This is a genomic window from Enterobacter sp. B79-1, assembly GCF_057444735.1.
The window spans coordinates 224,627-265,034 of record NZ_JBYAZJ010000006.1 but is presented as its reverse complement, the minus strand read 5'-3'; the positions used below and the strand labels follow the sequence as shown (position 1 = coordinate 265,034).

Annotated in this window: 37 protein-coding genes (1 of these 37 only partly in view); 28 read left to right on the top strand and 9 right to left on the bottom strand. The window is 54.1% G+C overall.

Annotated features, from left to right (window positions below):
- Window positions 1-347 precede the first annotated feature (347 nt).
- On the top strand, window positions 348-1,055 hold the full coding sequence (locus AC2T6E_RS17765; protein ID WP_010426614.1) for a FadR/GntR family transcriptional regulator: 708 nt from the start codon (window positions 348-350) through the stop codon (window positions 1,053-1,055).
- On the top strand, window positions 1,052-2,485 hold the full coding sequence (gene mdtD / locus AC2T6E_RS17760; RefSeq protein WP_010426613.1) for a multidrug transporter subunit MdtD: 1,434 nt from the start codon (window positions 1,052-1,054) through the stop codon (window positions 2,483-2,485). Before AC2T6E_RS17765 ends, mdtD begins: the two co-directional genes overlap by 4 nt.
- Here mdtD and rbsR read toward each other — a convergent pair.
- The 7 genes from rbsR to kup all read right to left on the bottom strand — a co-directional run bounded on the left by rbsR (window position 2,451) and on the right by kup (window position 10,388).
- Entirely contained in the window at window positions 2,451-3,443 is a 993-nt protein-coding gene (rbsR, locus tag AC2T6E_RS17755) for a ribose operon transcriptional repressor RbsR (protein WP_089598346.1), read from the bottom strand. The two genes, mdtD and rbsR, sit on opposite strands and share 35 nt — an antisense overlap.
- A gap of 3 nt (window positions 3,444-3,446) precedes the next feature.
- A complete protein-coding gene (gene rbsK / locus AC2T6E_RS17750) occupies window positions 3,447-4,376 on the bottom strand; it encodes a ribokinase (protein WP_486692687.1) in 930 nt (309 codons plus the stop codon).
- Between the two features lie 106 nt (window positions 4,377-4,482).
- Window positions 4,483-5,373 (bottom strand): ribose ABC transporter substrate-binding protein RbsB, encoded by an 891-nt coding sequence (rbsB, locus tag AC2T6E_RS17745; protein ID WP_010426610.1) that lies wholly within the window; start codon window positions 5,371-5,373, stop codon window positions 4,483-4,485.
- A gap of 27 nt (window positions 5,374-5,400) precedes the next feature.
- Window positions 5,401-6,366 carry a ribose ABC transporter permease gene (rbsC, locus tag AC2T6E_RS17740; RefSeq protein WP_063202193.1) on the bottom strand — a complete coding sequence of 322 codons (966 nt, stop codon included), beginning with the start codon at window positions 6,364-6,366 and terminating at the stop codon, window positions 5,401-5,403.
- Window positions 6,367-6,370: 4 nt separating this feature from the next.
- On the bottom strand, window positions 6,371-7,876 hold the full coding sequence (rbsA, locus tag AC2T6E_RS17735; protein ID WP_486692678.1) for a ribose ABC transporter ATP-binding protein RbsA: 1,506 nt from the start codon (window positions 7,874-7,876) through the stop codon (window positions 6,371-6,373).
- Between the two features lie 7 nt (window positions 7,877-7,883).
- The gene (rbsD, locus tag AC2T6E_RS17730) at window positions 7,884-8,303 is read right to left on the bottom strand and encodes a D-ribose pyranase (RefSeq protein ID WP_218308905.1); all 420 of its coding nucleotides are present in this window, start codon (window positions 8,301-8,303) and stop codon (window positions 7,884-7,886) included.
- 216 nt (window positions 8,304-8,519) lie between these two features.
- Complete coding sequence (kup, locus tag AC2T6E_RS17725) at window positions 8,520-10,388, bottom strand: low affinity potassium transporter Kup (RefSeq protein ID WP_042719060.1); 1,869 nt, start codon at window positions 10,386-10,388, stop codon at window positions 8,520-8,522.
- A 222-nt stretch (window positions 10,389-10,610) separates the two neighbouring features.
- On the opposite strand from kup, the gene ravA reads away from it, so the two are divergent.
- On the top strand, window positions 10,611-12,107 hold the full coding sequence (gene ravA / locus AC2T6E_RS17720; protein WP_010426606.1) for an ATPase RavA: 1,497 nt from the start codon (window positions 10,611-10,613) through the stop codon (window positions 12,105-12,107).
- Window positions 12,101-13,552, top strand: coding sequence for an ATPase RavA stimulator ViaA (viaA, locus tag AC2T6E_RS17715; protein WP_486692674.1), 1,452 nt, complete (start codon window positions 12,101-12,103; stop codon window positions 13,550-13,552). The genes ravA and viaA overlap by 7 nt, the downstream gene beginning before the upstream one ends.
- On the opposite strand, the gene asnA is transcribed toward viaA, so the two are convergent.
- On the bottom strand, window positions 13,553-14,545 hold the full coding sequence (gene asnA, locus AC2T6E_RS17710) for an aspartate--ammonia ligase (protein ID WP_089598342.1): 993 nt from the start codon (window positions 14,543-14,545) through the stop codon (window positions 13,553-13,555).
- 151 nt (window positions 14,546-14,696) lie between these two features.
- Between asnA and asnC the strand changes: the two genes are divergently transcribed.
- The 24 genes from asnC to phoU all read left to right on the top strand — a co-directional run bounded on the left by asnC (window position 14,697) and on the right by phoU (window position 39,875).
- A complete protein-coding gene (asnC, locus tag AC2T6E_RS17705; RefSeq protein WP_008500198.1) occupies window positions 14,697-15,155 on the top strand; it encodes a transcriptional regulator AsnC in 459 nt (152 codons plus the stop codon).
- Window positions 15,156-15,245: 90 nt separating this feature from the next.
- Complete coding sequence (mioC, locus tag AC2T6E_RS17700; protein ID WP_089598341.1) at window positions 15,246-15,695, top strand: FMN-binding protein MioC; 450 nt, start codon at window positions 15,246-15,248, stop codon at window positions 15,693-15,695.
- A 374-nt stretch (window positions 15,696-16,069) separates the two neighbouring features.
- The gene (mnmG, locus tag AC2T6E_RS17695; protein WP_010426601.1) at window positions 16,070-17,959 is read left to right on the top strand and encodes a tRNA uridine-5-carboxymethylaminomethyl(34) synthesis enzyme MnmG; all 1,890 of its coding nucleotides are present in this window, start codon (window positions 16,070-16,072) and stop codon (window positions 17,957-17,959) included.
- 107 nt (window positions 17,960-18,066) lie between these two features.
- Entirely contained in the window at window positions 18,067-18,690 is a 624-nt protein-coding gene (rsmG, locus tag AC2T6E_RS17690) for a 16S rRNA (guanine(527)-N(7))-methyltransferase RsmG (protein ID WP_010426599.1), read from the top strand.
- A gap of 616 nt (window positions 18,691-19,306) precedes the next feature.
- Window positions 19,307-19,687 carry a F0F1 ATP synthase subunit I gene (gene atpI, locus AC2T6E_RS17685; protein WP_008500194.1) on the top strand — a complete coding sequence of 127 codons (381 nt, stop codon included), beginning with the start codon at window positions 19,307-19,309 and terminating at the stop codon, window positions 19,685-19,687.
- Window positions 19,688-19,695: 8 nt separating this feature from the next.
- Window positions 19,696-20,511, top strand: coding sequence for a F0F1 ATP synthase subunit A (gene atpB / locus AC2T6E_RS17680; protein WP_100167517.1), 816 nt, complete (start codon window positions 19,696-19,698; stop codon window positions 20,509-20,511).
- Between the two features lie 49 nt (window positions 20,512-20,560).
- The gene (atpE, locus tag AC2T6E_RS17675) at window positions 20,561-20,800 is read left to right on the top strand and encodes a F0F1 ATP synthase subunit C (RefSeq protein ID WP_000429386.1); all 240 of its coding nucleotides are present in this window, start codon (window positions 20,561-20,563) and stop codon (window positions 20,798-20,800) included.
- Between the two features lie 48 nt (window positions 20,801-20,848).
- A complete protein-coding gene (gene atpF / locus AC2T6E_RS17670) occupies window positions 20,849-21,319 on the top strand; it encodes a F0F1 ATP synthase subunit B (protein WP_003862370.1) in 471 nt (156 codons plus the stop codon).
- A 14-nt stretch (window positions 21,320-21,333) separates the two neighbouring features.
- Window positions 21,334-21,867 (top strand): F0F1 ATP synthase subunit delta, encoded by a 534-nt coding sequence (gene atpH / locus AC2T6E_RS17665; RefSeq protein WP_010426590.1) that lies wholly within the window; start codon window positions 21,334-21,336, stop codon window positions 21,865-21,867.
- 12 nt (window positions 21,868-21,879) lie between these two features.
- Window positions 21,880-23,421, top strand: coding sequence for a F0F1 ATP synthase subunit alpha (gene atpA / locus AC2T6E_RS17660; RefSeq protein ID WP_010426588.1), 1,542 nt, complete (start codon window positions 21,880-21,882; stop codon window positions 23,419-23,421).
- 51 nt (window positions 23,422-23,472) lie between these two features.
- Window positions 23,473-24,336 carry a F0F1 ATP synthase subunit gamma gene (gene atpG / locus AC2T6E_RS17655; protein WP_010426586.1) on the top strand — a complete coding sequence of 288 codons (864 nt, stop codon included), beginning with the start codon at window positions 23,473-23,475 and terminating at the stop codon, window positions 24,334-24,336.
- A 26-nt stretch (window positions 24,337-24,362) separates the two neighbouring features.
- Window positions 24,363-25,745 (top strand): F0F1 ATP synthase subunit beta, encoded by a 1,383-nt coding sequence (atpD, locus tag AC2T6E_RS17650; protein ID WP_003862362.1) that lies wholly within the window; start codon window positions 24,363-24,365, stop codon window positions 25,743-25,745.
- A gap of 20 nt (window positions 25,746-25,765) precedes the next feature.
- A complete protein-coding gene (locus tag AC2T6E_RS17645) occupies window positions 25,766-26,185 on the top strand; it encodes a F0F1 ATP synthase subunit epsilon (protein WP_006177560.1) in 420 nt (139 codons plus the stop codon).
- A 136-nt stretch (window positions 26,186-26,321) separates the two neighbouring features.
- The gene (gene glmU, locus AC2T6E_RS17640; RefSeq protein ID WP_148400141.1) at window positions 26,322-27,692 is read left to right on the top strand and encodes a bifunctional UDP-N-acetylglucosamine diphosphorylase/glucosamine-1-phosphate N-acetyltransferase GlmU; all 1,371 of its coding nucleotides are present in this window, start codon (window positions 26,322-26,324) and stop codon (window positions 27,690-27,692) included.
- Window positions 27,693-27,917: 225 nt separating this feature from the next.
- Window positions 27,918-29,747, top strand: coding sequence for a glutamine--fructose-6-phosphate transaminase (isomerizing) (glmS, locus tag AC2T6E_RS17635; RefSeq protein ID WP_010426581.1), 1,830 nt, complete (start codon window positions 27,918-27,920; stop codon window positions 29,745-29,747).
- A 331-nt stretch (window positions 29,748-30,078) separates the two neighbouring features.
- A complete protein-coding gene (locus AC2T6E_RS17630; RefSeq protein WP_108417226.1) occupies window positions 30,079-30,651 on the top strand; it encodes a chaperone-usher fimbrial major subunit in 573 nt (190 codons plus the stop codon).
- An 84-nt stretch (window positions 30,652-30,735) separates the two neighbouring features.
- The gene (locus AC2T6E_RS17625) at window positions 30,736-31,422 is read left to right on the top strand and encodes a fimbrial chaperone (protein WP_486692665.1); all 687 of its coding nucleotides are present in this window, start codon (window positions 30,736-30,738) and stop codon (window positions 31,420-31,422) included.
- 24 nt (window positions 31,423-31,446) lie between these two features.
- Window positions 31,447-33,966 (top strand): fimbria/pilus outer membrane usher protein, encoded by a 2,520-nt coding sequence (locus tag AC2T6E_RS17620; RefSeq protein WP_108417228.1) that lies wholly within the window; start codon window positions 31,447-31,449, stop codon window positions 33,964-33,966.
- 12 nt (window positions 33,967-33,978) lie between these two features.
- Window positions 33,979-35,037 carry a fimbrial protein gene (locus tag AC2T6E_RS17615; RefSeq protein WP_486692662.1) on the top strand — a complete coding sequence of 353 codons (1,059 nt, stop codon included), beginning with the start codon at window positions 33,979-33,981 and terminating at the stop codon, window positions 35,035-35,037.
- Between the two features lie 246 nt (window positions 35,038-35,283).
- Window positions 35,284-36,324, top strand: coding sequence for a phosphate ABC transporter substrate-binding protein PstS (gene pstS, locus AC2T6E_RS17610; protein ID WP_010426579.1), 1,041 nt, complete (start codon window positions 35,284-35,286; stop codon window positions 36,322-36,324).
- 128 nt (window positions 36,325-36,452) lie between these two features.
- The gene (gene pstC / locus AC2T6E_RS17605) at window positions 36,453-37,412 is read left to right on the top strand and encodes a phosphate ABC transporter permease PstC (RefSeq protein WP_023309793.1); all 960 of its coding nucleotides are present in this window, start codon (window positions 36,453-36,455) and stop codon (window positions 37,410-37,412) included.
- Window positions 37,412-38,302: a phosphate ABC transporter permease PstA gene (gene pstA, locus AC2T6E_RS17600; RefSeq protein ID WP_010426576.1), complete on the top strand. Its 891-nt coding sequence runs from the start codon at window positions 37,412-37,414 to the stop codon at window positions 38,300-38,302. The genes pstC and pstA overlap by 1 nt, the downstream gene beginning before the upstream one ends.
- Before the next feature lie 47 nt (window positions 38,303-38,349).
- A complete protein-coding gene (pstB, locus tag AC2T6E_RS17595; protein WP_010426574.1) occupies window positions 38,350-39,123 on the top strand; it encodes a phosphate ABC transporter ATP-binding protein PstB in 774 nt (257 codons plus the stop codon).
- A 26-nt stretch (window positions 39,124-39,149) separates the two neighbouring features.
- Window positions 39,150-39,875 (top strand): phosphate signaling complex protein PhoU, encoded by a 726-nt coding sequence (phoU, locus tag AC2T6E_RS17590; protein WP_008500182.1) that lies wholly within the window; start codon window positions 39,150-39,152, stop codon window positions 39,873-39,875.
- A gap of 85 nt (window positions 39,876-39,960) precedes the next feature.
- Here the strand turns inward: phoU and yieH are convergent, their stop codons facing one another.
- Window positions 39,961-40,408, bottom strand: the 3' portion of a protein-coding gene (yieH, locus tag AC2T6E_RS17585; RefSeq protein WP_089598336.1) for a 6-phosphogluconate phosphatase. Its footprint extends 218 nt past the window's final position; 448 of the gene's 666 nt are visible here — the last part of the coding sequence; its start codon lies off the right edge, out of view; its stop codon occupies window positions 39,961-39,963.

Sequence of the window (40,408 nt, the reverse complement as noted above, 5' to 3'; positions counted from 1 at the left end):
TGCCCACACAGATTGTCTGATAAATTGTTAAAGAGCAGTGCCGCTTCGCTTTTCGCAGCGGCGCGGGGTGTGCATATTACGCTTTCCCGCTTCAGAGTCAAGCGTTTATTTTCGCTTTTCTCTGCCGACCCGGCGGCGTGTGTGCCGTTGTTCCGTGTCAGTGGAGGCGCATTATAGGGAGTTATTCTGAGGTGACAAGAGGAAATTTAAAAAAAGTTTCTGTCCGTGCTTTTTTTCACCAATACCGGTGAAATCAAGCTACAAATTGTTCTATTTGATGTATCTGCAACCACAATCACACCCGAGGTGGCATACTTATCAGCATGAATCATTAAGGAATAAAAGCGATGCCCTTAAGCGCACAACAGCTGGCAGCCCAAAAAAACCTGTCATATGTACTGGCAGAGAAGCTGGCTCAGCTGATTTTAGCGGGTAAATATGCCCCGGGTAGCATCCTGCCGGGCGAAATTGAACTGGGAGAACAGTTTGGGGTTAGCCGCACAGCCGTTCGCGAAGCTGTAAAAACGTTAACGGCAAAAGGCATGGTGCTTCCGCGTCCGCGCATTGGCACGCGAGTGATGCCTCAGGCTAACTGGAACTTCCTCGATCAGGAGCTACTCTCCTGGTGGATGACTGAAGATAATTTCCATCAGGTTGTCGATCATTTTCTTGTGATGCGCAGCAGCCTCGAACCTCAGGCGTGTCTACTCGCCGCCACGCTCGGAACTGCCGAACAAAAAGCCCAGCTTAATACCTTAATGGCAGAGATGGCCTACCTAAAAAAACACTTTAACCGCGAACGCTGGGTTGAAGTCGACATGGCCTGGCATGAACATATTTATACGATGAGCGCCAACCCGTTCCTGACCTCCTTTGCTTCATTATTCCATTCGGTGTACCACACTTACTTTACCTCTATTACCCAGGATGAAGTGGTGAAGCTGGAGCTGCACCAGGCAATTGTAGACGCCATTCAGGAGAGCGACGGGCAGCGGGCCCTGAGCGCGTGTCAGACATTGCTGGCCGCACCCACCCACCAGCAGGTGACTAAATGACAAAGAAAAAAGCGCGCAGCATGGCCGGATTGCCGTGGATTGCAGCCATGGCGTTTTTTATGCAGGCACTGGATGCCACTATCCTTAACACCGCACTTCCCGCGATAGCCCAAAGCCTCAACCGTTCCCCACTGGCGATGCAGTCCGCTATCATCAGTTACACCCTGACGGTCGCGATGCTGATCCCCGTGAGCGGGTGGCTGGCTGACCGTTTCGGCACCCGTAAGATATTCATGCTGGCCGTGACGCTTTTCACGCTCGGCTCTCTGGCCTGCGCGCTCTCAACCTCCCTCACGGAGCTGGTTATCTTCCGCGTGCTTCAGGGGATCGGCGGCGCGATGATGATGCCCGTCGCGCGTCTGGCGTTATTGCGAGCCTATCCGCGCAGCGAATTACTCCCGGTGTTGAATTTCGTCACTATGCCAGGTCTTGTCGGCCCGATACTGGGTCCGGTACTCGGTGGGGTGTTTGTCACCTGGGCAAGCTGGCACTGGATCTTCCTGATTAATATTCCGATTGGTGTGGCGGGCCTGTTTTATGCCCGCAAGTATATGCCGGACTTCACCACGCCAAGACGCAGCTTCGACATGGGCGGCTTTTTCCTGTTTGGCCTGAGCCTGGTGCTGTTCTCCAGCGGGATGGAGCTGTTTGGCGAGAAGATCGTCGCGACGTGGATGGCACTCTCCGTTATCCTCGGCGGTATTCTGTTATTCCTTCTTTATATACGTCACGCGCGCCGTCACCCGACACCGTTAATCTCCCTGGGGCTCTTTAACACCCGAACGTTTTCCGTAGGGATAGCGGGCAACATTGCATCACGTCTGGGCACGGGTTGCGTACCGTTCCTGATGCCATTGATGCTGCAGGTCGGTTTCGGCTACCCGGCCCTGATTGCTGGTTGCATGATGGCGCCCACAGCGATGGGTTCGATCCTGGCAAAATCAACCGTCACGCAGGTGCTGCGCTGGTTTGGCTATCGTAAGACGCTGGTTGGGGTGACGGTGTTTATCGGGCTGATGATTGCGCAGTTCTCATTACAGTCCGCCGCGTTGCCGGTCTGGATGCTGATCCTGCCGCTGTTTGTGCTGGGCATGGCGATGTCGACGCAGTTCACGTCGATGAACACCATCACCCTCGCCGACCTGACTGACGAGAACGCCAGCAGCGGCAACAGCGTGCTGGCCGTCACACAGCAATTATCGATAAGTCTGGGCGTTGCCGTGAGTGCGGCGGTGCTGCGGTTTTATGAAGGTTTCGACAGCGCGAATACCGTTGAGCAGTTCCACTATACCTTTATTACCATGGGCGCACTCACCGTGGTGTCGGCGCTGGTCTTTATGCTGTTAAAACCGAAAGACGGCCGAAACCTGATTAAAGAGCGCCACAAAGAGAAAGCTAAACCGAACCGCGTTCCATCAGAACAGGAGTAAGCTGCAGACGTTGCTGCTGCAGCGAGGGCTGCGCCATACGGTGGATCAACACATCGATGGCCAGCTCGCCCAGTTCATCTTTTGGCTGATGGATCGTGGTCAGCGGCGGCGTCATGTAGCTGGCCAGTTCGATATCGTCGTAGCCAATCACCGCCATATCGTCCGGCACGCGTAGCCCCGCCTGATACAACGCCTGGTAGGCACCAAACGCCATCGCGTCATTACCAATAAACACCGCCTGCGGACGCGGGTTTTGCGCCAGCAGTTTCTGCATCGCCTCGAAACCGCCGTTGAACTCAAAATCACCGGTGATCCGATAGCCATCAGGAATGGCAAGCCCCGCCCGTTCCATGGCAGAGAGATACCCTTCCAGACGCAAACGCGCCGGAGTTTTATCCAGCGGCCCCGTAATACAGGCAATGCGAGTGTGTCCTTTATCAATCAGGTGCTGAGTCGCCATATCGCCGCCCAGCAGGGAGTTATCCTGAATCAGATCGCTGGTGCCGTCGAACGGTGCCCAGTCCATCATCACCGTTGGGATAGAAGGATAACGCTGGATGATCTCTTTCGAGGGCTGGTGCGTTTCGGTGCAAAGCAGCAGTAGCCCGTCGACGCGTTTTTGCATCAGCGTTTCCAGGTTGCGGTTCATGCGCTGCTCATCGCCTTCGGTATTGCACAGCACCAGGCTGTAGCCACGCTCGAAGCAGCTGCGCTCCACGCCGCGTACCAGTTCAGAGTAAAAAGGGTTGGTACTGGCGGTGATCAGCATACCGATGGTGCGCGTCTGGTTAAGTTTGAGGCTGCGCGCCAGCGCCGACGGCGCATAGTTGAGTTCTTTTATCGCCGCGTCGACTTTTTCCCGGATCGCCTCGCTGACGAAGCGATCGTTATTGATGACGTGAGAGACCGTCGAGGTAGAAACGCCCGCCATGCGGGCGACATCTTTCATTGTGGCCAAGCGTTACCCCTGCTGACTTAAAAATTCATCGATCTCTTTACGCCACGGAACGGAAGGCTGGGCCCCCTTACGCATCACCGCAATCGCGGCGGCGGCATGTGCGAAGCGGATGGCCTCATCCATTGCTCTCCCTTCCAGCAGCGCCGTCACCAGCGCACCGTTAAAGGTATCTCCCGCCGCAATGGTATCGATGGCTTTAACCTTAAAGCCCGGCACGCGGCGGCCTTCGCCATTGGCACTTACCCACACCCCGCGGCTACCAAGGGTGATAATCACGGTGCCGATGCCTTTATCATGCAGTGCACCCGCGGCTCGCGCAGCATCGTCATCATTTTCTACGCGGATGCCCGTCAGCTTTTCGGCTTCGGTTTCGTTCGGCGTAATGATGTCCACCAGCGCCAGCAGCTCGTCTGATAATACACGGGCTGGAGCCGGGTTAAGTACGACAGTGGTATGATTTTCATGTGCAATGTTGGCGGCAGCCAACACGCTTTCAACCGGTGACTCCAGCTGCATCAGCAGGGCGTCGGCTCCGCTAATGATTGCACGTTGCGCTTCTACACGCTCCGTTGTCAGCGCAGCGTTAGCGCCAGCATGAATACCGATGACATTCTCACCTTCCGCGTTGACGAAAATCAGCGCCACGCCAGTAGATTCCCCTTCGACTACGCTTACTGGCGAAACATCAATGTTGTCGCTCGCCAGCTGTTTGCGTACGCGCTCACCGGTATCGTCATCGCCGGTACAGGCAATAAACGCGATATTCGCCCCGCTGCGTCCTGCGGCGACGGCCTGGTTTGCGCCTTTACCGCCGAAGGCCACCTGGTACTGGTTACCCGTGACGGTTTCACCCGGTGTCGGGAAGGTTTCAAGGTTAAGAATGTGATCGGCATTGATACTGCCAAGGACGACGAGGTTGCCTGCGGTTTTCATGGTTGGGTTGTCCATCTGAGAGCGCCACCGGTGTTACCCGGTGGCGTATGCCACACTTTTCTTTATTGGTGTCCCTCAGGCAGCCAGCGACTGCCTGATTCGCCTTTTACTGCTTGATGACCAGCTTCAGGTCAACCGGGTATTTGGCCTGAACTTTTTCGCCCTTCAGCACTTTGTCGGCAGTTTCAACGCCAGTCGCGCCAATCTGCTCAGGCAGCTGAGCGATGGTCGCAGCCAGTTTGCCATCATTTACTGCTTTTTCACCATCCGGCGTGCCGTCAAATCCGACAACCATCACATCAGATTTACCTGCGGTCTGCAGGGCACGCAGCGCGCCCAACGCCATTTCGTCGTTCTGCGCGAATACAGCCTGCACGTCAGGATGCGCAGTCAGCAGGTTCTGCATAACGTTCAGACCTTTAGTACGGTCGAAGTCTGCCGGCTGGCTCGCCAGCACGTTGAATTTGTGTGCCGCCACAGCCTGCTGGAAGCCTTCACCACGCTCACGGGCTGCGGACGTACCGGCAATGCCCTGCAGTTCGATAACTTTCGCGCCTTCGCCGGCTTTCTTCGCGATGTAATCACCGGCGATTTTGCCGCCCAGCACGTTATCAGACGCAATGTGGCTCACTACTTCGCCTTTCGTTGCCTGACGGTCCAGAGTGATCACCGGAATTTTCGCCTGGTTTGCCATCTTCACGGCGTTACCTACGGCATCAGAATCAGTTGGGTTGATCAGCAAAATTTTGGTGCCACGGACGGTTAAGTCCTGAACGTTCGCCAGCTCTTTTGCCGGGTTGTTCTGTGAATCCAGCACCACCAGGTTGTAGCCCAGTTTGTCCGCTTCTTTCTGCGCGCCATCCTTCAGGGAGACGAAGAACGGGTTGTTCAGGGTAGAGACAACCAGCGCGATGGTATCTTTCGCCATGGCGTTAGCACTTACGGTTGCGCTCAGCGCGACAGCAGAAACCAGGGTAGCCAGTTTTTTCATGTTCATATCTAAGATGTCCTGTAGTGTCGTCAGTTACTGTTTTTTGTTGTCTACCAGTACCGCCAGCAAAATCACCACTGCCTTAACGATCATCTGGTAATAGGAGGAAACACCTAACAAATTCAAACCATTATTCAGGAAACCAAGAATCAGTGCGCCGATCAATGTCCCAACAATGCGACCTTTACCGCCCGCAAGACTCGTACCGCCCAGAACCACTGCCGCAATGGCATCCAGCTCATACCCCGTACCCGCCGTCGGCTGCGCAGAAGAGAGGCGCGCCACTTCGATGATGCCCGCCAGTGACGCCAGAAGACCGCACAGGGAGTAAACGATAATTTTGACTTTATTCACGCTGATACCGGACAGACGCGTTGCCGCTTCGTTACCGCCCAGCGCATAGATATAACGGCCCAGACGGGTGTGATGCAGCATGTACCACGCCGCCAGGAAGACGATAGCCATGATCCAGACCGGGGTAGGAACACCCAGCGGACGACCGATACCGAACCAGCCAAACAGATCGGCATTCTCGGTAAAGCCGGTATTCACCGGGCTGCCGTTGGTGTACACCATGGTCACACCGCGCAGCAGCAGCATCATCACCAGCGTGGCGATGAACGCCTGAACGCGGCCTTTTGCCACAATCACGCCGGTTACGGCACCAATCGCCGCGCCTGCCGCCAGGGCAGCGGCCACGGCCACCAGCGCGTTGACCTCAATTCCTACAATTGAAGCGGCGATCGCACCGGTGAGCGCCAGCAGGGAACCGACGGACAGATCGATACCCGAGGTCAAAATCACCAGCGTCATGCCGACCGCCATAATGGCGTTCACCGACGTCTGCTGCAGAATATTGAACAGGTTATTAACGGTGAAGAAATTCGGGCTCATGGTCGACACAATCGCGATCAGCACCAGCAGGGCAATCAGCGATTTTTGTTCCATCAGCCATGCCTTTGTGAAATAGCGGCGACCAGAGACAGCCTGGGTAGTCATCTTCTTACTCCTGATTCACGCGATTAAGCTTGCCCACAGCGGCAGCCATCAGAACTTCCTGGGTGGCCTGCTCGCGAGTGAATTCACCGCCGAGATGCCCTTCATGCATGACGATTATGCGATCGCTCATGCCTAATACTTCTGGCATCTCGGAAGAGACCAGAATGATGCTCAGACCATCGGCCTTAAACTGGTTAATCAGCTGATAGATCTCTTTCTTCGCGCCCACGTCCACGCCGCGGGTTGGCTCGTCGAGGATCAACACTTTCGGGCGCGTCATCAGCCCGCGCGCAATCGCCACTTTTTGCTGATTCCCGCCGGATAAGAGGCCAATCGCCTGCTCCATCGACGGGGTTTTGACGTTAAAGAGGCGGATAAAATCGCTCACTGCCTGCTGCTCGTCTTTATGCTTCAGCGTACCGCCGCTGTGGCTGAAATAGCGCAGCGCGGTCAGGGACATGTTCTCTTTTACCGACATGCCCAGCACCAGGCCGTCGCGCTTACGGTCTTCGGAGATATAGACGATGCCGTTCGCCAGACCATCCTGCGGAGAGCGAGTGACCACGTCATGACCGTCGAGGGTGACATAACCGCTGGTACGCGGCAGTGCGCCGTACAACACTTTCATCAGCTCGGTACGTCCGGCCCCCATCAGGCCCGCCACGCCCAGGATCTCGCCCTGGCGCAGGGTAAAGGTCACGTCGTTCACGCCCGGACCACAGAGGTTATCCACCTTCAGGCGGATCTCACCCGGCGCTTTATCCAGATGCGGATACTGATCTTCCAGCTTACGTCCCACCATCATTTCGATAAGCGAATCTTCAGTCAGCGTCGCCACTTCGCGCTCGGCAATAAACTGTCCGTCGCGGAAGACGGTGACGTCATCGCAGATTTCGAAGATCTCTTTCATACGGTGAGAGATATAGACAATCCCGCGCCCCTGCGATTTCAGCTCGCGGATCACGCGGAACAGGGATTCAGTTTCGGTATCGGTCAGGGCATCGGTCGGTTCATCCATAATGATGACCTTCGACTCAAAGCTCAGTACCTTCGCGATTTCCACCATCTGCTGATCGCCAATCGAGAGATCGCCCACCAGACGGTCGCTCCTAAAGCGCAGGTTCAGCTTCGCCAGCAGCTTGTCCGCTTCGGCATACATGGTTTTCCAGTCGATTTTGCCGAACCGGTTAACAAACTCGCGGCCGAGAAAGATGTTTTCCGCAATGGTGAGCTGAGGGATGAGGTTCAGCTCCTGGTGAATAATGCCGATGCCCGCTTCCTGAGAGGATTTCGGGCCATTGAAGGTGGTCTCTTTCCCCAGCCAGACGAGTGAACCGGCATCGCGTTGATAGATACCTGTCAGCACTTTCATCATGGTGGATTTGCCGGCACCGTTCTCGCCCACCAGCGCCATGACGCGCCCGGCGTAGACGTTCAGCGCCGCACCGGAGAGGGCTTTTACGCCCGGGAACGACTTATCGATCCCTTTGAGTTGCAGTAATGCGTCCATGATGGCCTCAGAAGGTGACGCCAGCACAGAGAATGATATTCGCATACGGGGAACACTCCCCGCTGCGAATCACCGCCTGACTGTCTGCGGTTTGTTGTTTGAACTGTTCGTGCGTCGTGTAACGAATTTCTATGGTGTTTCCCTGGTGTTGTTGCAGTTGCTCAATGTGGCCGAGCAACGTTTCGTGGAGTTGCGGATTATATTGTTTGATTTCCGCCGCGAGAATGGCTGCCTCAACCTGCATCTCCGCCGTCACGACTTCCAGTACCTGCATAAACGAAGGAACACCCTGCGTTAACGCCATATCGATACGGGTTGTGCTGCGCGGAACCGGTAAGCCTGCATCGCAAACCACCAGCGTATCGGTATGCCCAAGACGGGAAATAACCGATGAGATTTCTGAGTTGAGAACCGTGCCTTTCTTCATTTTCTTGCTCCACTAGCGAAACGTTTCGCTAAAAGTAGTGTAGACGCAAGAGTGTTCAGAAAACCATCATGACGTAACAGATTTGTGATCGACGTCGAAACGTTTCGCTAAGTCAAATATGGAGGGGATAAATTGCCCGGCGGTGCTTCGCTTGCGCGGGCCTACAGGTTCGGTAGGCCGGGTAAGCGAAGCGCCACCCGGCATTTTCAGGAGGGATTAGATCTCGACCTGCGTTCCCAGCTCAATCACGCGGTTAGGCGGGATCTCAAACTGGTCAGGCGCGCGCAGGGCGTTACGCTGCAGGATGAGGTACAGCTTGCCGCGCAGGCGCAGATACCACGGGCGCTTGCCGATGATCAGCGACTCGTGCGACATAAAGAACGACGTCTCCATCATCCGGCAGCTCAGCCCTTCCAGACCGCAGCGGTGGAACACCTCTTCCACGTTCGGCGTTTCGCGCCAGCCGTAGCTTGCCACCACGCGCCAGAAAGTCGGCGACAGTTGCTCAATCTGCACGCGGCGCACGTTGTGGACATACGGCGCATCTTCGGTGCGCAGCGTCAGCAGGATCACCCGCTCGTGCAGCACTTTGTTGTGCTTGAGGTTATGCATCAGCGCGAACGGAATCACGTTCAATGCTCGAGACATATATACCGCGGTACCCGGCACGCGGACCGGCGGGGATTTCTCCAGAGAAGCGATCATCGCCTCCAGAGAATTCCCGTGCTCGTGCATGCGGCGCAGCAGTCGGAAACGCTCGCTTTTCCAGGTGGTCATGACAATGAACATCACCAGACCCAGCGTCAGCGGCAGCCAGCCACCGGACACTATCTTGTCGAGGTTCGCAGAGAACAGCGGCACGTCGATGCACAGGAAGCCCACCAGAATCATCGCCACGAGGAATTTATTCCAGTGCCAGTTACGGTACGCCACCGTGGTGGAGAGAATCGAGGTCAGCACCATCGTACCGGTCACGGCAATACCGTACGCCGCCGCCAGGTTACTGGAGTGCTCGAAGCTAACGATGACGATCACCACCGCAAAATAGAGCAGCCAGTTAATGAAAGGAATGTAGATCTGGCCGGACTCCATCTCCGAGGTATGGATGATGCGCATCGGTGAGAGATAACCCAGACGCACGGCCTGGCGCGTCAGAGAAAACACGCCAGAAATCACCGCCTGAGAGGCAATGACGGTCGCCAGCGTCGCCAGGATCAGCATCGGCACCAGCGCCCAGTCCGGCGCCAGCAGGAAGAACGGGTTCTTAATCGCCTCTGGGTTTGTAAGCAGCAGTGCGCCCTGGCCGAAGTAGTTCAGCACCAGCGACGGCAGCACCACAATAAACCATGCCACGCGGATAGGCAGTTTCCCGAAGTGCCCCATGTCAGCATACAGCGCTTCCACACCGGTAATGGAGAGCACGACGGCACCCAGCGCCACGAAGGAAACCACTTTATATTCGAGGAAGAAATGCACCGCCCAGTAAGGGTTCAGCGCATGCAGCACTTCCGGGTTCGCGATAATGCTGCGCAATCCAAGCGCAGCAAGGATCAGGAACCAGGCCAGCATAATCGGCGCAAACAGTTTCCCCACCAGCCCGGTACCGTGCTTTTGGATCACAAACAGCAGCGTCAGAACGATAATGGCCAGCGGAACCACCCATGTCTCGAGCTGTGGCGCGATAATTTCAAGCCCCTCTATCGCCGAGAGCACCGAAATAGCGGGCGTTATCACCACTTCCCCGTAGAAGAAACTGCCGCCAATCAGCCCGATGATCACGAGCACCGACGTCATTCTGGCAGAGGTATTGCGTCCGGCAAGGGACATCAGCGTCAGGATACCGCCTTCGCCTGCGTTATCTGCACGCATGACGAAAGAGAGATATTTAACGGAAACGACCAGAATCAGCAGCCAGAAGATGAGTGACAGGAAACCAAAAACGGCATCGCGTTCAACACCAAACCCAAACTGGCCGGACAAACATTCACGTAGCGTATACAGCGGGCTGGTGCCGATATCACCATAGACAACCCCGATCGCCGCAAGCGTAATTGCGGGTAATGATTGCTTATTATCAGTGCTCATAGACTAGTCTTTTCGTTTAAATAACAAATGTGTGCCTAGTCCCTTGGCCCACAAAAAGCGCACAGTATGCACGATTCACTGCAAAATCGTACCCCTAAATGCAACCGCGTTAATGTAGCGCAAAGTAAATTGCGCCGCACTTCAGTCTATTACCAGCCCTGACCGAAACGTCTATACTCGCTTCAATTGGCCGCCACGACGGCGAAAGGATGCAAAACTATTATGGCTCACTCACATTTATTAGCAGAAAGAATTTCCCGCCTTAGCAGCGCGCTGGAGAAAGGCCTTTACGAGCGTAGCCACGCCATTCGCCTCTGTCTACTGGCGGCATTGAGCGGTGAAAGCGTGTTTTTGCTGGGTCCACCGGGCATTGCCAAAAGCCTGATTGCCCGCAGGCTCAAATTTGCTTTTCAGAACGCCCGCGCCTTCGAATATCTCATGACCCGCTTTTCCACCCCCGAAGAAGTGTTTGGCCCGCTTTCCATTCAGGCGCTGAAAGATGAAGGGCGCTATGAGCGTTTGACGGCGGGGTATCTGCCAGAGGCTGAAATTGTCTTTCTTGATGAGATCTGGAAAGCCGGCCCGGCGATTCTGAATACCCTGCTGACGGCGATTAACGAACGTCGGTTCCGCAACGGTGCCAGCGAAGAGAAAATCCCGATGCGCCTGCTGGTGGCGGCTTCCAACGAACTGCCTGAAGCCGACAGCAGCCTGGAAGCGCTGTATGACCGCATGTTGATCCGCCTGTGGCTGGACAAAGTGCAGGATAAATCAAATTTCCGCTCCCTGCTGATAAGCCAGCAGGATGAGAACGAGAATCCGGTGTCTGCTTCGCTGCAGGTCACCGATGAGGAGTATCACCAGTGGCAACAGGACATCGGCAAAATCACCCTGCCCGACGCGGTCTTTGAGCTGATCTTCATGCTGCGCCAACAGCTTGATTTGCTGCCTGCTGCACCTTACGTCTCTGACCGTCGCTGGAAAAAAGCGATCCGTCTGTTGCAGGCCAGCGCCTTGTTCAGCGGTCGTGATGCCGTTGCGCCAATCGATCTCATCCTGCTAAAAGACTGCCTTTGGCACGATGCCGAAGGGATGAATTTGATGCAGCAGCAGCTTGAAATATTGATGACCGGACACGCCTGGGGGCAGCAGGCGATGCTCAACCAGCTGGGGGCGATTGCCCAGCGGCGCATCCAGCTTCAGCAGCAGCAAAGTGATAAAACCGCGCTGAAAGTGAATCGCCTTGGTGGCATGTTCGCCCGCAAACCGCACTATGAGCTTCCTGCCGATCTGACTGGTACGACGCTCACGCTGCTGCTCCAGCAGCCGCTCAAACTGCACGATATGCAGGTGGTCCACATTACGATTGAGCGCGAAACGCTGGCGCAGTGGCTCGATAAGGGCGGTGAGATCCGCGGCAAGCTCAACGGTATTGGTTTTGCCCAGCCGCTGACGATGGAAGTGGATAGCAGCCAGCATCTGGTGATCCGCGATGTCAGCCTGCAAGGATCGCGTCTGGCGCTGCCGGGCACTGCTTCGGATAGCGTGCCGGAAGAGATCAAGCAGCAACTGGAAGCGCTGGATACGGAATGGCACCAGCAGCACACGCGCTTCAGCGAGCAGCAAAAATGCCTCTTTATTCATAGCGACTGGTTAGGTCGTATCGAAGCCAGCCTGCAGGACGTCAGCGCGCAGATCAAACAGGCGCGTCAATGCTAACGCTGGACACGCTCAACGTGATGCTGGCAGTCAGCGAGGAAGGGTTGATTGAAGAGGTGGTCATTACCCTTCTGGCCTCTCCGCAGCTGGCGGCTTTCTTTGAAAAATTCCCCAGGCTCAAAAAGGCGATGACCGACGATCTCCCACGCTGGCGCGGTAACCTTCGCCAGCGGTTTAAGGAGACGGAAGTTCCGCCTGAATTGACGGAGGAGGTCGCCAGCTATCAGCAGTGCCAACGGCTGTCGACACCGCAGTTTATCGTCCAGCTACCGCAAACCCTTACGCTGCTTGATAAAGTCCACTCTCCGTTTGCCAGCCAGGCGCGGGCGCTGGTTACGGATAACGCCACCTTTACCCCCGCGCTGCATACCCTTTTTTTACAGCGCTGGCGGCTGAGCCTGGTGGTTCAGGCCACAACGCTGAACCAGCAGCTGCTGGATGAAGAGCGTGAACAGCTGCTCAGCGAAGTTCAGGAGCGTATGACGCTGAGCGGCCAGCTTGAAGAGGTGCTGGTAGAAAATGAAAACGCTGCCGGACGCCTCTGGGACATGAGCGCCGGGCAGCTGAAGCGCGGGGACTACCAGCTGATCGTGAAGTACGGCGACTTTCTAACGCAGCAGCCCGAGCTGATGAAGCTTGCGGAACAGCTTGGCCGCTCGCGGGAGGCAAAATCGGTCCCAAAGAAAGACGCGCCGATGGAAACCTTCCGCACGCTGGTCCGCGAACCGGCCACCGTGCCCGAGCAGGTGGATGGATTGCAGCAAAGCGACGACATCTTACGCCTGCTGCCGACCGAGCTAAGCACGCTGGGGATGACCGAGCTGGAATATGAGTTCTATCGTCGGCTGGTGGAAAAGCAGCTCCTCACCTATCGACTGCATGGGGAATCCTGGCGCGAGAAGGTAAGCCAGCGTCCAGTGGTTCATCAGGACTTTGATGAGCAGCCGCGCGGGCCTTTTATTGTCTGCGTGGATACGTCCGGCTCGATGGGCGGCTTTAACGAGCAGTGCGCGAAGGCGTTCTGCCTGGCGCTGATGCGCGTCGCGCTCGCCGATCGGCGCCGCTGCTTCATCATGCTGTTCTCCAGCGAGGTGGTGGGCTATGAATTGACGAACCAGCAGGGGATCGAACAGGCGATCCGCTTTTTGAGCCAGCGTTTTCGCGGCGGTACCGATCTGGCCAGCTGTTTTCGCAGCATTGTGGAGCGTATGCAGGGTGGTGACTGGTACGACGCCGACGCGGTGGTGATTTCCGATTTCATCGCCCAGCGGCTGCCGGATGACGTGGTGAATAAAGTGAAGGAGTTACAGCGGGTGCACCAGCACCGGTTCCATGCCGTCGCGATGTCCGTGCATGGAAAACCCGGCATCATGCGCATCTTCGATCATATCTGGCGCTTTGATACCGGGCTGCGTAGCCGTCTGCTCAGACGCTGGCGGCGTTAATTAAAGAAGAGAACCGACGCTTTCACGTACCTGCTGCGGCCATACGCCACACTGCACCTGACCGATATGTGGCAGTTGAAGCAGCAGCATGGTCAGACGGGACTGTCCGATACCGCCGCCGATGGTCTGCGGCATTTCACCGCGCAGCAGCGCCTGGTGCCACTCTAATTTGAGGCGATCTTCATCACCAGTAACCGCCAGCTGACGCTTCAGTGCCTCCGCATCCACGCGGATCCCCATAGAAGAGAGCTCAAAGGCATCTTCCAGAACCGGGTTCCAGACCAGAATATCACCGTTCAGACCGGCAAATTCAGATTCACCTGCAGTGCTCCAGTCGTCGTAGTCCGGCGCACGGACGTCGTGACGTTTGCCGTCAGACAATTTCCCGCCGATCCCGATCAGGAAAACGGCACCTAACTCTTTAGCAATCGCACGTTCACGACCTTTGGCATCCAGACCCGGGAAGCGGCTCAGCAGTTCCTGACTGTGTACAAAGTGGATCGTTTCCGGCAGGAACGGTGCCAGACCAAACTCTTTGCTCACTGCCGCTTCGGTGGCTTTGATTCCGGCGTAGATCGCTTCAACGGTAGATTTCAGCGTGCCAACGTGGCGCTCGCCGTCACCCATCACGCGCTCCCAGTCCCACTGGTCAACGTATACGGAGTGAATTGGAGTGAGGCGATCTTCGTCGGGACGAAGGGCTTTCATGTGCGTGTAAAGTCCTTCGCCCGCGCTGAAGTCGTGTTGCCCCAGAGTTTGACGCTTCCATTTCGCCAGGGAATGAACCACTTCGAACTGGGCGTCTGGCAGTGTTTTCACTTTCACCTGTACCGCTTTTTCGCATCCAGACAAGTTATCCTGCGTCCCGTCACCCACGCGGCTGAGAATTGGCGCCTGAACTTCAATCAGGCCAAGCTTCTCTTCCAGTTGGCGGGAAAAATGGGATTTAACGAAACTGATCTGGCGTTGTTTTGCAATGTAAGCGGTTTTCATTATTTATACTCCTGCGTCCTGTTGGTACTGATTAAGCAACAGAACCGGCACTTAATTCAATAACCCATCAACAAAAAGCCGACTTCACTTTTGATTCGTTAAAATAAGACGCTAGAATAGAGTGATTCATTAATCTTCATAAGAAAAAGCTATGGAAAATTATCAGATCGACAATCTGGACCGCGGCATCCTCGAGGCCTTAATGGCCAATGCACGCACCGCCTACGCCGAACTGGCGAAACAATTTGGCGTCAGCCCTGGGACGATTCACGTTCGTGTAGAGAAGATGAAACAGGCAGGGATCATTACTGGCGCGCGCATCGACGTCAGCCCAAAGCAGCTGGGTTATGACGTCTGCTGCTTTATCGGCATCATTCTTAAAAGCGCAAAAGACTACCCTTCCGCGCTGGCGAAGCTGAACGCGCTGGATGAAGTCACCGAGGCGTACTACACCACCGGGCATTACAGCATCTTTATAAAGGTGATGTGCCGATCCATCGATGCCCTCCAGCAGGTACTTATCAACAAGATCCAAACAATTGATGAAATTCAGTCCACCGAGACGCTGATCTCCCTGCAAAACCCGATCATGCGTACCATCCGCCCCTGATCGGGCAAACTCATACCCACATTTTCCACAGGTAGATCCCAGCTCGCTCACAGCGTACAATGATCGCCTCTTTATCTGAGCGAGCGATCAATGGCGGACATTACCCTTATCAGTGGCAGCACCCTTGGCGGTGCGGAATACGTGGCGGAACATCTGGCTGAAAAGCTGGAAGATGCAGGCTTTTCGACAGAAACCTTGCACGGGCCGTTACTTGAAGATCTCCCGGCTGACGGGGTCTGGCTGCTGATTACCTCCACGCACGGCGCGGGCGATCTCCCGGATAATCTGCAACCTTTATATGACGAACTGCTGGAACAACAGCCTGACCTGTCAAACGTCCGTTTTGGCGCGGTGGGGATCGGCAGTCGTGAATATGACACCTTCTGCGGTGCCATAGAGAAAGTTGAAGCCGCTGTCACTGCGTGTGGAGCAAAACAGCTGGGTGAAACGCTCAAGATCAACATCCTCGATCACGACATTCCGGAAGATCCGGCCGAGATCTGGCTAGCAGATTGGAAAAATTTACTCAAAAACGATTAAAGATCGCGCGAACAGGTGTGGATAACTCTGGTTAAAAGCTCGTATTAACCCGTAGTTATCCAAAGAACAACTCTGGGGATGTTTTTGGCCTGTGTATAAAGTCGCGATCTGATCCCAGCTTATACGTTTCAGGATCACCGATCATTCACAGCAAACGATCCTTCCTAACCTGATGATCTTATTTGCCGGATCGGACTTATCCACAGCAGACCGCGATCCTAATAAGAGATCACAATAGAACAGATCTCTAAATAAAAAGATCTTCTTTTTAATAGCCCAGGATCCCAATGCTTTCTCGAAAGACTAAAGTTGAGTAGAATCCACGGCCCGGGCTTCAATCCATTTTCATACCGCTTTACGCGAGGCAGACCACCATGTTTTATCAGGATCCTTTTGACGTCATCATCATTGGCGGGGGTCATGCAGGCACTGAGGCCGCAATGGCCGCAGCGCGAATGGGTCAGCAGACCCTGCTTTTGACACACAATATCGACACGCTGGGACAAATGTCCTGTAATCCGGCGATTGGCGGCATTGGGAAAGGACACCTGGTAAAAGAAGTGGATGCACTTGGCGGCCTGATGGCGAAAGCGATCGATCATGCAGGCATCCAGTTTAGGATACTAAACGCGAGTAAAGGGCCTGCTGTTCGTGCGACCCGTGCACAGGCAGACCGCGTGCTTTACCGCCAGGCTGTACGCACTGCGCTGGAGAACCAGCCGAACCTGATGATCTTCCAGCAGGCTGTTGAAGATCTTATCGTCGAGAACGATCGCGTCGTGGGTGCCGTGACCCAGATGGGTCTCAAGTTCCGCGCAAAAGCGGTTGTGCTGACCGTCGGGACATTCCTGGACGGAAAAATTCATATCGGCCTGGATAACTACAGCGGTGGCCGTGCTGGCGATCCGCCGTCTATCCCACTGTCACGTCGTCTGCGCGAACTGCCGCTGCGCGTCAGCCGCCTGAAAACCGGTACACCGCCGCGTATTGACGCGCGGACCATTGATTTCAGCGTGCTGGCGCAACAGCACGGTGATAATCCGATGCCGGTGTTCTCGTTCATGGGCAATGCGGCTCAGCATCCGCAGCAGGTACCGTGCTACATCACGCACACCAACGAGAAAACCCATGACGTGATCCGCAATAACCTCGATCGTAGCCCAATGTATGCTGGCGTGATCGAAGGGATCGGCCCGCGCTACTGCCCGTCGATCGAAGACAAGGTGATGCGCTTTGCCGATCGTAACCAGCACCAGATCTTCCTGGAGCCGGAAGGGCTGACCTCAAACGAAATTTACCCGAACGGCATCTCCACCAGCCTGCCGTTCGATGTACAGATGCAAATTGTTCGCTCAATGCAGGGCATGGAGAACGCAAAAATTGTTCGCCCTGGCTACGCTATTGAGTACGATTTCTTCGATCCGCGTGACCTGAAGCCAACCCTGGAAAGCAAATTCATCCAGGGTCTGTTCTTCGCGGGCCAGATTAACGGCACGACCGGCTACGAAGAAGCCGCAGCGCAGGGTCTGCTTGCCGGTCTGAACGCCGCCCGCTTCTCTGCCGAGAAAGAGGGCTGGGCACCGGGGCGTTCCCAGGCTTATCTGGGCGTGCTGGTTGACGATCTCTGCACGCTGGGTACCAAAGAACCGTACCGTATGTTTACCTCTCGCGCGGAATATCGCCTGATGCTGCGCGAAGACAACGCCGACCTCCGTCTGACTGAAATGGGCCGCGAGCTGGGTCTGGTGGATGACGAACGCTGGGCGCGTTTTAACGAGAAGCTGGAACGCATTGAGCAGGAACGTCAGCGTCTGAAAACCACCTGGGTGAATCCACAGGCGGAAACCGCTGCCGAAGTGAATGCTCACTTAACAGCGCCGCTGTCACGTGAAGCCAGCGGCGAAGATCTGCTGCGTCGCCCTGAAGTGACCTACGAGAACCTGGTCAAACTGACCGCGTTCGCGCCTGGCCTGGAAGACGCTGAAGCGGCCGAGCAGGTCGAAATCCAGGTGAAATACGAAGGTTATATCGCGCGTCAGCAGGATGAGATCGAAAAACAGCAGCGCAACGAAAACACGCTGCTGCCGGAAATGCTGGACTACCGCCAGGTAACGGGCCTTTCCAACGAAGTGATCGCTAAGCTGAACGATCACAAACCTGTGTCGATCGGCCAGGCTTCCCGTATCTCCGGCGTCACACCTGCCGCGATTTCGATTCTGCTGGTGTGGCTGAAAAAGCAAGGCATGCTGCGCCGCAGCGCATAATTGACATTGTTTTTGGCGGGTGGCGCTTCGCTGACCCGCCCTACTTATTCGTAGGCCCGGTAAGCGGCAGCGCCACCGGGCGAAAAATCTCTAAACAGGTACCCACCGTGCTCAATAAACTCTCTCGTCTGCTGGATGAAGCAGGTATTTCGCTCACCGATCACCAGAAAAACCAGCTGGTGGCCTATGTCGATATGCTGAACAAATGGAACAAAGCGTACAACCTGACGTCAGTGCGCGATCCCAACGAGATGCTGATACGCCATATTCTCGATAGCATCGTGGTGGCGCCGTATCTGAAGGGGGAGCGCTTTATCGACGTGGGTACGGGACCTGGTTTACCGGGTGTTCCGCTGTCGATTGTTCGTCCTGAGAGCCATTTCACACTGCTAGACAGCCTCGGAAAACGTATTCGCTTCTTGCGCCAGGTTCAGCACGAGCTGAAGCTTGAAAACATCACTCCCGTCCAGAGCAGGGTAGAAGCGTTCCCGGCAGAGCCACCGTTTGATGGGGTGATTAGCCGTGCATTTGCCTCGCTCAACGATATGGTGAGCTGGTGCAAGCATCTGCCTGCGAAGGAAGGGCGTTTTTATGCCTTGAAAGGACTCGTCCCTGAGGACGAAATTGAGCAGCTCCCGGAAGGTTTTGCCGTGGAATCAATTGAAAAATTACAGGTCCCTCACCTTGAGGGTGAGCGTCATCTGGTGATTCTTAAGCCAAACAATTTTTAAAAATTAAATAAAAAATGGGGAATTTGTGCTGTTCTTGTTGTGTTAAAAAGCAGCGCATTTCCGGGGATTATTCTGAGCTAAATTTAACCTTGTTGTTACCATGGATTTTCTTGCAGTTAACGTTGTGGTTATTGTTCACCGTTAAGATAATCAACTGCGAAAATATCAGCCTGCTAAAAGTGAAAAGCGGCAACAAGAAAACAATGTTAAATTTTTATTAAGAATGTCAATAAAAGGTTTTTGTTGTATACAGGGTTGTTTTGAAAATAGTTGCGATATTTTGTCTTTAATTTCATAAGGATGAAATAATCAGATTTACGTCTTTGATAAATACAACCTTATCGTAAATGTGCATTTTGTGATCTCGTGCACGCTTTCTCGCCAACGTTTTCGCGCTGTTTGCAGTTTTGCCTGAAGGTCAACGCGGACGTCAAAAGTTGAAAAACAGCGGCGGGGAAAAATATTTAAACATTTATTCACCTTTTCGCTACTTAATGTTTGAAATCACGGGTGCGCACCGTATAATTTGACCGCTTTTTGATGCTTGACTCTGAGCCTTAAAGGACGTTTTATACGACACGCGGCATACCTCGAAGGGAGCAGGAGTAAAAACGTGATGTCTGTGTCGCTCTTGAGTAGAAACGTTGCTCGTAAGCTTCTGTTCATTCAGTTTCTGGCTGTGATAGCAAGTGGACTGCTGTTTAGCCTCAAAGACCCCTTCTGGGGCATCTCCGCCGTGTGCGGGGGTTTGGCGGTGGTTCTGCCAAACGTGTTGTTTATGATTTTTGCCTGGCGTCATCAGGCGCATACACCCGCCAAAGGCCGCGTGGCCTGGTCCTTCGCCCTCGGCGAAGTGTGTAAGGTGTTGCTGACCTTTGCTTTACTGGTGATGGCGCTGGCGGTTTTGAAAGTGGTATTCATGCCGCTGATAGCAACGTGGGTTTTGGTGCTGGTGGTACAAGTTCTGGCTCCAGCTGTAATCAATAACAAAGGGTAAAAGGCATCATGGCTTCAGAAAATATGACGCCGCAGGATTACATAGGTCACCATCTGAATAACCTTCAGCTGGACCTGCGTACATTCTCGCTGGTGGATCCACATAACCCCCCGGCCACCTTCTGGACGATCAACATCGACTCCATGTTCTTCTCGGTGGTTTTGGGTCTTCTGTTCCTGGCCATGTTCCGCGGTGTTGCTAAACGAGCGACCAGCGGTGTACCAGGGAAATTCCAGACCTTCGTCGAAATGATCATCGGCTTCGTCCATGGCAGCGTGAAAGACATGTACCATGGCAAGAGCAAGCTGATTGCTCCGCTGGCCCTGACCGTGTTCGTTTGGGTCTTCCTGATGAACCTGATGGACCTGCTGCCAATTGACCTGCTGCCGTTCATCGGCGAGCACATCTTCGGCCTGCCTGCGCTGCGTGTTGTACCGTCTGCGGACGTGAACATCACCCTGTCGATGGCACTGGGCGTGTTTATCCTGATTCTTTTCTACAGCATCAAAATGAAAGGCGTAAGCGGCTTTGTGAAAGAGCTTACCTTGCAGCCGTTCAACCACTGGGCGTTTATTCCGGTCAACCTGATCCTGGAAGGCGTTAGCCTGCTGTCCAAACCTGTTTCACTGGGTCTGCGACTGTTCGGCAACATGTATGCGGGTGAGCTGATTTTCATTCTGATCGCGGGTCTTCTGCCGTGGTGGTCACAGTGGATTCTGAATGTGCCATGGGCCATTTTCCACATCCTGATCATTACGCTGCAAGCCTTTATCTTCATGGTTCTGACGATCGTCTATCTGTCGATGGCGTCTGAAGAGCACTGATTTTTTACCAACACTACTACGTTTTAATTGAAACAAACTGGAGACTGTCATGGAAAACCTGAATATGGATCTGCTGTACATGGCTGCCGCTGTGATGATGGGTCTGGCGGCTATCGGTGCTGCGATCGGTATCGGCATCCTCGGGGGCAAATTCCTGGAAGGCGCAGCGCGTCAACCTGATCTGATTCCTCTGCTGCGTACTCAGTTCTTTATCGTTATGGGTCTGGTGGATGCAATCCCAATGATCGCTGTAGGTCTGGGTCTGTACGTGATGTTTGCTGTCGCGTAGTAGTAGTTTTAAAACCCCAAGCCACAGAAATTAAAGAGGTATTGTGCTGTGAACATGAACGCAACAATCCTCGGCCAGGCCATCGCGTTTATTCTCTTTGTCTGGTTCTGCATGAAGTATGTATGGCCGCCTTTAATGGCTGCCATCGAAAAACGTCAGAAAGAAATTGCTGACGGTCTGGCTTCCGCAGAACGCGCTAAGAAAGATTTGGACCTTGCACAGGCCAACGCGACAGACCAGCTGAAAAAAGCGAAAGCTGAAGCTCAGGTAATCATTGAACAGGCTAACAAACGCCGTTCTCAGATCCTGGACGAAGCCAAAGCTGAAGCAGAACAGGAACGTACTAAGATCGTGACACAGGCTCAGGCTGAAATTGAAGCTGAGCGTAAACGTGCTCGTGAAGAACTGCGTAAGCAGGTTGCGATTCTGGCTGTTGCTGGCGCCGAGAAGATCATCGAACGTTCCGTGGATGAAGCTGCTAACAGCGACATCGTGGACAAACTTGTCGCTGAACTGTAAGGAGGGAGGGGCTGATGTCTGAATTTGTTACGGTAGCTCGCCCCTACGCCAAAGCAGCTTTTGACTTTGCTGTCGAACACCAAAATGTCGATCGCTGGCAGGATATGCTGGCGTTTGCCGCTGAGGTGACGAAAAACGAACAAATGGCCGAGTTGCTGTCTGGTGCATTAGCGCCTGATACCCTCGCCGCGTCGTTTATCGCCGTGTGCGGAGAGCAACTGGATGCCAATGGCCAGAACCTGATTAAGGTTATGGCTGAAAATGGTCGTCTCCGTGTGCTCCCGGATGTTCTCGAGCAGTTTGAGCACTTACGTGCGCTGAGTGAAGCGACTGCCGAAGTCGAAGTGACTTCTGCGACTGAACTCAGTACCGAACAGCTTGCGAAAATCACCGCCGCGATGGAAAAACGTCTGTCACGCAAAGTTAAGCTGAATTGCAAAATCGATAAGTCTGTAATGGCAGGCGTAATCATCCGCTCGGGTGATATGGTCATTGATGGCAGCGTACGCGGCCGTCTTGAACGCCTTGCAGACGTCTTGCAGTCTTAAGGGGACTGGAGCATGCAACTGAATTCCACCGAAATCAGCGAACTGATCAAGCAGCGCATTGCTCAGTTCAATGTTGTGAGTGAAGCTCATAACGAAGGTACTATTGTTTCTGTAAGTGACGGTGTTATCCGCATCCACGGCCTGGCCGATTGTATGCAGGGTGAGATGATTTCCCTGCCGGGTAACCGTTACGCTATCGCACTGAACCTGGAGCGCGACTCCGTAGGTGCAGTTGTGATGGGTCCATACGCTGACCTCGCCGAAGGCATGAAGGTTAAGTGTACTGGCCGTATTCTGGAAGTGCCGGTTGGCCGTGGCCTGCTGGGTCGCGTAGTTAACACCCTGGGTGCGCCAATCGACGGTAAAGGTCCGGTTGAGCACGATGGCTTCTCCCCAATCGAAGTTATCGCACCGGGCGTTATCGATCGTCAGTCCGTTGATCAGCCAGTGCAGACTGGTTATAAGTCCGTTGATGCCATGATCCCAATCGGTCGTGGTCAGCGTGAACTGATCATCGGTGACCGTCAGACCGGTAAAACCGCGATGGCAATCGACGCCATCATCAACCAGCGTGACTCCGGCATCAAATGTGTGTACGTGGCTATCGGCCAGAAAGCGTCCACCATTTCCAACGTGGTTCGTAAACTGGAAGAGCACGGCGCGCTGGCTAACACCATCGTTGTTGTGGCGACCGCTTCTGAATCTGCTGCACTGCAATACCTGGCGCCATACGCCGGTTGCGCAATGGGCGAATACTTCCGTGACCGCGGTGAAGATGCGCTGATCGTATACGATGACCTGTCTAAACAGGCTGTTGCTTATCGTCAGGTTTCCCTGCTGCTCCGTCGTCCACCTGGACGTGAAGCATTCCCGGGCGACGTATTCTACCTCCACTCTCGTCTGCTGGAGCGTGCTTCCCGCGTTAACGCGGAATACGTCGAGAACTTCACCAAAGGTGAAGTGAAGGGTCAAACGGGCTCTCTGACCGCTCTGCCGATCATTGAAACCCAGGCGGGTGACGTTTCTGCGTTCGTTCCGACCAACGTAATCTCCATTACCGATGGTCAGATCTTCCTGGAAACCAACCTGTTTAACTCCGGTATTCGTCCGGCGGTTAACCCGGGTATCTCCGTATCCCGTGTTGGTGGTGCTGCTCAGACCAAGATCATCAAGAAACTGTCCGGTGGTATCCGTACCGCTCTGGCACAGTATCGTGAACTGGCTGCGTTCTCTCAGTTCGCATCCGATCTGGACGAAGCAACCCGTAAACAGCTGAGCCACGGTCAGAAAGTGACCGAGCTGCTGAAGCAGAAACAGTACGCGCCAATGTCTGTTGCTCAGCAGGGCCTGGTGCTGTTCGCGGCTGAACGCGGTTACCTCGAAGATGTGGAACTGGCGAAAATCGGTAGCTTCGAAGCCGCTCTGCTGGCTTACGTCGACCGTGATCACGCTCCGCTGATGCAAGAGATCAACCAGACCGGTGGCTATAACGACGAAATCGAAGGCAAGCTGAAAGCTATCCTCGATTCCTTCAAAGCAACCCAGTCCTGGTAATCGTCCGGCGGCTTGTCTCACGACAAGCCGCCTGGCATTGAGGAGAAGCTCATGGCCGGCGCAAAAGAGATACGTAGTAAGATCGCAAGCGTCCAGAACACGCAAAAGATCACTAAAGCGATGGAGATGGTCGCCGCTTCCAAAATGCGTAAATCGCAGGATCGCATGGCGGCCAGCCGTCCTTATGCAGATACCATGCGCAAAGTGATTGGTCACCTTGCGAACGGTAATCTGGAATATAAGCACCCTTACCTGGAAGAACGCGACGTTAAGCGCGTGGGCTACCTGGTGGTGTCGACCGACCGTGGTCTGTGCGGCGGCTTGAACATTAACCTGTTCAAAAAACTGCTGGCGGATATGAAAGCATGGTCCGAGAAAGGCGTTCAGTGCGATATCGCAATGATCGGCTCTAAGGGCGTTTCTTTCTTTAACTCCGTGGGTGGCAACATTGTCGCTCAGGTGACCGGTATGGGTGATAACCCGTCCCTGTCCGAACTGATCGGTCCGGTTAAAGTGATGTTGCAGGCCTACGATGAAGGTCGTCTGGACAGACTGTATGTTGTCAGCAACAAATTTATTAACACGATGTCTCAGGTTCCAACGCTCACTCAAATGTTGCCTTTACCGGCATCAGAAGATGACGAGTTGAAGCAAAAAGCCTGGGATTACCTGTATGAACCTGATCCGAAACCGCTGCTGGATACCCTGCTGCGTCGTTACGTTGAATCACAGGTTTATCAGGGTGTTGTAGAAAACCTGGCCAGCGAGCAGGCCGCACGTATGGTGGCGATGAAAGCCGCGACCGACAATGGCGGCAGCCTGATTAAAGAGCTGCAGTTGGTATACAACAAAGCTCGTCAGGCCAGCATTACTCAGGAACTCACCGAGATCGTCGGTGGTGCATCCGCGGTATAACCAGGTTAATTCGTAGAGGATTCAAGATGGCTACTGGAAAAATTGTCCAGGTAATCGGCGCCGTGGTTGACGTCGAGTTCCCTCAGGATGCCGTACCGCGCGTGTACGATGCTCTTGAGGTACAGAATGGTAACGAGAGCCTGGTGCTGGAAGTTCAGCAGCAGCTCGGTGGTGGTATCGTGCGTACCATCGCAATGGGTTCTTCCGACGGTCTGCGTCGTGGTCTGGAAGTCAAAGACCTTGAGCACCCGATCGAAGTCCCGGTAGGTAAAGCAACACTGGGTCGTATCATGAACGTATTGGGTCAACCAATCGACATGAAAGGCGACATCGGTGAAGAAGAGCGTTGGGCTATCCACCGCGCAGCACCTTCCTACGAAGAGCTGTCAAGCTCTCAGGAACTGCTGGAAACCGGTATCAAAGTTATCGACCTGATGTGTCCGTTCGCGAAGGGCGGTAAAGTCGGTCTGTTCGGTGGTGCGGGTGTAGGTAAAACTGTAAACATGATGGAGCTGATCCGTAACATCGCGATCGAGCACTCCGGTTACTCTGTGTTTGCGGGCGTGGGTGAGCGTACTCGTGAGGGTAACGACTTTTACCACGAAATGACCGACTCCAACGTTCTGGACAAAGTTTCCCTGGTTTACGGCCAGATGAACGAGCCACCAGGAAACCGTCTGCGCGTTGCGCTGACCGGTCTGACTATGGCTGAGAAGTTCCGTGACGAAGGCCGTGACGTTCTGCTGTTCGTTGATAACATCTACCGTTACACCCTGGCCGGTACTGAAGTATCTGCACTGCTGGGTCGTATGCCTTCAGCGGTAGGTTATCAGCCAACGCTGGCGGAAGAGATGGGTGTTCTTCAGGAACGTATCACCTCTACCAAAACCGGTTCTATCACCTCCGTTCAGGCGGTATACGTACCTGCGGATGACTTGACTGACCCATCTCCAGCAACCACCTTTGCGCACTTAGATGCAACCGTGGTACTGAGCCGTCAGATCGCGTCTCTGGGTATCTACCCAGCCGTTGACCCGCTGGACTCCACCAGCCGTCAGCTGGATCCACTGGTTGTTGGTCAGGAACACTACGACACCGCGCGTGGCGTACAGTCCCTGCTGCAGCGTTACCAGGAACTGAAAGACATCATCGCCATCCTGGGTATGGATGAACTGTCTGAAGAAGACAAACTGGTGGTAGCACGTGCTCGTAAGATCCAGCGCTTCCTGTCCCAGCCGTTCTTCGTTGCGGAAGTATTCACCGGTTCTCCGGGTAAATACGTTTCCCTGAAAGACACCATCCGTGGCTTTAAAGGCATCATGGAAGGCGAATACGATCACCTGCCAGAGCAGGCGTTCTACATGGTTGGTTCCATCGAAGAAGCCGTGGAAAAAGCCAAAAAACTTTAACGCCTTAATCGGAGGGTGATATGGCAATGACTTACCACCTGGACGTCGTCAGCGCAGAGCAACAAATGTTCTCTGGTCTGGTCGAGAAAATCCAGGTAACGGGTAGTGAAGGTGAACTGGGTATTTTCCCGGGTCACGCACCGCTGCTCACCGCCATTAAGCCTGGTATGATCCGCATCGTTAAACAGTTCGGTCATGAAGAGTTTATCTATCTGTCCGGCGGCATTCTTGAAGTGCAGCCTGGCAGTGTGACCGTTCTGGCCGATACCGCTATTCGTGGCCAGGATCTCGACGAAGCGCGAGCCCTGGAATCGAAGCGTAAGGCTGAAGAGCACATTAGCAGCTCTCATGGTGACGTGGATTACGCTCAGGCGTCTGCGGAACTGGCCAAAGCGATCGCGAAACTGCGCGTTATCGAGTTGACCAAAAAAGCGATGTAACACCGGCTTGAAAAGCTCAAAAGCCAGTCTGGATACCAGGCTGGCTTTTTTTTTGCCTTAATTCATGATGAAAAAGATGTAGAATTTTAAGCATCAAACGTTTTTACTTCTCACTCAAACTACCGTCAGGATGCGTATGTCAAACAGTGCGATGAGCGTGGTGATCCTTGCCGCTGGCAAAGGTACCCGCATGTATTCCGATCTGCCTAAAGTGCTTCACACGTTGGCAGGAAAGCCAATGGTGCAGCATGTCATTGATGCAGCAAATGAATTGGGCGCTCGTCAGGTAAACCTGGTCTACGGCCACGGTGGCGATTTACTGAAAAAGACGCTGTGTGACGACAAGCTCAACTGGGTGCTTCAGGCTGAACAGCTGGGAACTGGCCATGCGATGCAGCAGGCGGCCCCGTTCTTTGCCGATGACGAAGACATTCTGATGCTGTACGGCGATGTCCCGCTGATCTCCGTTGAAACCCTGACCCGCCTGCGTGAAGCTAAACCCCAGGGCGGTATTGGCCTTCTCACCGTCGTACTGGACGACCCGAGCGGCTATGGCCGCATCACCCGCGAAAACGGCAAGGTGACCGGCATCGTAGAACACAAAGATGCCAGCGAGGAACAGCGCCAGATCCCGGAAATTAACACCGGTATCCTGATTGCCAACGGCGCGGATATGAAACGCTGGCTGTCTCAGCTCAACAACAATAATGCGCAGGGTGAATACTACATCACCGATATCATTGCGATGGCGTATCACGAAGGGCGTGAAATTGCTGCCGTTCATCCGGCGCGTATCAGCGAAACGGACGGCGTGAACAACCGTCTCCAGCTTTCCCGTCTTGAGCGTATTTATCAGTCCGAGCAGGCCGAAAAGCTGCTTCTTGCGGGTGTGATGCTTCGCGATCCGGCACGTTTCGATCTGCGCGGTACCCTGTCGCACGGGCGTGACGTTGAGATTGATACTAACGTTATCGTTGAAGGCAACGTCACGCTGGGCAACCGCGTCAAAATTGGCACCGGCTGCGTGATTAAAAACAGCGTTATCGGTGACGACTGCGAAATTAGCCCGTACAGCGTGGTGGAAGATGCCCGTCTGGATGTAGCTTGTACTATCGGCCCGTTTGCACGCTTGCGCCCGGGTGCTGAGCTGCTGGAAGGCTCACATGTTGGTAACTTCGTGGAAATGAAAAAAGCGCGTCTGGGTAAAGGCTCGAAAGCCGGTCATCTGACCTATCTGGGCGATGCGGAAATTGGCGACAACGTGAACATCGGCGCGGGAACCATTACCTGCAACTATGACGGTGCCAACAAGTTTAAAACCATCATCGGTGATGACGTGTTCGTTGGCTCCGATACGCAGCTGGTGGCGCCTGTTACCGTGGGTAACGGCGTGACCATTGCTGCTGGAACAACCGTTACGCGCGATGTGGCCGCGAACGAGCTGGTGTTAAGCCGCGTTCCGCAGGTCAACAAGCAGGGCTGGAAACGCCCGGTGAAGAAAAAGTAACAACAAGGCGGGTGGCGCTACGCTTACCCGCCCTACGATTGAGTAGGCCTGATAAGGCGTAGCCGTCATCAGGCAAACCCGGGTGAGGAGATAAATATATATCTCCCCCCACAAGCAGTACCCATAAAAATAACCCCACTCTCTACAAGGCTCGGGGCGCCCGGAAAGGGTAAATACAGGTCAGCGACAACGCAGGCAGCATGCCTAAATTCGGAATCTAAAACTATGTGTGGAATTGTTGGCGCAGTTGCGCAGCGTGATATTGCTGAAATCCTTCTCGAAGGTTTACGTCGTCTGGAATACCGTGGCTACGACTCTGCCGGTTTGGCTGTCGTTGATGCAGAAGGTCATATGACCCGTCTGCGCCGTCTCGGTAAAGTGCAGATGCTGGCCCAGGCCGCGGAAGAACACCCGCTGCACGGTGGTACCGGTATTGCGCATACCCGCTGGGCGACGCACGGCGAACCGTCTGAAGGTAACGCGCACCCGCATGTGTCTGAACACATCGTAGTCGTGCACAACGGCATTATCGAAAACCACGAACCGCTGCGCGAAGAACTGAAAGCGCGCGGCTACACCTTCGTCTCTGAAACTGACACCGAAGTGATTGCTCACCTGGTGCACTGGGAGCTGGAGCAGGGCGGCACGCTGCGTGAAGCGGTACTGCGCACCATTCCTCAGCTGCGCGGTGCCTACGGTACGGTGATCATGGATTCCCGCGACCCGTCTACGCTGCTGGCTGCGCGTTCCGGTAGCCCGATGGTTATCGGTCTGGGCATGGGTGAAAACTTCATCGCTTCTGACCAGCTGGCGCTCCTGCCGGTTACCCGTCGCTTTATCTTCCTGGAAGAGGGGGATATCGCGGAAGTGACCCGTCGCAGCGTGACCGTATTCGATACCAAAGGCGAGCAGGTAAAACGCCAGGAGATCGAATCTAACCTGCAGTACGACGCGGGCGACAAAGGCGCGTACCGTCACTACATGCAGAAAGAGATTTACGAGCAGCCAAACGCCATCAAAAACACCCTGACCGGGCGCATTAGCCACGGTGAGGTTGACCTGAGCGAGCTGGGCGCAAACGCCAACGAACTGCTCGGTAAAGTTGAGCATATTCAGATCGTGGCCTGCGGCACCTCCTACAACTCCGGTATGGTCTCTCGCTACTGGTTTGAATCCCTGGCGGGCGTGCCGTGCGACGTGGAAATCGCGTCTGAATTCCGCTATCGCAAATCCGCGGTGCGCCGTAACAGCCTGATGATCACCCTTTCACAGTCCGGCGAAACGGCAGACACGCTGGCAGCGCTGCGTCTGTCTAAAGAGCTCGGTTACCTGGGTTCGCTGGCCATCTGTAACGTCCCAGGCTCATCGCTGGTGCGTGAGTCCGATCTGGCGCTGATGACCAAAGCGGGCACCGAAATCGGCGTGGCCTCCACGAAAGCCTTTACCACTCAGCTGACCGTTCTGCTGATGCTGGTGGCGAAACTGGCGCGTCTGAAAGGCGAAGATGCTTCCGTTGAGCACGACATCGTTCACGGCCTGCAGGCGCTGCCGAGCCGTATTGAGCAGATGCTGTCTCAGGACAAACGCATTGAAGCGCTGGCTGAAGACTTCTCTGACAAACATCACGCCCTGTTCCTGGGTCGTGGCGATCAGTATCCGATTGCGCTGGAAGGCGCGCTGAAGCTGAAAGAGATCTCTTACATCCACGCTGAAGCCTATGCGGCAGGCGAGCTGAAACACGGCCCGCTGGCGCTGATCGATGCAGATATGCCGGTCATCGTTGTGGCACCTAACAACGAACTGCTGGAAAAACTGAAATCCAACATCGAAGAAGTGCGCGCCCGCGGCGGTGTCCTGTACGTCTTCGCTGATAAAGATGCCGGTTTCGCCAGCAGTGATAACATGCACATCATCGAGATGCCGCACGTTGAAGAGGTGATTGCACCGATCTTCTACACCGTTCCGCTGCAGCTTCTGGCCTATCACGTGGCGCTGATCAAAGGCACCGACGTTGACCAGCCGCGTAACCTGGCGAAATCCGTCACCGTAGAATAATCATTCGACACATAATGGAAAAAGCCTCGCATGAAAATGTGAGGCTTTTTTATTACGACCTAAATTTATTCCTAAAAAGTATTAACTGTTATTTGTGTCTGTTTCTGAATATGTCTTTTGGACTAATATAAGGAATGTTAACCCCTTTCAACTCTTTAATTAATCAGCATTTATTTTATCAAGTTATTTTATTTATCTTTTCATTTAATTTTTTCTTACCTGCCACCGATTTTGTTTGTGAATCTTAATAAAATATAATCTCATTCAGGCGGAGATTCTTTCGCTGATATTTTTTTTATGAATGAATTAATCATGATTTAACGGAGTGGTAATGAAACGTAATTGGATTACAGGTTCTTTTGTTCTGTGCTCACTGTTTATGGCAAACCAGGCGCTCGCGTCTGATGGCGTGGTGCATTTTACCGGTGAGGTTATCGACAGCACCTGTGAAGTCACCACGGATACTATTGGCCAGACCGTCGCCCTGGGTAAGGTGAACCGATCGGCTTTTGGCTCGATAGTAGGCTCCACTGCGGCCCCAACCGAATTTAGCATTAAGCTGGAAAAATGTCCGGCCACGTACACTCAGGCGGCAGCGCGTTTTGACGGCACCGAAGCCTCTGACGGCAATGGCGATTTAGCCATTGGCACCCCGATAACTGCATCGACTCCAGGCGACTATACCGGTGAGGGAACAGAGACCGCGGCGACGGGCGTGGCAATTCGTATCTATAACCGCGCTGATAATTCACAGGTTAAGCTGTACAAAGATTCCTCTTATACAACCATTGATTCAGGAAATGCTGAGCTGAAATTTATCGCGCGTTATATCGCGACTTCTGCCGATGTTACGCCAGGCACAGCTAACGCTGATTCACAGTTCACCATCGAATACATGAAGTAATCGATTTTCGCCCGGGCCTGCTGACGTTAAAAGCGAGAGTACTGGCGAATTTTCCTTTAGCAGGCTCATTTCACGGATGAAATTATGTTGTGCAACTTTATTAAGTCGCTGTTCGTTGTTATTTGTCTTTTGAATATGTCTCTATCCTACGCTGGGGTTATTATCGGCGGCACCCGCGTGATTTTTAATAGCGATCGCGCTGATGAAACGTTTTCTATCTTCAATAAAGAGACAAACGTCCCCTACCTGATCCAGGTTTGGGTTGAGCCATTTGATAAAAAAGAGACTACCCCACCTCCCTTCACGGCTATTCCACCGGTTTCACGTCTGGAGCCGCAGCAGGAAAAAATCCTGCGCATTATTAAAACCAAGGGAGCGCTTCCCGAAGATCGGGAATCGGTTTTCTGGCTGAATATCAAAAATATTCCGCCATCCGGGAGCAGTGCGGATAGCAACACGATGGAAATTGCCATTAAAACCCGAATCAAACTGTTCTGGCGCCCGGTGGCGCTCAATATGACGCCCGAAAAAGCGTATATGAAGGTGAAATGGCAGCGCGTAGGAAACCATCTGCAAATAGAAAATCCTGCTCCAATTCATATCAACGTGATGGACGTGTTCGTCGACGGCAAAGAAATTCCGCTCAATATGCTTAAACCCTTCGAGAAGCTAACGCTGCCTTTACCCGCAGGCGCGGCTGGTAAAGCGCTTCGTTGGCGTTTTATCAATGATTACGGTGCGATTAGCGAGCCTCTGAATCTCTCCCTTTAAGTGCAAAACAAGGAATGATGCGAGATGGCCGGTTCACCTGTTCACGTTCTCTTTGCCTCCGGGGCGCTGCTCCTGCTGGCTTGCCAGCTACAGGCGAAAGAAGCCTTCTTTAACCCCGCCTTGCTGGAGATTGACCATCCGGCGGGTATTGATATTCATCAGTTCGATCGTGCAAACACGCTGCCACCCGGCACGTACAAAGTGGATATCCTTATTAACGGGAAAAAACGTGAGCGCCGCGAGGTCACATTTATAGCGGATAAGCAGGAGGGGGAGATCCAGCCCTGCTTCACCCACCTGTCCAGCCAGCTAAAAGCGTTCGGTGTAAAAGCGGATGCCATCAAAGCGCTTACAAACATTGATGACGATGCCTGCGTCGCGCCGGGGCCGCTTGTTGAAGGTTCCGTATGGCAATTCGATACGGACAAACTGACGCTCAATATTGTGATACCGCAGATTTGGCTGGACAACTATGCCATGGGCTATATCAGCCCCGAACGCTGGGACCAGGGGATCAATGCGCTTTCGGTTAATTATGACTTTTCAGGCTCCCATACCGTACGCTCTGATTACGACGACACGGCGGACAGCTATTACCTCAACCTGCAAAATGGTCTGAATCTCGGCGCCTGGCGGGTACGTAACTACAGTACGTTGAGCGCTGAAGGCGGCAATGCTGAATATCACTCCGTCAGCTCGTGGCTACAGCGTGATATTCCCGGGCTGCGCAGCCAGTTCATGGTGGGCGATACCTGGTCGGCAAGCGATGTTTTTGATGGTGCCAGACTGCGCGGGGTGCGGCTTTACACCGATGATGACATGCTGCCCGCCAGCATGAACGGCTTCGCACCTGTGGTGCGCGGCGTAGCGAAAAGCAACGCCATGGTGACGATCAAGCAAAACGGTTACGTCATCTATCAGTCTGCCGTACCGCAAGGAGCGTTTGCCCTTACCGATCTCAATACCACCAGCTCGGGTGGGGATTTGGACGTGACCATCAAAGAAGAGGACGGCAGCGAGCAACATTTTATCCAGCCTTATGCTTCGCTGGCCATTCTGAAACGTGAAGGTCAAACCGACTTCGACGTCAGCATTGGCGAAATGCGGGAAGACAATCGCTTTACCCCAAACGTTATGCAGGCGCAAATCATGCGCGGGCTGCCAGCCGGCATCACGCTTTATGGCGGCGTGCAATTGGCGGACGAGTACCGCGCGGCGGCGCTGGGTGTGGGTAAAGATCTGGGCGCGTTTGGCGCGCTTTCTATGGACGTGACGCAGGCGAAAGCCCGGTTTGATGACGGCGATGAATCCCAGGGGCAATCCTATCGTTTCTTATACTCCAAGCGTATTGATGCCACCGACACGAATTTCAGGCTGGTGGGCTACCGCTATTCTACTCAGGGTTTTTATACCCTCAACGAGTGGTCATCGCGTCAGGGGGATGAAAGTAATTTTTGGGAAACGGGCAACCGCCGTAGCCGTCTGGAGGGAACATGGACTCAGTCTTTTGGACGCGGCTGGGGGAACGTTTATCTGACGCTGAGCCGTCAACAGTACTGGCAAACGGAGGCGGTAGAACGCTTGATCCAGACTGGCTACAGCAACAATCTCGGCATGGTTTCCTGGAACGTGTCGTGGAGCTACACCGATAGCGCGACGCACCACGACAGTGCCAGCGAAGATGAGGATAACAACGGGGGCGAAAACATCTTTATGTTTTCTCTTTCGGTTCCGCTGTCCGGCTGGGTGAAAAACAGTTACCTCAACTATGCCATGACGCAAAACGACAGCGCGCAGGCATCCCATCAGGTGGGGTTAAGTGGAACGCTGCTGGAGCGGGATAATCTCTCGTATAACCTGCAACAATCCTGGACAGGCGATAGCGCAGCGGATGCCAGCAACCTTGCGATGACCTATAACGGCACTTACGGCACGCTGGACGGCAGCTACGCCTACAGTGCAAATGCCGAACACCTTAATTTCGGCGCGCGCGGGGGCGTTATTGTGCACGGTGAAGGCGTCACGTTCTCGCAGCAGCTTGGAGAGACGGTTGCGCTGATCAAAACGCCCGGTGCGTCGGGGCTAGCCGTTGAAAACACCTCTGGCGTGGCCACCGACTGGCGCGGTTATGCGGTGAAAACCCAGCTTAATCCTTATGACGAAAACCGGGTGGCCATCGACAACGACTATTTCTCCCGAGCCAACGTGGAGCTTGAAAACAGCGTGATCGATCTTGTGCCGACCCGCGGTGCGATTGTCAAAGCAGAGTTTCTGACCCACCTGGGTTATCGGGTGCTATTCAACGTCATACTGGCAAACGGCAAGCCTGCACCGTTTGGTGCCGTCGCGAACGGCGAAAGTAAAGGTGAGCTGCTGACGGGCATCGTGGGAGAAAACGGGCAGCTTTACCTGTCTGGCGTTCCGGAAGAGGGATCTTTTGCGCTGCGGTGGGGGGCGGGTAACGTCGTGGAATGCCGGGCACCGTTCCATATTTCTCCCCAGACCGGAGCGTCGCTGGTCCAACAAACCGTCGTATGTAACTAAAAAGGATTTTAGATGAAGAGCTTATTTATCGCTGGCCTGCTGATACTAGCCAGCCCGACGGCGTTCGCTGAGGTGGCAGGAACCTGCACGACCATTTCAGGAACACATGTGCTTAACCTGAATTTTCCGCAAACGAGTATTAGCGCGAAAGATAACGTTCCGGGAAAAACGATGGTGGATATCGCCGAGGCGACGGCCAGCGACAGCTATCAGGTCAACTGTTCCTGCGATTCAAAGCACCGGCTTAATAAGGGATTTTCGGCAATCTACTACACAGCGGATCCAACTGGCGGTCTCGTATTTGATAAAAAGATTGGTGAGGTCTCTTATTACAATTTTAATGAATATCTCGATGTCGGCGTAAAGATCTTCATCAAAAACGTGGGTTACACTGCAATTCCTTTTGAGCACGTTTCGAACCGCAGTACAGCCTCTCACACCTGTGGCTCGTCAAACGATATTACGCTTGATACCGGAACGTCTTCGATGCTCTCGTTTTATATTCGAAAATCGATCACCGGATTGGTCACAATTCCTCTGACCGATGTCGCCCTCGTCTACGGCGGAATATCTAATGATTTGCCCAGGGGAGAGGCGATCGCAAAAGTCAGGATCAAAGGCTCAATCATTGCGTCCCAGCAGTGTGAAATTAACGACGGGCAGGTGATTAATATCGATTTTGGTCAGATCCCCGCCTCTGAATTTTCCGCCACGCCCGGCACATCGATAACCAGTAAAAAAATTGAGAAAACCGTTACGGTGAGTTGTTCCGGCCTGGACCGCTCGCAAAAGGTGAATGCTGATTTTAACGCTACGGCAGCCAGCGCCGACAACACGATGGTTTCTACGTCAAACAACAACGTGGGGATCAAAATCTACGATACAAACGGCGACCCGGTGATGGTGAACGGCGGCGCGCTCAAAACGGAGATGGGTTCTACAAGCATTATTGGCGGAAAAAGTAACGGTACTATTACGTTCTCTGCCGCCCCGGCCAGCGCTACCGGAGCCAGACCGACGCCCGGCACGTTTAACGCAGATGCCACCATAACCCTGGAATTTTCAAACTGAACTCATGACGGCTGTTGATGACAGCCGTTGTCATATTTCGCCGGATAGACCACACTTACTGCAACTAATGTGACAAAAATATTACCGCCTATTGAATAAAAAAATAAATTATTCAAAGGGTTATGGTAATGATTTGCACTGTCATAAAAATGTCATAATTCGTACATTTATCTGTCACCTGTTTGTCCTATTTTGCTCATCGTAGCCACTTAAACAATGATTTACGAAATCCTTGCAGGAGACATTATGAAAGTTATGCGTACCACTGTCGCAACTGTTGTCGCCGCGACCTTATCGATGAGCGCTTTCTCTGCATTCGCAGCAGCAAGCCTGACTGGCGCTGGTGCAACCTTCCCTGCGCCGGTGTATGCCAAATGGGCAGATACCTACCAGAAAGAAACCGGTAACAAGGTTAACTATCAGGGTATCGGCTCCTCCGGTGGCGTAAAACAAATTACCGCTAATACCGTAGATTTCGGTGCGTCAGATGCCCCTCTGTCTGATGAAAAACTGAATCAGGAAGGCCTGTTCCAGTTCCCGACCGTGATCGGCGGCGTTGTGCTGGCCGTTAACATCCCTGGCCTGAAGTCAGGCGAGCTGGTGCTGGACGGCAAAACCCTGGGTGACATCTACCTGGGTAAAATCAAAAAATGGGATGACGAAGCCATCACCAAACTGAACCCGGGCGTTAAGCTGCCTTCGCAGAATATCGCTGTGGTTCGTCGTGCTGACGGTTCCGGTACCTCCTTCGTCTTCACCAGCTATCTGGCGAAAGTGAACGAAGAGTGGAAATCTAAAGTCGGCTCCGGCTCTACCGTTAACTGGCCAACCGGTCTGGGCGGTAAAGGTAACGACGGTATCGCCGCGTTCGTACAGCGTCTGCCAGGCTCCATCGGTTACGTAGAATACGCTTACGCTAAGCAGAACAACCTGGCTTACACCAAACTGGTTTCAGCTGACGGTAAACCGGTTAGCCCGACCGAAGAGAACTTTGCTAACGCCGCAAAAGGCGCTGACTGGAGCAAATCCTTCGCGCAGGACCTGACTAACCAGAAAGGCGACGACGCGTGGCCAATCACCTCTACGACGTTCATTCTGATTCACAAAGATCAGAAGAAACCAGAGCAGGGTACTGAAGTGCTGAAGTTCTTCGACTGGGCATACAAAAATGGTGGCAAACAGGCTAACGACCTGGATTACGCCAGCCTGCCAGACAGCGTGGTTGAGCAGATTCGTGCTGCATGGAAAACCAACGTGAAAGACAGCAGCGGTAAAGCGCTGTACTAACAGGATATATTTAACGAAGATGGCGGGTGGCGCTGCGCTTACCCGCCCTACGGTTTAATCTGTAGGCCCGGTAAGCGTCAGCGCCACCGGGCATATTCGTAAAAACGTCTCAAACAGAAGAGTGATTTATGGCTGCAACCAAGCCTGCATTTAACCCTCCGGGTAAAAAAGGCGACATGATTTTCAGCGCGCTGGTAAAACTGGCTGCGCTGATTGTGCTATTGCTGCTGGGCGGCATTATCGTGTCTCTGATTTTCTCCTCCTGGCCGAGCATCCAGAAATTTGGGTTCTCCTTCCTGTGGACTAAAGAGTGGGACGCGCCGAACGATATCTACGGAGCCCTGGTGCCCATTTACGGCACGCTGGTGACCTCGTTCATCGCCCTGCTGATTGCGGTTCCGGTGAGCTTTGGTATTGCCCTGTTCCTGACGGAGCTGGCGCCTGGCTGGCTGCGACGCCCGCTCGGTATTGCTATCGAACTGCTGGCGGCCATTCCAAGTATCGTTTACGGCATGTGGGGTCTGTTCATCTTTGCTCCGCTGTTCGCAACGTACTTCCAGGAGCCGGTCGGTAACGTGCTTTCCGCCATTCCGTTTGTGGGGGCCCTGTTCTCAGGCCCGGCATTCGGTATCGGTATTCTGGCTGCGGGTGTGATCCTCGCCATCATGATTATTCCTTACATTGCGGCGGTTATGCGCGATGTCTTCGAACAGACCCCGGTGATGATGAAAGAGTCAGCCTACGGTATCGGCTGCACTACCTGGGAAGTTATCTGGCGCATTGTTCTTCCGTTCACCAAAAATGGGGTGATCGGGGGCGTGATGCTGGGCTTAGGTCGTGCGCTGGGTGAAACCATGGCGGTCACCTTTATCATCGGTAACACCTACCAGCTCGACAGCGCGTCGCTCTACATGCCGGGCAACAGTATTACCTCTGCACTGGCAAACGAATTTGCGGAAGCGGAATCCGGCCTGCACGTTGCGGCACTGATGGAGCTGGGGCTGATTCTGTTTGTTATCACCTTCATTGTTCTGGCGATTTCCAAGCTGATGATTATGCGTCTCGCCAAAAATGAGGGGGCACGCTAATGGCAACTCTCGAAATGCAAGCTACCGCTGAACTGGCGGAATCCCGCCGCAAAATGCAGGCCAAACGCCGCATAAAAAACCGGATTGCGTTAACGCTCTCTATGGCGACGATGGCATTCGGCCTGTTCTGGCTGGTCTGGATCCTGTTCTCGACGATCGTTCGTGGAATTGACGGTATGTCGCTGGCGCTGTTCACCGAGATGACGCCTCCGCCAAACACGGCGGGTGGTGGTCTGGCGAACGCCCTGGCGGGTAGCGGCCTGCTGATCCTGTGGGCGACGGTCTTCGGTACGCCGCTGGGCATCATGGCGGGCATCTACCTGGCAGAATATGGGCGTAAATCCTGGCTGGCGGAAGTGATTCGCTTCATCAACGACATTCTGCTGTCCGCGCCGTCTATCGTGGTGGGTCTGTTCGTCTACACCGTCGTGGTGGCACAGATGGAACACTTCTCCGGCTGGGCGGGTGTGATTGCCCTGGCGCTGCTGCAGGTGCCTATCGTCATTCGTACCACCGAGAACATGCTGAAACTGGTGCCGGACAGCCTGCGTGAAGCGGCTTACGCGCTGGGTACGCCGAAATGGAAGATGATCTCCGCGATTACGCTGAAAGCGTCTATCTCCGGGATCATGACCGGTATCCTGCTGGCGATTGCGCGTATTGCAGGTGAAACGGCGCCACTGCTGTTTACATCCCTCTCCAACCAGTTCTGGAGTACGGACATGATGCAGCCGATCGCCAACCTGCCGGTGACGATCTTTAAATTTGCGATGAGCCCATTCGCGGAGTGGCAGCAGCTGGCCTGGGCCGGGGTGCTGATCATTACCCTTTGCGTACTGTTGCTGAACATTCTGGCGCGCGTCATTTTCGCGAAGAAGAAACACGGTTAAATTTTTACGGCGCGGCAGCTCGCGGCGCCGAATGAGGAAATGAGTCAATGAGTATGGTTGATACTGCCCCGGGTAAGATTCAGGTTCGTGATTTGAACTTCTACTACGGCAAATTCCATGCCCTGAAGAACATCAACCTGGATATCGCGAAGAACCAGGTCACGGCATTTATCGGTCCATCCGGCTGTGGAAAATCCACGCTGCTGCGTACCTTTAACAAAATGTATTCGCTCTATCCGGAGCAGCGCGCCGAAGGTGAAATCATCCTGGACGGCGAAAACATTCTGACCCAGGCCCAGGATATCGCCCTGCTGCGTGCCAAAGTAGGCATGGTGTTCCAGAAACCCACGCCGTTCCCGATGTCGATTTATGACAACATCGCCTTTGGCGTGCGCCTGTTTGAAAAGCTCTCCCGCGCCGATATGGACGAGCGCGTACAGTGGGCGTTGACCAAGGCCGCATTATGGAACGAAACCAAAGATAAATTGCACCAGAGCGGTTACTCTCTCTCCGGTGGTCAGCAGCAGCGTCTGTGCATTGCGCGCGGTATCGCCATTCGCCCGGAAGTGTTGCTGCTTGATGAGCCGTGTTCAGCGCTGGACCCGATCTCAACCGGCCGTATTGAAGAGCTCATCACCGAGCTGAAGCAGGATTACACCGTGGTTATCGTGACCCACAACATGCAACAGGCTGCGCGTTGTTCCGATCATACGGCGTTTATGTATCTGGGCGAGTTGATTGAGTTCAGCGATACGGATGCGCTGTTCACCAGGCCCGCGAAGAAACAAACCGAAGATTATATTACTGGCCGCTACGGTTGATTTGCCTTAGTGCATGTGGAGAAACCATGGACAACCTCAATCTTAATAAACACATTTCCGGCCAGTTCAACGCAGAGCTGGAAAGCATTCGCACCCAGGTGATGACCATGGGCGGCATGGTCGAGCAGCAGCTTTCTGATGCAATTACGGCGATGCACAACCAGGACAGCGAGCTGGCGAAGCGCGTCATTGAAGGCGACAAAAACGTCAACATGATGGAAGTGGCTATCGACGAAGCTTGCGTGCGCATTATCGCGAAACGCCAGCCGACGGCGAGCGATCTGCGTCTGGTGATGGCGATCATCAAGACCATCGCCGAGCTGGAGCGTATTGGTGACGTTGCGGATAAAATCTGCCGTACCGCGCTGGAGAAGTTCTCTCAGCAGCACCAGCCACTGCTGGTGAGCCTGGAGTCGCTGGGCCGCCACACCGTGCAGATGCTGCACGACGTGCTGGATGCCTTTGCGCGTATGGATCTGGACGAAGCGGTGCGTATTTACCGTGAAGACAAGAAAGTCGACCAGGAGTATGAAGGCATCGTGCGTCAGCTGATGACTTACATGATGGAAGATTCACGTACCATCCCAAGCGTACTGACTGCCCTGTTCTGCGCGCGCTCCATCGAGCGTATCGGGGACCGCTGCCAGAACATTTGCGAATACATCTTCTACTTCGTGAAAGGTCAGGACTTCCGTCACGTGGGCGGCGATGAGCTGGACAAGCTGCTGGCGGGTAAAGATCCGAAAGAGTGATGTTTGTGGCGGGTGGCGCTATCGCTTACCCGCCCTACGAGCCTTGTAGGCCGGATAAGCGTTAGCGCCATCCGGCTTTGTTTTTTCAGCGAGTAATATCCCACCCGCGCGCCTTCCACAGTTCCGGCAGCTGCGCCAGATCGGTAAAGGTTGTCACGTTTGGATGCTCGATCGGCTTGTTGTGCGGATCGGCGCAGAAGTAAAACACCTCCATGCCCGCATCAATTCCCGACTGTGCGCCCGCAGACGAATCATCCACCAGAATGCAGTTCTCGACGTTGACGTTCATCGCTTTTGCTGCATGGAACATCAGCGCCGGATCGGGCTTCCACCGCTGGATATCGTAGCCGCTGAACAGTTTTTCCGGGAAATGGTGCAACATCTCAAGCTTGCCCAGCGAGTGCTGCATTTTGCTGACCGGGCCGTTAGAGACCACGCAGATTGGCACCGTCATCGCATCCAGCAACGCGTTAGCCCCGGCGATAACTTCCAGCTCGGAGTCGAACAGGCGTGCGACCTCGGCGCGGTACACC

What these genes read in the sequence shown, in the direction of transcription:
- AC2T6E_RS17765 (WP_010426614.1), top strand. Translation starts at nt 348, where the DNA reads ATGCCCTTAAGCGCACAACAGCTGGCAGCCCAAAAAAACCTGTCATAT.
- mdtD (WP_010426613.1), top strand. Translation starts at nt 1,052, where the DNA reads ATGACAAAGAAAAAAGCGCGCAGCATGGCCGGATTGCCGTGGATTGCA.
- rbsK (WP_486692687.1), bottom strand. Translation starts at nt 4,376, where the DNA reads ATGAAAACCGCAGGCAACCTCGTCGTCCTTGGCAGTATCAATGCCGAT.
- rbsB (WP_010426610.1), bottom strand. Translation starts at nt 5,373, where the DNA reads ATGAACATGAAAAAACTGGCTACCCTGGTTTCTGCTGTCGCGCTGAGC.
- rbsC (WP_063202193.1), bottom strand. Translation starts at nt 6,366, where the DNA reads ATGACTACCCAGGCTGTCTCTGGTCGCCGCTATTTCACAAAGGCATGG.
- rbsA (WP_486692678.1), bottom strand. Translation starts at nt 7,876, where the DNA reads ATGGACGCATTACTGCAACTCAAAGGGATCGATAAGTCGTTCCCGGGC.
- rbsD (WP_218308905.1), bottom strand. Translation starts at nt 8,303, where the DNA reads ATGAAGAAAGGCACGGTTCTCAACTCAGAAATCTCATCGGTTATTTCC.
- kup (WP_042719060.1), bottom strand. Translation starts at nt 10,388, where the DNA reads ATGAGCACTGATAATAAGCAATCATTACCCGCAATTACGCTTGCGGCG.
- ravA (WP_010426606.1), top strand. Translation starts at nt 10,611, where the DNA reads ATGGCTCACTCACATTTATTAGCAGAAAGAATTTCCCGCCTTAGCAGC.
- viaA (WP_486692674.1), top strand. Translation starts at nt 12,101, where the DNA reads ATGCTAACGCTGGACACGCTCAACGTGATGCTGGCAGTCAGCGAGGAA.
- asnA (WP_089598342.1), bottom strand. Translation starts at nt 14,545, where the DNA reads ATGAAAACCGCTTACATTGCAAAACAACGCCAGATCAGTTTCGTTAAA.
- asnC (WP_008500198.1), top strand. Translation starts at nt 14,697, where the DNA reads ATGGAAAATTATCAGATCGACAATCTGGACCGCGGCATCCTCGAGGCC.
- mioC (WP_089598341.1), top strand. Translation starts at nt 15,246, where the DNA reads ATGGCGGACATTACCCTTATCAGTGGCAGCACCCTTGGCGGTGCGGAA.
- mnmG (WP_010426601.1), top strand. Translation starts at nt 16,070, where the DNA reads ATGTTTTATCAGGATCCTTTTGACGTCATCATCATTGGCGGGGGTCAT.
- atpI (WP_008500194.1), top strand. Translation starts at nt 19,307, where the DNA reads ATGTCTGTGTCGCTCTTGAGTAGAAACGTTGCTCGTAAGCTTCTGTTC.
- atpB (WP_100167517.1), top strand. Translation starts at nt 19,696, where the DNA reads ATGGCTTCAGAAAATATGACGCCGCAGGATTACATAGGTCACCATCTG.
- atpE (WP_000429386.1), top strand. Translation starts at nt 20,561, where the DNA reads ATGGAAAACCTGAATATGGATCTGCTGTACATGGCTGCCGCTGTGATG.
- atpH (WP_010426590.1), top strand. Translation starts at nt 21,334, where the DNA reads ATGTCTGAATTTGTTACGGTAGCTCGCCCCTACGCCAAAGCAGCTTTT.
- atpA (WP_010426588.1), top strand. Translation starts at nt 21,880, where the DNA reads ATGCAACTGAATTCCACCGAAATCAGCGAACTGATCAAGCAGCGCATT.
- atpG (WP_010426586.1), top strand. Translation starts at nt 23,473, where the DNA reads ATGGCCGGCGCAAAAGAGATACGTAGTAAGATCGCAAGCGTCCAGAAC.
- atpD (WP_003862362.1), top strand. Translation starts at nt 24,363, where the DNA reads ATGGCTACTGGAAAAATTGTCCAGGTAATCGGCGCCGTGGTTGACGTC.
- AC2T6E_RS17645 (WP_006177560.1), top strand. Translation starts at nt 25,766, where the DNA reads ATGGCAATGACTTACCACCTGGACGTCGTCAGCGCAGAGCAACAAATG.
- glmU (WP_148400141.1), top strand. Translation starts at nt 26,322, where the DNA reads ATGTCAAACAGTGCGATGAGCGTGGTGATCCTTGCCGCTGGCAAAGGT.
- glmS (WP_010426581.1), top strand. Translation starts at nt 27,918, where the DNA reads ATGTGTGGAATTGTTGGCGCAGTTGCGCAGCGTGATATTGCTGAAATC.
- AC2T6E_RS17630 (WP_108417226.1), top strand. Translation starts at nt 30,079, where the DNA reads ATGAAACGTAATTGGATTACAGGTTCTTTTGTTCTGTGCTCACTGTTT.
- AC2T6E_RS17625 (WP_486692665.1), top strand. Translation starts at nt 30,736, where the DNA reads ATGTTGTGCAACTTTATTAAGTCGCTGTTCGTTGTTATTTGTCTTTTG.
- AC2T6E_RS17620 (WP_108417228.1), top strand. Translation starts at nt 31,447, where the DNA reads ATGGCCGGTTCACCTGTTCACGTTCTCTTTGCCTCCGGGGCGCTGCTC.
- AC2T6E_RS17615 (WP_486692662.1), top strand. Translation starts at nt 33,979, where the DNA reads ATGAAGAGCTTATTTATCGCTGGCCTGCTGATACTAGCCAGCCCGACG.
- pstS (WP_010426579.1), top strand. Translation starts at nt 35,284, where the DNA reads ATGAAAGTTATGCGTACCACTGTCGCAACTGTTGTCGCCGCGACCTTA.
- pstC (WP_023309793.1), top strand. Translation starts at nt 36,453, where the DNA reads ATGGCTGCAACCAAGCCTGCATTTAACCCTCCGGGTAAAAAAGGCGAC.
- pstA (WP_010426576.1), top strand. Translation starts at nt 37,412, where the DNA reads ATGGCAACTCTCGAAATGCAAGCTACCGCTGAACTGGCGGAATCCCGC.
- pstB (WP_010426574.1), top strand. Translation starts at nt 38,350, where the DNA reads ATGAGTATGGTTGATACTGCCCCGGGTAAGATTCAGGTTCGTGATTTG.
- phoU (WP_008500182.1), top strand. Translation starts at nt 39,150, where the DNA reads ATGGACAACCTCAATCTTAATAAACACATTTCCGGCCAGTTCAACGCA.